Raw genomic sequence first — 57,354 nt, forward strand, 5'->3', positions numbered from 1 at the left:
AGCCATGCTCGGCAAGGGGCATTACCGGTAAAGCTTCTGCCGAGCATGGCTCGGCACTACCAAGGCATTGCTGGTAAAGCCTCTGCCGAGCGTGGCTCGGCACTACCAGGGCATTGCTGGTAAAGCCTCTGCCGAGCATGGCTCGGCACTACCGATCAGGCTCCAGCTTCGATGCGACTGCCACTGGCCGCATCAAAAAAGTGCAGCTTCGATGCACTCACTTCAACTGCAATCTCCTGCCCAACCTGCGGCAGCTGCTGCGGCGGCACCCGCATGATCAGCGCTTGCTCGCCATAACGCAGATTGACGAAAATCTCGTTGCCTACCGGCTCCAGGCCTTCGATGCGAGCATTGAACGCCGCCGCGCCGTTGCCCGGCTGTAGATGCTCAGGTCGCACCCCAACCACCAGTGGCTTGCCAAACCATTGTGCATCCAGTGACACAGCGCCGAGCGTCACTTCGACACCCTCGTCCAACTGCAGCACCGCCGAACCTGCTTCATCACGCCGCAACTGGCCACGCAACATGTTCATCGCCGGACTGCCAAGAAAGCCCGCAACAAACAGATTGACCGGCCTGTCATACAGCGCCATCGGAGTATCGATCTGCTGGATGACGCCTTCGTTGAGCACAACGATGCGCTGCCCCAACGTCATCGCCTCGACCTGGTCATGGGTGACATAGATCATCGTGGTGCCTAGCTTGCGATGCAGCTGCGCGATCTCGGTGCGCACCGAATGACGCAACTTGGCATCCAGATTGGACAGCGGCTCATCCAGCAGAAACACCGCTGGCTCACGCACCAGCGCACGCCCCAGCGCCACGCGCTGACGCTGCCCACCCGACATCGCCCGCGGCAGCTTGTCCAGCATCGAGGTCAGCCCCAACGAATCGGCAGCCTCCTGCACACGGCGCTGCACCTCGGCCTTGTCATGCCCGCGCAACTTCAAGCCAAAGCCCAGGTTTTCGGCCACCGTCATATGCGGGTAGAGCGCGTAGTTCTGGAACACCATGGCGATGTCCCGATCCTTCGGCGCAACGTCATTGACCACCCGCTCGTCGATACGCAGGCTGCCAGCGCTGATCTCCTCAAGCCCGGCCACCATTCGCAGCAGTGTGGACTTGCCACAACCCGACGGCCCCACCAGCACCATCAACTCGCCATCGGCGATATCGAAACTGGCCCCGGCCACGGCGACCTGGCCGTTGTCATACACCTTGCGCACACCGTCGAATTGAACCTTGGCCATCACTACCTCGTTGCGAGTCGAAACCTGGAGCCGGGGAACACTTGCGTTACAACGACAGAACAGTTTCCTGCAATCGTATACATCCGAAACATTGTGCACGGTAAGCATATTCATATGGCACCATCACAGTCGCTGTTACACGGCACCTGCGCTCCGCTGCACGGACCTGCTTCCGCCTTCGCGGCATGCTGCATTGCACAAGCACAGGTTGCCCACGCCCGCCCCCTCGCGCCGATGGACGCGGACGTCCCAATCGCGGCGCAGGCCTTGAAGACGAACAATTGACAACGATGTCATCCGCACCCGAAACTCGTGCAATGCACGACACCCTCTTCCTGTTCGGTGCCACAGGCGATCTGGCCCAGCGTTATCTGTTCCCGTCCCTGCTACGCCTGCTAGGCGACGGTCTACTTCCTGAAGATTTCCGCGTGCGTGCGCTGGCCTTGTCGCCGCATGACACCGAGAAATTCCGCGACCTGCTGCGTCCGCGTCTGGAAGCCGCCATGCCGCATGCCAGCCAGGATGACATCGGCAACCTGCTCAACCGCATCGACTACCGCTCGGTGGACCTGCGCAATGCCGAGTCGGTCGCCGAGGCCGTCAAAGACCTGGTGCACCGCAAGTGCGTCAGCTATCTGGCGATCCCGCCGGGCCTGTACATCTCGACCTGCGAAGGCCTGGCACTGGGCGGCGCCTTGGCTGCACCCAACCGGCTGATGCTGGAGAAGCCGATCGGCTCGGACAGTGACAGCGCCGAGGAGATCCTGCAGTCGATCGGCAAGCTGATTGACGAAGACCGGGTGTTCCGCCTGGACCACTACCTGGGCAAGGCGCCGGTACAGAACCTGATGGCGCTGCGCTTCGGCAACACCTTGCTGGAAGCAGTGTGGAACCGTAACTACATCGCCTCGGTGCACATCCTGGTTGCCGAAAGCGACGGCGTGGATGGCCGTGACTCCTATTACTCGCGCTCCGGCGCACTGCGCGACATGGTGCAGAGCCATATCCTGCAGCTGCTGTGCCTGGTGGCGATGGAGCCGCCGGCATCGTTGGAAGCCGACCGCATCCGCGACGAGAAGGTCAAGGTGCTGCGCGCCCTGCGTCCGCTCGACCCCAAACACGCGGCCAAGGACAGCGTGCGCGGCCGTTACACCGCCGGCACCATCAATGGCCAACCTGCACAGGCTTATCAGCCGCCGGAAGGCAGCGAGGCAGAAACCTTTGTCGGCGTCACCGCGCATATCGACAACTGGCGCTGGGCTGGCGTGCCGTTCCATCTGGTTACTGGCAAGCGCCTGCCCGAGCGCACCACCCGCATCGAGGTCAACCTCAAGCCGGTGACGCACTGGCTGTTCGAGCGCCCTGACCGCAAGAGCGCCACCCCCAACCGCCTGACCTTCCAGCTGCAGCCGCAGGAAAACATCCAGCTCGGCTTGATGAGCTCGCTGGCCGGCCCGGAATGGGGGGCGCTGGAACTGCAGCCGCTGGAACTGGAACTGTCGGTTCCCACCGGCCTGCACCGCCGCATCGCCTACGAACGCCTGTTCCTGGACGCGTTCAACGGCAACCACGCACTGTTCGTGCGCGATGACGAAGTGCGCGCCGCCTGGGCATGGATCGACAGCGTCAGCGATGCCTGGAAGGCTGCCGACCTGCCGATGGAGCCCTACCCGGCTGGTGGCTGGGGTCCGCAGTTGGCACAGGACTTCCTGCCCGAATCCATTGCCGCCGAAGCAGGCCCGGAGCAGGGGCTGTGAGCCCCAGCGCCGACCTTGTACTGGTAGCGGACATCGGCGGTACCAACGCGCGCTTCGCGCTGGCCGACCGCTCCGCTGCCATCCCACTGGATCAGAGCAGCATCGACGAATACCCGGTGGCGCAGTTCGCGTCACTGGCTGATGCCGCCGCGCACTACCTGCAGCAACGTGGTGCGAGCGCCAGCAGTGGCGTGTTCGCGGTAGCTGGCCGGGTCGATGGTGACGAGGCACGCATCACCAATCACCCGTGGGTGATCTCGCGTTCGCGCACCGCCGAGCAACTGGGTTTCGAGCAGCTGCACCTGATCAACGACTTCGTCGCCCAGGCCATGTCAATTGCCCTGCTCGGCGTCGACGATGTGGTGCAGGTCGGCGGCGCTGGCTGGCAACCCGCCGCAGAAGGCGAATCGCGCAACTACTGCGTGCTCGGCCCTGGCACCGGTCTGGGTGTTGGTGGTTTGGTGGTGCGTGACGGTCGCAATTACCCGCTGGCTACCGAAGGTGGTCATGCAGGTTTTGCGCCGAACTCGCCAGAACAGATCCGTATTCTGGAAATCCTCTCGGCACAGTTCGGCCGGGTTTCCAACGAACGTCTGGTCTGCGGCCCCGGTCTGGTCAACATCCATCGTGCCATCTGCGAGATGGCGGGTACCGATCCGGGCCTGCTGCAACCGGCCGAGGTCAGCGCCCGTGCTGCCGAAGGTGATGCGCTGGCCAGCCGTGCGGTTGAAGTATTCCTTGAAATCTTTGGCGCAGTCGCCGGTGACGCAGTGCTGGTGCAGGGCGCCTGGGACGGCGTGTTCCTGACCGGCGGGCTCGTCCCGCGCTTGCTGCAACAGCTGCAGCATTCCGGCTTCCGCCAACGTTTTGAAAGCAAGGGCCGGTTTGCCGCGACCATGTCGCAGATTCCCTCAATGGCCATCATCCACCCCTGCCCCGGGCTGCTTGGTGCCGCCGCTTACGCGCTGGACATGCAGCGTGCCAACTCTGGAGTGACCGCATGAACGCCGCTGTTTCCGACCGCATCACACTTGTCCGCCATGCTGACGAAGAGGCCTGGACCGAAGGTGTCGCCAAGGAAATGGCAGCGCTGCTGAGCGCGGAAATCGAGCAGCGCGGGCGCGCCCGCATGCTGCTGTCCGGCGGTACCACGCCGGCTCCCATCTACGAACTGTTGTCTGACCAGGGCCTGGAGTGGGCGCGGGTTGAAGTTGGCCTGGCCGACGAACGCTGGCTCTCGCCACAGGACAAGGACAGCAACGCCTGGCTGGTACGCGACAGCTTCCTGCGCCATGCCGAGGGTGCGCATTTTGATCCACTGGTGCGCGTTGGCCTGCCCATCGCCGAGTGCGTACATACCGCCAATCTGCTCGCCACCCATTCGCAGCCGGCCTGTCTGGTGGTGCTGGGCATGGGCAATGACGGCCATACCGCCTCGCTGTTCCCGGGCTCGCCCGATCTACCGCAGGTACTGCTGAGCAAGCACCCTTATGCGGCATTGGATGCCACCGGCTGCCCGGTCGCCAAACACTGGTCGTTGCGCATCACCTTGACCCCGCACGGCCTGGCTTTGGCCAACCAGCGCCTGCTGCTGCTGCGCGGCAAGCAGAAGCTTGAGGTGCTCGAAGCCGCACTTGCATCCGGCGACGTGCATACCTATCCGATCCTTGCTGCGATCAATGCGCCCGGCAACAAGCTGCGCGTGCATTGGTGCCCTTGAGCGGGGAGTAGCGCATCGGGAACACGGAATGGACCTGGCCCGCCGCTCGCATGAGCTGCCGGCGGAACTTTTCGAAGCACCTAAACCCGAAGCCCACCGCTCTGCTTGCTGCACCCTCCTCCTTATTCCAGCCATAGAGCCATGCATCCGAAAATCCAAGCCATCACCGATCGCATCCGCCAGCGCAGCGCCCCGTCGCGCGCGGCTTATCTGGCCGGGATTGACGCCGCACTGCGCGAAGGCCCGTTCCGCTCACGCCTGAGCTGCGGCAACCTGGCCCACGCCTATGCCGCCTGTGGCCCAACCGACAAAGACCGCCTGCGCGGCGATGTGACGCCCAACCTGGGCATCATCACTTCGTACAACGACATGCTGTCGGCGCACCAGCCGTTCGAGAACTACCCGGAGCTGATCCGCGACGCTGCCCGCGAGCTGGGCGCGACCGCGCAGGTAGCCGGCGCAGTGCCTGCGATGTGCGACGGCGTTACCCAGGGCCGTGGCGGCATGGAGCTGTCGCTGTTCTCGCGCGACGTGATTGCCCAGGCAACCGCCATTGGCCTCAGCCATGACATGTTCGACGCCACCATCTATCTGGGCGTATGCGACAAGATCGTGCCCGGCCTGTTGATCGGCGCCCTCGCCTTTGGTCACCTGCCGGCGGTGTTCGTACCGGCCGGGCCGATGACCCCGGGCATTCCGAACAAGAAGAAAGCCGAAGTCCGCGAGCGCTATGCTGCCGGCGAAGCCACCCGCGAAGAACTGCTGGAAGCCGAATCGGCCTCGTATCACGGCCCGGGTACCTGCACCTTCTACGGCACCGCCAATTCCAACCAGGTCCTGCTCGAAGCGATGGGCGTGCAGCTGCCTGGCGCCTCCTTCGTCAACCCGGAACTGCCGCTGCGCGACGCATTGACCCGCGCCGCCACCGCACGCGTGTTGGAAATCAGCGCGCTGGGCAATGACTTCCGTCCGTTCGGCCGCGTGATCGACGAGCGCGCCATCGTCAACGCCGTGGTCGCATTGATGGCTACTGGTGGCTCCACCAACCACACCATTCACTGGATCGCAGTCGCACGTGCCGCCGGCATCGTGCTGACCTGGGACGACATGGACGAGCTGTCGCAGATCGTGCCGCTGCTGGCCCGCGTCTACCCGAACGGCGAAGCCGACGTGAACCGCTTTGCAGCGGCTGGCGGCCCCGGTTTCGTGTTCCGCGAGCTGATGGACGCCGGCCTGATGCATGCCGATGCGACCACCATTGCCGAGGGTGGCATGCGCGCCTTCGCCCAGGAACCGCGCCTCACTGATGGCAAGGTCAGCTATGTGCCCGCCGCTGAACTCAGCGGTGATGAAGAAGTAGTGCGTCCTGCCTCCAATCCGTTCGAGGCCCAGGGCGGCCTGCGCCTGCTGCGCGGCAATATCGGCCGTTCGCTGATCAAGCTGTCGGCAGTGAAGCCGCAATACCGCACGATCGAAGCACCGGCCGTGGTCGTCGACGCACCGCAGATCCTCAACAAACTGCACGCCGCCGGCGTTTTGCCGCAGGACTTCGTCGCGGTGGTCCGCTACCAGGGCCCGCGTTCCAATGGCATGCCGGAACTGCATTCGCTGGCACCGCTGCTCGGGCTGCTGCAGAACCAGGGCCGACGCGTCGCGCTGGTGACCGATGGCCGCCTGTCGGGTGCCTCCGGCAAGATCCCGGCCGCAATCCACGTTACTCCGGAAGCCTCGCGCGGCGGCCCGATCGCAAGTATCCGCGAAGGCGACATCATTCGCCTGGACGGCGAAGCTGGCACGCTGGAAGTGCTGGTCGATGCCGCCGAATGGGCAGCACGCGGTATTGCCGCCAACACCGCACCGGCCGGCTCGGACATGGGCCGCAACCTGTTCGCGATGAACCGCCGCATCGTCGGCCCGGCCGATCAGGGCGCCATCTCGATCTCCTGCGGCCCGGCCCGTCCGGACGGCAGCCTGTGGGACTACGACGCCGAATACGAACTCGGCCACGACCACGCCGCTGCCGCCGCCCCGCACGAAGCCAACGACGCCTGAGATTCGCGAGCCTGGATTAGAGATTCGCGAGCACGTTATCAATGAGGACACTATGAGCATTGCCCAATATCAGGACCGCGCCGAGCAGCTGCTGAGCGCTGCTGGCATCCTGCCGGTCGTTACCGTGCACACCCTTGACCAGGCGCGCGCCGTCAGCGCTGCCCTGCTCGAAGGCGGCCTGCCCGCGATTGAACTGACCCTGCGCACGCCGGTGGCGATGGAAGCGCTGGCCATGCTCAAGCGCGAGCTGCCCGATGTGGTGGTAGGTGCCGGTACGGTGCTGACCGTCGAGCAGATGCAGCGCTCGATCGATGCAGGTGCCGATTTTCTGGTCACGCCGGGTACGCCAGCGCATATGGCCGACGCCTTGGCAGCCGCGCCGTTGCCGGTGGTCCCGGGTGCAGCTTCACCGACCGAACTGCTGGAGCTGGTCGCCCGCGGCTTCCGCATCTGCAAGCTGTTCCCGGCCACCGCCGTTGGCGGCTTGGCGATGATCAAGGGCGTTGCCGGTCCGATCCCGGAGCTCAAGCTCTGCCCCACCGGCGGCATCACCGAAGCCACCGCAGGCGACTACCTGTCGCAGAAGAACGTGGTCTGCATCGGCGGTTCGTGGATGGTGCAGGACAGCTGGATCCGCAACGGCCAATGGGACGAAGTGAAAAAGTCCGCCGCCGCTGCTGCAGCCATCGTCAAGCAGGCTCGCGCCGGCTGACAAGAATCGGCTTTTGTAGGAGCGGCGTCAGCCGCGAAGCCGACAGCATAGAAACCACCCGCAACCGCTTCCCTAGGTTCCGACCAGGAAGCGGGTGCCGTTTTATGCATGATCTGCACGCAGCATCAGCTTCGCGGCTTACGCCGCTCCTACATGCAATCCCGGTGAATGCCCCTGCCGAGCATGGCTCGGCACTACATCTATGCCCCCAGCCATTGGCTGTAAGCCAACGGGAGCGTGGTGGTTTCTTTTTTCAGATCCGACGGAAGTTCTTCCTCTCCCTCTCGTCGACTGGCCTGCGCCTCGGTATTCGAGGCGCAGTTTTTATCGTTCAGCGTCTGCTGCGCTCATTGCGGCGTAGCTCGGCAGGAATCTCGATTTCGACCTTGGCTGGCAGGCTGCTGATATGCAGCTCATTGCCCAACCACTGTGCCGGTTCGCCATTGATGGTCGCTTCCCCCGGCGTGCCTTCATAAGGCCATTGCAGCAACAGCCCCGCCGTCGGCAGACGCAGCCCTTCCTGCACCTGCAACTCCAGCTGCTTTTCACTGCGCTGCAGCGAGTAGCTCAACATGCCGTGCGAGGTATTCAAGTCCTCGATGGCGATGCCCTTGCCGGTCAACCATGCACTGGGCACACCCGCAGCCAACACGATCGGACCGCCGACATCACGTTCATAGGCGAACATGTCCAAGGCCGAGCGAACGAAGTCCGACGCCACCCAGGCATGCGGCAGGTCGCCGACAAAGAACGGCTGTCGCGGCGTCGAGGACACCACTTCGGCCCATTGATTCCATGCCGGCGGCGCACGGTCCTTGAAGAAGAACTCGGTGGCTTCCCAGGCCCGCGCACGCCAGCCCAGCCGCACGAAAGCGCTGACGTTGCGCCACTCGTACGGCGTGTAGTCCTTCCATTGGCGCTTGCCGTCACGGCGCTCGACGAAGTGCTGCCAATAGCGCTCGAAGGTATTGTCCAAGGCGGGCTGCGGCAACCTGCCCTGCTCGCCTCCCGGCGCCAAAGCGATGGTGGTCGAAGTTGCATCGAAGTCACCCAATTCCACCGAGCCGGGCAGATAGTCGATCTTGTGCGCCGCCATTGCCGCGCGCAGCGATTCGTCCAGATCCTGGCGGAACTGATCGCGCGACGCGGCCATGGTCAGCGCTTCGGTTTCCAAGCCCAAGGCTGTCGCCATATCGGCTGCGTCCTTGTAGCCGCGCAGCGCCCAGAAGTTGTCCCAGTACGAATGCACCGGCTTGGCCGAATAGCCTTCGTGACTGATCGAGGCCGGCATCATTCCATAGAAGCCGGCGTTGCGCGCACGGTTCTCCTCGGTACGCTCGCTTAGCCGCAGCTGCTCCATGTAGTTCCATGCCGATTGCACATGCGGCCACATCTGCTGCAGGAAAGCAGTATCACCGGTATGTCGCCAGTACTCGGCGATGGTGTAGATCAGTTCGCCGTGGCTGTCGTTCTCCGGCACCGGATCGCTGCCACGCGCATCCACGCAGCACGGCACCATGCCGCTTTCAAACTGGTACGGCGCGTACCAATCAACGTACTGGCGCACTGCATCGGCGCGCCCCATCCGCAACAAGCCCTCCGAGATCATTGCGCCGTCACGGATCCAACTGCGTGCATAGGAACGCGTGCCCGGCTGCAGGCTCGGCCCAACCCGCGAAATCAGCATATGTGCGAGCGCGGTGCGCAGCGTATTGGCCAGCGGCTGGCCGGCCTCCGGCACGCGCAGCTTGAGCTGATCGAGCTTTTGCCGCCACATCGTCGCGACCTGTTGCTGCGCTTTGTCCGCATCGAACTTGGCCGGCATCTGCCAGTTGCCGGTCTGGGGCAGCACCAGCACCACTTCGCGGCGCTGGCCCGGCTCCAGTTTCCAGTTGTAGACCAAGGCACCCGAAGCCAAGCCGGTGGCGTCGCGAACCTCCTGTGTGGTTGGCAAGTCCTTGTCAGCCAGATGCGTGACATCCAGCTTGCTGTCGAAGCTGCTGGCAAAGCCAGCATCGGCCGGAAGTGACGTATACACGCGCGGCTGGCCATTGACGCTTATCTGCCCGGTTCGCACGGCCAGATTGTCGATACGACTGACACCGCCAACGGTATTGAGGAACTGGCTGGGCGGATTGACCTGGAACGGCCGCACCGCAAGCGCCAATCGGTACTCATGCGCGACCTTGTCGGTGTTGTGCAGCTCATAGCGTGCCACCAACTGCGCCTGCTCCGGCCGACCCTGCACGAAACCGCTCACGTTCAGGCCAAACTGATCATGCTGCCAGGCCACCGACGGCATCGGCAAATAGCCGTCCTGCAAGCTCTGGCTGGATTTGACCTCCGCCCAACCGAGCACCTTGCCATCGAGCACCACGAACGGCTCGATGCTGAAGCCGCCTTTCTTCGCCTCCAGCGCACCGTCCTCGCTGATCAACGCCTGCTCGCGGCCGCCGTCCAGACCGAGGATGGTCCAATACGGTTGCTCGCCACTGAAGCCACGCGGCAAGGAACCACGCGGCAGATCAGCAGCAACAGAACGGATGAAATCATTCGGGGTATTGGCAAACGACAAGGGCTTGAGGCTGATATCACGGATGCCATAGCGCCAGTTGGGCCCGTCGACCAGATCGAAACGCAGGTAGCGCGCTTCGGTCTCCGGCAGTGCCAACCAATCCTTGCCGCCAGTGCCACTGGTGACTTCACGCAATGTCTTCCAGTCACGGCCATCGGCGGATGCGCGTACAACATAGCGGCTCGCTTCCAAGCCAGCTGCCCATTGCACGACCGCGCCGCCGAATTCGCGCACCTTGCCCAGATCCAGGCTGACCGTCTGTTGCTTTACGCCGCCGCTGATCCACAAGGTATCCGGCTTGCCGTCGGCGATACGCTGCTGCAGGGCAGTCGCGGTATCGGCGATCACCGTGGTGGTCAGCGCCGAGTTGTCTTCCTTGGGCAGCGGCTGCAGTGTCAGTTGATCGAAGCAGACCGTGCCGCGGCCGCCGACCTTGCTGTAAATGGTGAACTCCACTGCCGCGCTACGACGCAGTGTTTTGTCCTGGTCCGGGCCCCAGGCCTTCTCGATATGGCGCTTGCGATAGCTGATGCGGGTCCAGTTCTTGGGGAAGTTGAAACCCGGACGATTGACCCACCAGACGTTGTCGCCACTGGCATCAACCAGTTTGAACTGCAGGTCATTGGCCGGCGAATCACCGCGCAAGTCGAAGGAAAGCTGGTAGTTCTCAGGCCAGGTCACATCCAACGGACGGCGGATGCCGACGTAGCCGGAAACCTCATGGAAGTCGTAGTCCAGGCACAATGCGCGGCCACTGTTGCCGGCTACTGGTCGCAGTGACCCGCTGACCTGCGGCGAGGTGATCAGCTGCCATGCGCCGACATCGTCGAACTTGGCGAGCACAGCGGCACTGGCCGGTTGTACCCACGCCAGCAACAAGCTCAGCAGACCGATCACAAAACGCATATTCATCAGCAAAATCCCGATTCAACACCAGCAACCAACACCTGCCGGATTTTCGCAAAGATCACCACCATTCGCGGCGGTATGTTTCGTATGGAAGTGCACTGTTCGCGGCGCGCCTGCAAGCCAGCGCGCTTCAGCCCTTGACGCTACCCAGCAGCAAGCCCTGGATGTAGTAACGCTGCAGCACCAGGAACAACAACAGCACCGGCAACACCGTCACCACCGCGCCGGCCATCATCATTTCCACATCCATGATGTGCTCGCGCGACAAACTGGCCAGTGCCACCGGCAAGGTGTAGTGCTCCTGGTCAGTCAACACGATCAACGGCCACATGAAATCGTTCCATGCGCCCATGAAGGTGAAGATCGCCAAGGTCACCAGCACCGGCTTGAGCATAGGCAACACGATCTGGAAGAAGATCCGCGCCTCGCTGGCACCATCGATCCGCGCAGCCTCCAGCAGCTCATCCGGAATCGAGCGCGCGTACTGGCGCACCAGGAAGATGCCGAACACGCTGGCCAGCGCAGGAACCACCACGCCTCCAAAGGTGTTCACCAGGCCCATCTGCTTCATCAGCAGGAACAGCGGCAGCATCGCCACCTGCGCCGGAATGACCAGCGCAGCCAGCAGCATCTGGAACAGCCGCTCGCGGCCAGCAAAGCGCAGCTTGGCAAAGGCATAACCGGCCAGGGTGTTGAACAGCAGCGAACCCAAGGTGATCGCAACCGACACCAGCAAGCTGTTGACGAAGTTGTTGCCCATGCCGGTGCGGGCAAACAAAGCCTGGTAGTTGGCCAGCGTGGTGTGCGCTGGCAGCAACGGTGGCGGGAACTGCGATGCCTGCCCGCTCGGCATGAACGACACCGACAGCATCCACGCCAACGGCGCCAGGCTGATCACCGCCAGCAATAACAGCCCACCATTCACCCACCACGCATGCCAACTTGACTGCCCTATTTCTCGGCTGACACCAACGCGACTCATACCAGCTCCCTACGCTTTCCGAAGCGCAACATCAGCGTAGTCACCGCCAGAATGATCAGGAACAACAGGAAGGCCACAGCGGAGGCCCGCCCCAGGTTCCACCACTTGAAGCCTTCCTCGAACATGAAGTACAGCACGCTCACCGTGCTTTGCAGTGGATCGCCACGGGTCATCACATAAGGCTCGGCAAACAGCTGGAAGTATCCGGAAACGGTGATCACACCGACCACCAGCAGTACCGGCCCCAGCATCGGCAAGGTGATATGCAGGAACTGCTGCCAGCGCGAGGCACCGTCAATGCGCGCCGCCTCGTACAAGTCCTTGGGGATCGCCTGCAGACCGGCCAGGAAGATCACCATGTTGTAACCGAAGTTCTTCCACACCGCGAAACCAATGATGGTCGGCATCGCCCAGTTCGGGTCACCGAGCCAGTCGATCGGATTGATGCCGATCTGGCCCAGCCCCCAATTCACCAGCCCGTAGCGGGTGTGGAACAGATAACGCCAGATTACCGCCACGGCCACCAGCGTAGTTACCACCGGCGCGAACAACGCAGTACGGAACAGCGCCTTGAAGCGCGAAGCTGGGGCGTTGAGCAGCAGCGCAGCACCCAGCGAAACACCTATCGACAAGGGCACGCCGGCCACCACGAAGTACGCGGTATTGCCCAGCGACTTCCAGAACATCGGCGTCTGCAGCAGATCGATGTAGTTGCCTAGACCGGCGAAGCGCAGGTTGTGCGGATCAGCCAAGGCATAGAGATCGAAGTCGGTCAGGCTCAAGGCCAGCGCTGACAATACGGGTAGACCGAAGAACACGCCGATCACGATCAGCGCCGGTGCGGCGAAGATCCAGCCGGCCAGGGAACCGCGCTTCATGGCGCAGCCTTCGCAGTCGCACCAGCCTGCTGCTCGACGATCCAACGGCGCTTGGCAAGGATGTCATCCACCTGCTGATCCAACTGTTCCACCGCCTTGTCCTGCGGCAAGCCGCCACGCACCACCTGCTCGGTCACCACCCGCATCTGCTGGGCGATGCGCTCCCACTCCAAGACCTTGGGTGTGGGTTTGACCCGTTCCAGCTGGTCGGCAAACGCAGCCGTCAACGGATCGTCCTGCAACTCCGGCGACTGCCAGGCGCTGCGCCGCGGCGGCAAGTCACCAATAATCTTGTAGAAGCGCTGTTGGATGGCAGGACGCGACAGGAACTCGATCAGCTTCCATGCCGCTTCTTTCTTCTGCGAAGAACGGAACACCACCAGACTGGTGCCACCGGCAATGCCTGCGCCCAATCCATCAGGACCGGGTAGCGGCGTTGCGCCCCACTCGCCCTCCAGCGAGACCGGTTGGCGCTGGCGGAACTCGCGGATATTCCATGGACCAGACAGATAGAACGCGGTGAAGCCGCGGAAGAATTCATCCCAGACGTTGGAAATCTGCGTCTCGGACATCTTCGGCGCCCAGCCCTGCTCGAACATATTGTCGTAGAAGGCCAGCGTGCGACGGAAACCAGGGCTACGGAAGTTGCCGCGGGTATCCTCATCGCGCAGCAGGGAGTCATCCTGCTGCAGCGCGAACGACAGCTGCGGCTCGAACTCGTTCAAGGGCATCAGCACCGGATAGCCACGCGCGCCCATGATCTTCTTCAGCGCCGCGTTCATCTGCTCCCATTCAGCCCAGGTCTTCGGCGGTTGCGAGTAGCCGGCCTGACGCAGCAGATCCTTGCGATAGAACAGCAGGCGCGTGTCCACGTACCACGGAATACCAACCAACTGACCATCGACGACATTGGTGTCCCAGATGCCGGAAAAGTAGTCCTGCTGATCGATGACCGTTGACGCGTCAACCAGTGGCTGCAGCGGTGTCAGCGTCTGCAGGGTGGCGAACTCGGCGATCCAGGTGTTGCCGAGCTGGCAGACATCAGGCAGACCGTCGGCGGCATACGCCGTCAACAGTTTCTCGTGCGCTGCCGTCCATGGAATGTTCTGTACATCCACACGGATGCCCGGGTTTTCCGCCTCGAACTCACGTACCAGCTCCCCAACCACTTCAGCCTCGCGGCCCATCGCCCAGAACCGCAAGGTGGTGCCCTGCTCCGGCTTGGCGCAGCCTGCGAGCAACAGCAACAACAGCATGGCCAGCGCGCGCATCATTGGCCGCGCATCACTGCTTCGTGGCCGCAGGCGCAACCGGCTTCTCGCTGGCTGCCTTCTGCTCGGCCGCTGCCGAAGCGCGCGACTCGGCAATTCCTGCTGCTCGCGCCGAAGCGGCCTGCTCGTCCTTCTGCAATGGCTGGAAGCTGTCTTCCGGCGCCAACCAGCCGCCGGTGAACCCGGCCCGCTCCAAGCCCTTGCGAATATAAGGGTTCTTCTTCATCACTTCCCACACGAATTCATCGCGGTAATTGGCGATGCCGGCGAGGATCGGGCCCTGATCAATGGCGATGTAATCGCTGGCCACCCAGCCGCGCTCCGGAATCAAACGCCCGGTCTTGAGCGGAATGTCGTAGCTGAAGCTCGGATTGAAGGAATCCAGGAAACCATAGCTCGAATACAGGTAATCGCCGTAGCGCTTGTGCATTTCCACTGTGGCAGGAATCACTACCTCCGGCGCGAACGGCAGCGACGAGATCGCCGCCGATGGCACGATGGTGCCGTCATCGAAGTTCTCGCGCAGGCCCGCACCACGTGCCGAATAATGGCGGAACTGGCGCTGCTCGCCCTTGTAATCCTGGGTGGTGTTCTGCGGGCCATCGCCTGCGGTCAAACCCCAGACATTGGCGCTGTAGTCCTTCCACTGCATCGGGTTTTCAATCGCATACTCGCGCTGCGCCAGGGTCGCGCGGCGACTATTGAGGAAGTAGTCGATGCCGCGCTCGCGCATGTACGGGTCCTGGATATCGCGGAAGTCGATCCAGACATGGCTGTACTGATGGCCAAACAGTGGCCCGAACGACAGGTATTCCTGGCCTTGGTACACGCCCCAATCGTTGTCATAAGTGCGCGTCCATACCGTCCAGGCATCCGGTTCGACCGGATGTGTCGGCGAACCCAGCGCAAGCACGTACAGCATCATCGCCTCGTTGTAGCCCATCCAGTCGTGCTGGATGAAGCCGCTCTCCGGGAACCAGCCCATCGATACCAAGGGTTTGTTGCGTTGCAGCCACTGCCAGTCGACGCGCTTGTAGATCGTATCGGCAATCTGCCGGATCTCTTTTTCGCGCGGGTTGTCCTGGTCGTAATAACTCTGCGCAAATAGCACGCCCATCAACAGCAGCGCGGTATCCACGCTGGAAAGCTCCACCCAGCTGTCGTAGCGGCGCCCCTGCTGCATGTCGAGGAAGTGGTAATAAAAGCCCTTGTAACCACCTTTGCCGGTGCGCTGCGGCCCGCTGGGCAGGTCACGGAAGAACTTCAGCGTAACCAAAGTGCGTTCCACCGCCTGATTGCGACTGACCCAGCCGTTCTCGATACCGATCGGATAGGACGTCAACGCAAACCCGACCGAGGCAATGCTGGCAAACGGCCGCGAGGGATAGCGGTCCGGGGTAAGCCCGTTCTGCTCGTTGGTGGTGTCCCAGAAAAACTGAAAGGTGCGCCGCTCGATGTCGTCGAACAGCGGCGGCAGTTCCGGCTTCATCGGTCGTGGTGGCAGGTCCGCCTCGATCAGGATCACCTGCGGCAATACCTTCGGCATCGACGGCTCCGGCGCCTTGCCACAGCCTCCCAACAACGCCAGCCCGATACCGGCGAGAACACAGGCCAACAACTGCGGGGTACGTGACTTGCTCAAGGCGACATCCATGAAATTCAAAGAAAGAACATGACGCACGACATCTGCTGCGGCACCCCGGCCGGCCCAAGGCCGGCCAGAGCTTGAATCACCATGTCAAGCCGAACGACAGCTTGAAGGTGCGGGTTGGGCGTGCAATCGCATCACCAGTACGGTTACCGTAGTTCGGGTCGGCAACACCCCGGTTACCGCGCCAATTGGCGTATTCCGAGGAAAGCACATTGCGCCAGTTGAATACATTCAACACATCACCACGAACCCGAAGCTTCAAGTCCGTGCCCGTATCCCATTCCTTCTGCAGAGCAAGATCCAGCTGTTTGTAGCCAACCTTCTTGTCCGGCTTGAAGGGATCAAAGGCGCAGTCATCGGCGATGGTGCTCGCGTAGCAGTTGAGCGCTTCAACCGGCTTCGGGCTTTCTAACACCAGCTTCGCCGAACCGGTGATGCCCCAGAAATCGACGATGCCGGTGGCCACCAGCCTATGCTTTGGAATACCAAGCGCAGTGGTAAACGCGACGTTATCCAGATTCGGGTAGTCGAACGAGAAGGTATCTGAATTGCTGCGATTCTCCTTGGCGTCGCTATAGGTGTAAGCAAGGCTCACACCCCAATGGGACTCGGTGGTGTATGGCTTGTCCAACGCCAACAGCACAGAGTTCAAGCGCGTTTCGACGGCGTTGTTACCGATGAAGAATCGGCCCCAACCCGGCAGCTGTTCGCCCCATGGTTGGCCGCCCCAGTTGACCGCAGGGTTGTTGCGGTATTCACCATTGGGATAGCGGTTGCCCATTGTCCAGAGGATGCCGTCGTGACTCAACACATGCATCAAGGTCACCGATGAGTTCCAATCATGCCCCAACATCGAGAATGCATTGCGCATGCCGATGCTGAACTGATCGGAATACGGAGTCTTGATGTCATTGTTGAGCAGGAACACTTCGGTGCCATTGTTCGGACTGGCTGCCGCCATCTGCGCCAACACGGCTGGATCAAACATGCTCGGATCGAAGTTGTAGCAGTTGCTACCCGCCCCCGGTGTACAGGTATGACCGGGGGTATTGAACTGGTACTCGTAGCGCTGGAATGCAAGGCGGTACTTTTCGAGCGACAGATAGTCAAACTGGTTCCGATTGTACGAACGACCTGCACCACCAAAGAATACGTGCCGTTGGTCGCCATTGAGATCGTATGAGAAGCCTACGCGTGGCTGCCAGCCATCCTTGAATGCACTGCGATTGTGGCCGTTGCTGATGTAATTGTTGTAGTCGTAATCAACATTTGAATTATTGATATTCGGCCACGCCTGCAGCGCGGACACCAGTCCGGCCGGGGTTACGTGGTCTTCGAAGGCCGGGTTGGTTTCATAGTCCCAGCGCAGACCCAGATTCAAGGTGAGGTGCTCGTTGACCTCCCAATCGTCCTGGATGTAGATGCCGAACTGCTTGACGCTCGAATCCACTGTCGTCGGATAACCATTGCCCGATGCGGTGAACTGCACCAGGTAGGGCACGTCCAGACTCTGGTTCAGGTCATAGCGGAACTGCGGCGAGTAAGGACTCTGTTCAAAGGCGGAAAGATCAATGTCCTTGAACTTGATGCCGGCCTTGACGGTGTGGCCTTCCCACCCGAAGAAGGTGAAGTCGTTCTGGAACGAATAGCCCTTCTGCGATTTCTCCTGGAAATCACCGCCACCGCCGCGATTGATGACCTCCTCCATCGTCGGGTTGTTCAACGCTTCTTCCCCCCGCCGCGGAATGAACAGCTTGTAGCCATTTTCCATACCAATTGGGCGCGGAGCGAAACTGGCATCCTCATAGGTGATATGGGCATCGTTCATCCAGTTCTCTGCATTGAACTGGTGGCGCAGATCGATGCGCGTTTCTTCGCCGGTCTTCAAGGTGCCGTAAGACGCCAGATTGACGCCACCAATACCGGTGACTTCATCTTCCTCGCGGCGCTTCATGGTCAGCTCGACCAGATGCGCATCACCCGGCGTCCAGCTCAACTTGCCGAAGTACAGGTCCTCCTTGAACGGCGCATTGTTGGTGGAACGCGCCTCGTCCTGGAAACGCTGGGGCAGGTCTTCGACCGAAATCTGGCGACCGGGGATCACCTGCCTCGCGTCACTGCGATCCTTTGCTTCATAGGTCACGAAGAAGTGCAGCTTGTCCTTGATCAACGGACCACCCAAGGCCACGCCATACTGTTCATCGTGGGTGCGCGCCTTGATGTCGCGGCCATCCTTTTCGCGGATGGTATCTGCCACCCAGCTGCTGGCAACGTTGTCCCAGAAGAAATCACCATGGAACTCATTGGTGCCCGAGCGCGTGACAGCCGTGATGCCCGCGCTGCTCAACTGGTCGTACTCGGCCTTGTAGTTGGAGGTGACAACTTTGTATTCGGCAATGCCAAGCTGCGGGAATGGATTGCCGCGACTGGAATCCTGGCCGGTGATGCCGCCCTTCAGCACATAGTCTTTCTGCCCGACACCGTCGATGAACACGTTGACGCCACTGGACAGCTGGGCACCGCTACGGATCGACGTGGAACCCTCGTTGCCGGTGTTGAACATGACGCCCGGTACGATGTCAGCGAACGCCAGGAAGTTGCGTGAGTTCTGCGGCAATGCCTGCAGTTGCTTCTGGGTGAGGTAGGTCGCCACCTCCGACGTCTTGGTTTCCACCACCGCCTGCGCCGTCACCTGCACTGCATCCAGGTTGGTCGCCGCGCCACCGGCAGTTTCCGCCACTCCCCCCACGCCCAGATTCACCGTGGCAGTCTGGCCGACCTGCACGGTGATGTTCTGGGTACTGGTCTTGCCGCCGGCAGTGACGTCCACTTTATAAGTGCCAGGCGGCAGGCCAGCCAGTGAGTAGCCGCCATTGCCATTGCTTTGCACGCTGCGGCTCAGGCCAGTAGCGATGTTGGTAGCAGTCACCTGCGCCTGCGCGGCAGGGCTCGAATCAGCCATCACCTGGCCGCGGATGGTCGCGCTGGTGCTCTGTGCAAATGCGGGGGCTGCGCCCAACAGCAGGCAACCGACAAGCGCGCTACTTAGCAGCTTGCGGGTTGGCGTGGATTTCCGAGCATTCTTGTTCATTCTCTTCCTCTCCCAAGGCGGCGGCACCTGGCCGCGAAGAACATGTGTGTGAGTAACCGTCCCGGTCTATCGCCGGGTCAAAGGAAGTCGCAGGCGGTGGTTGAGTCACGCACCACCAAGGTCGGAACCAGCGTTACAGCGGGCGTTGCCTGCGCCTCACCGCTATCGATCATCTGCACCAACTGCAGCATCGCCCGCTCGCCCAACTCGGCGATGCTGACCTGCATCGTTGTCAAAGCGGGGTGAACAAAGCGCGCCAAGGGGATGTCATCGAAGCCGGCCAGTGCCACTTGCGCGGGCACTTTCACCTCTGCCTGCGAGAACGCATACAGGCAGCCCAAAGCCATCATGTCGTTGGCGGCAAACACCGCATCAGGCAATTCGGAACCCGCCAGCAGCGCCAAGCCGGCCTGGTGACCGGAGGCTTCATCAAAATTGCCCGGCAGTTCGATGGCTTCGACTTTGCCGTCGAATGCCGCCATCGCCTCACGGAAACCAAGCAGGCGCTGTTGCGCATCGTGGTTGTGTTCCGGCCCGCCGATAAAAGCGATACGGCGATGCCCGCCTTCAAGCAGATGTCGGGTCATGCTCAACGCACCGGCATGGTCATCGATGCTGAAAACCGGATAGCGCGCCTCGGCCAACGGTGTGTTGATCAACACTGTAGGCAGCGCAGACGGCAGATTGTCGACCAGGAAATCGGAATCGCCTGCATACGGCGACAGCACCAACAGACCATCGACGCGTCCGCGCATGGCCTGCAACACCGAACCTTGTTGTTGCTGGTCGCCGTGATAGCTGGACACCAACAGATGCCGGCGATGGGCGCTGGCCACACCGTCAATGCCGCGCATCAACTCAGAAAAGAACTCGCCGTACAGGTCGGGAAGCACCACACCGACTGTCTGGGTACTACGGCTGCTCAGGCTGCGGGCGGCCGCATGGGGGGTATAACGCAGCCGGCTGGCCACTTCCAACACCAGCTTGCGGACCGGCGCGGCGACGTTGTCATGGCCGTTGAGGGCACGCGACACGGTTGCGACGGAGACATTCGCCTCACGGGCAACATCCTTGATCGTTATTGCCGACTTCGCCACTGGCCTACCCTCCGCAGTACAGGGTCGGGCGGACTGTAAACGTTTTCAATCGCATTTGTAAACAGTTCGTTAGCTCGATTTGACCCGCATGGACAACGCCTGTCCCGGCAGTTCCCACAGGAAGCTTGCAGTGCCACACCCCGTTCAGCCAGCCCCGCCCGATTCCTGCGGCGTCAGCGCCTTGATCGACAACGCATGGATGTCCGTCTCCATCATCTCGCCGAGTGCGGCGTACACCGCCCGATGCCGGGCAAGCGGTGCCTTGCCTGCGAAGGCCTCGCTGACCACCATGACCTTGAAATGGCCGCGTCCATCGCTGGCACCGGCATGGCCAGCGTGACGGTGACTGTCATCCTTCACTTCCAACTGCAGGGGCGCAAAAGCGGCCTGCAGGGCGGCCTGGATCCGTTCAACGCGGCTCATGGCAGCACCTTGCGGAACGGGCGCACTTCCACGCGTGTATAGACGCCTGCAGCCACATACGGATCAGCATCGGCCCAGGCCCTCGCGGCAGCCAGGTCCTCAAAGTTGGCGATCACCACGCTGCCACTGAAACCAGCCGGACCGGGGTCTTCCGCGTCAATCGCAGGACAGGGACCGGCCAAAAGCAGCCGACCTTGGTCAAGCAATGTCTGCAAGCGCGCCAAGTGCGTCGCCCGCGCCTGCAGCCGCGCCGCCAGTACATCCGCCCCGTCATAGCCTTCAATTACGTACCACACTGGCCTTTCTCCGCTTGTCTGCTGAATGGAAGGATGCCAAGTCTAGCGTCACAAGGCTGGACAGCGCCCTGCCCGGGCGATTACTCTTTAGTCCATTGCACGCAGTCGGCCAGTAGCCGCTCGGTGCGGTGGCAGGCACAGACCTTCTACCCAACCACCGCAGCACATCACTTCCCGAACCGCGTAGACGACCTCCTCGTAATGACGTTGCCGCTGATTCTGCGGCGCGCCTTGTTGTTCATATGTGGAAGCGCGCAGAACAAGCGCGAGTAGCTCGTAATACAGGGCTGGAATCCTCCCGGGCGGGAACCTGGGGTGTGCACAGCTCGCAATACCCCGAATGTCGACCTGATGACTTCCGAACTCGCGCACGACGCGAACCCGCCAGCGCAGCATCCCTTACCTCAGCAGCAGGAAATGCCGCTGGCGATGGTGCATGGCCAGCCGGTACTGCAGATCCCGCAGGATCTGTACATTCCACCGGATGCTCTGGAAGTTATTCTCGACGCCTTCGAGGGCCCGCTGGATCTACTGCTTTACCTGATCCGCCGGCAGAACCTGGACATCCTGGATATCCCGGTCGCCGAGATCACCAAGCAGTACGTGGAATACATCAACGTCATGCAGGAGCTGCGCTTTGAACTGGCGGCCGAATACCTGGTGATGGCGGCGATTCTTGCTGAAGTGAAGTCGCGCATGTTGTTGCCGCGCCCACCCAGCATCGAAGGTGAAGAAGCAGATCCGCGCGCCGAACTGGTACGCCGTCTGCAGGAGTACGAACGTTTCAAGCAGGCCGCCGAGGATATCGACGACCTGCCCCGGCAGGACCGCGACACCAGCTTGGCACACGCCTTCGTGCCGGAGCGGGTACTGGTCAAGGCACCGCCGCCGGTGGAGTTGAAGGAAATGCTGCTGGCGCTACACGACGTACTCAAGCGCGCCGAGCTGTTCAGTGGCCACGCGATCAAACGCGAAGCGCTGAGCGTGCGGCAGCGGATGGGCGATGTACTGAGCCTGCTGGAAGGCGACAAGTTCTACCGCTTTGAAAGTCTGTTCACCGCCGAAGAAGGCAAGCTCGGCGTCCTGGTCACCTTCCTCGCGGTATTGGAGCTGGCCAAGGAGCAACTGCTGGATCTTGTGCAGGAAGCCCCGCTCGCCCCGATTTACGTGAAGTCCCTGGCCACCGGCAACACCAACGCGCCGCTGCAGTTTTCCAGCGAGTTCGATGACGCTGACACCACCGCCTGAGCAACCGACCCAACGCATGGATCAACCGCTGATCAACCGTATTGTCGAAGGTGCCCTGCTTGCTTCCAGCCAGCCGGTCACCTTGGCGCAGCTGCAGGGCCTGTTCCCCGAGGATGCGCCAGCACCGCCGGGCAGCATCGAACGGGCACTCGAGCTGTTGCGCGAAGGCTGTGCAGGGCGCGGCGTGGAGCTGACGGAAGTAGCCTCCGGCTACCGCTACCAGATCACCAGCGAAGTGCATGGCTGGGTGTCGCGGCTATGGACCGAGCGCAAGACCCGTTACACCCGTGCCACCCTGGAAACCTTGGCCCTGATCGCCTACCGGCAACCGATCACCCGTGGCGAGATTGAACAGGTGCGCGGCGTGGCAGTAAGCAGCAACATCATTCAAGCTTTGGAAGAACGCGAGTGGATCCGTGTCATCGGTCACCGCGACGTGCCCGGCAAGCCGGCCTTGTTCGGCACCACCAAGGGCTTTCTGGATTACTTCGGGCTCAAGCGCCTGGACGAACTACCGCCACTGTCCGAACTGCGTGACATCGGCGAGCTGGAACCGCAATTACCGCTGGATGGCGACGGCCAACCAGCTGCCCCGCTTGCCGCTGGTGCCGCCTCGCCGCAAGGCCTGGATGCCGCCAACGACAGCGACCCTACACCCGCAGCTACGCCAGAATCCCCTGATTCGAACGCAGCCGCATCCATCACCGCCTTCACCGGCGAACCCGACGCCGCGCCGGGAGAGCGCGCGGCGGAAGTGGAACAAACTGAAAACAACGCCGTCGCGACGACGACCGTGGCTGTTGATGTAGCCGATTCCGAACCACAGGCCGACGCGGAAAACGCCGGCCGGAGCCAAACAGATGAGTGACACCCCCCGTAAACCTTCGTTGAACAAGCTCTCGCTCAAGCGCGAAGCCGACACCGAACAGCAGCCCAAGCTCGAAGAGCGCCTGCACAAGGTACTGGCGCAGGCCGGCCTGGGCTCGCGCCGTGCGCTGGAACAGCGCATTGCCGACGGCCTGGTCAAGGTCAACGGCGAAGTTGCCAAGACCGGCATGTCGATCAAGAGCGGCGACAAGATCGACCTCGACGGTCGCAGCTTTGTCGCCAGCGCGCTGACCGACCCGTCGCGCGTACTGATCTACAACAAGCCCGAAGGCGAAGTCACCACGCGTGACGATCCCGAAGGCCGCCCGACCGTATTCGAAGCGCTGCCGCCGCTGAAGGGCGCACGCTGGATCGCCATCGGCCGCCTCGACATCAACACCACCGGCTTGCTGCTGGCTACCACCGACGGTGAACTCGCCAACGCGATGATGCACCCGTCGTTCGAAGTCGAGCGCGAGTACGTGGTGCGTGTGCGCGCGCCGGAAGGCGAAGAGAAGGTCTCCGACGAAATCGTCGAGCGCCTTGGCCGTGGCGTGCTACTGGAAGACGGCGGCGCCAAGTTCGACGAAGTCGAGCGCATTGGCGGCACCGATTCGCACGACTGGTTCCGCGTGGTCGTTAAGGAAGGCCGCAATCGCGAAGTGCGCCGCCTGTGGGAATCGCAGGGCTGCCAGGTCAGCCGCCTGAAGCGCACCCGCTACGGCAAGATCGAGCTGCCGCGCGACCTGATGCGCGGCAAGTCGGTGGAACTGACCACCCAGCAGGTCGACGCACTGCGCGCCCAGTTGAAGCTGGAAGAAGGCACCCCGTCGGCATTGACCCTGCAGCCGGTGATCGGCCAGCGCAAGGCAGTCAAGACCACCCTGCGCGTGTCCCGCGAAGGCAGCCGCGGCAACGCCTACGTCAACGGCCACAACACCGCCGACGAAGGCCGCGAACTGCGCCGCTTCGACAACGTGCGCGAAGAGCGCGGCGGCCGTGGTCGTGGCGGCAACAGCGGCGGCGGTTACCGCGGCGGCCTGACGGTCAGCGGCGAAGCCGCAGCCAAGCAGTCGCAGAAGCCGTTCAAGCAGCGCAAGCCCACTGGTGACCGCAGCCTGCCTGATGGCAACCCGGCCGCGTTCCGCACCTGGTATGTGCCGGACGGTGTCAGCACCGGCCCGAGCGGCCACCGCAATGCAGGTCCGGGCGCAGCACGCGGCCCGGGCGGCAATCGTGGTCCGGGCCGTGGCCCGGCTGCTGATGGCCAGGCCCGCCCCTACGGCAAGCCGCGCCCGGGCGGTGCCCCAGGCGCCAGCCGTGGCGGCCCCGGCCAGGGTCGTCCGCAGGGCGCTGGCGGCCAGGGCGCAAGCCAGGGCCAGGGCCAGCGCAAGCATCCTTACGGTCACCCGGGCAATGCACCGAGCTTCCCGTCCGATCACGCCACCCCGAGCTATAGCCCGTACGGCGCGCGTCCGGCCGGCGGTCGCCCGAGCGGCGGCAACCGTGGCCCAGGCGGCCCGGGTGGCGGTCGTCCGTCAGGTGGCCCGCGTCCGGGCGGTAACCGCCCAGGCGGCGCAGGCCGCCCGGGTGGCGGCGGTCGTCCAGGTGGCGGCGGCAACCGCGGCCCGCGCGGCGCCTGATCCACATCGCAGCTGACGCGCCTCACCGCGCAACACTGCAAGCAAACGCCCGGTGCACCTTGCACCGGGCGTTTTCGTTTTTGCCCCCCCACTCACAAACGCTGGATGAATCAATAAAGGTAAAAAATACCCAAAATAGACAATTTGGTATATTTTGCCTCCAAGCAACCCGGATACCGTCATGGACCTGTCCCTGAACCTGCTGGACCTGGAGAAGACGCCCGCAAGTGACGTCAAGGCCAAAGGCTGGCCTGATCTGATGCGCAAAGTCGCCAAGCTGGGCGCCGTGGTGGTCACCAACCACAACCATCCGCAGGCGGTGGTGGTCTCTGCCGAGGAGTACCAGCGCCTGGTTGCGCAGGCCTCCGGTACCTCGGCGGCAGCGCAGCGCGCACAGTCGCTCAAACAACTGCAGGCCGAATTTGACGCACACCTTGCCGTACTTGATGACGGCACAGCCCTGAGCCGGGCCTTGAGTCGTCCGGCCCGGCGTGGCTTGAAGATCACCCCGGGCAAGTCGCGCTGACCAATGGCGCGCATCCTGGTATTGGCCGGCGTCAATGGCGCCGGCAAGAGCTCACTGCTGGGCATGATGCTGGCGCACGATGGCGCCACCTGGTTCAACCCCGATGCCTTCACCCAGCAACTGGTCGAGCATGACTGGCCACTGACGGACGCCAATGCAACCGCATGGCAGGAAGGCACCCGCCGCCTGCGCGAAGCGATGCAGTCCAATCGCGACTACGCATTCGAAACAACACTTGGCGCCAATACCATTCCCAAGCTGTTGCGCGAAGCCTGCGATCAACATGAGGTAACGGTGTGGTTCTGCGGCCTGGAGAGCATCGAGCTGCATCTGCAACGCGTGGCCGAACGGGTTGCAGCTGGCGGCCACGATATTCCCGAAGACAAGATCCGCCAGCGCTATGACAGCTCGCGCCTCAATCTGATCGAACTACTACCGTACCTGACCACGCTGCACGTCTATGACAACAGCCGCCCGCCGGATCACGACGGCCTGGTCGAGCCGTTGCTGGTACTGGAAATGGATAAGGGGCGAATTCTCTGCCCGGTCAGCTAGGACGAGTTTGCACAGGTACCGGAGTGGGCCAAGCCAGTGGTGTGGGCGGCGCTCAAGGCCTTTCCGGCCGCAAGTGGAAAGTGAGTCGCAAAGCCAGGGATTTGCGTCCGCCAACAGCTGTCCCGCACCACCGTGCGCGGCATTCGACTTGAGCGCCCAAGCCCGTTTGAATGCTCAGCGATAACAAAACAGGCAGGCGGACTGCTTACCAGTCGCACATCTGCAGCTGAGCGAAAAGCCCCTCATCCGCCCTTCGGGCACCTTCTCCCGCAAGCGGGAGAAGGGAGCAATCCTCAAACATTGTTTGACTCGTTGCCACCGCGACTTCCATCGCTCTTGCCCATTGCTTCAGCTCTGGCCGTTGCTTCAGCTCTGGCCGTTGCTTCGGCTCTGGCCGTTGCTTCGGCTCTGGCCGTTGCTTCGGCTCTGGCCGTTGCTTCGGCTCTGGCCGTTGCTTCGGCTCTGGCCGTTGCTTCGGCTCTGGCCGTTGCTTTCATGCATTCCCTTCTCCCGCTAGCGGGAGAAGGTGCCCCGCAGGGGCGGATGAGGGCGAGCTCCTGCTCTACGGCTCACCGCCACAAACAGTCAGCGACGCTCGATCACAAACTTGCCAAAACCAATACCAATGCTCCAACCGCGCCCGGTACCCGCCAATGCAAGCGAGATGTCACCCTTGGTCATCGCCTGCGCATCATTGGCGCGCGATGCGCTGGCATGCGCCTCGGCCGCTGCATAGGTACCCAACAAATCATCCAGCGAATAAGCACCGCTGAACCTGCCGCGTCCATCGGTAATGGTGGTGCGGCCCACGGTCAAACCACCGCCCTTGGCGCTGATCTTGACCGGAATACTGGCGCCGTTGTCGCAGGTAATCGTGCCGGTGCCGCTGGAGGTCTTGTAGAACATCGACCAGCCGGTGAGGTTGTAATGCAGCTCACAGTCGATATTGCCCGCTGCCTGAGCCGCCGGGGCAATGCCCAACGCCAGCACCGCGGCCATCGCCATCATCTTTTTCATCGCGCACCCTCTGCATGATTGAAGCCGGCACCGAGCCTGACAGCCGCCCTGAAGCTTGCAAAGGGCTGACAGACGCAGCACGCGGCCGGCGTTCAGCGAACCACTACCGGCCCGCCCAAGGCAAACGCATCGGCATCCAGCATCGCCGGGAAGCGCTCACGATGTGCCGCCAGCGCCTGTGCCGAGATGGTGGTGGTGACCACCTGCTCGCGCTCGCGTATCTCCAGCTGCGGCTGACCGAGGAAGTCGATAACCGCGCTGTCGCCGGAATAGTGCAGACCATTGCCGTCCACGCCGATCCGATTCACCACTGCCACATAGCAGAGGTTTTCAATCGCACGCGCACGCGCCAGGGTCTGCCACGCGTAGGCACGCGCCGACGGCCAGTTGGCGACGAATATCTGCAGGTCGAAATCCATCTGCCCTGCCCGCTCCACATCGAAGCGGTTGCGGCAGAACACCGGGAAACGCAGGTCGTAGCAGATCTGCGGATTGATCCGCCAGCCCTTCCATTCCACACATAGCCGCTCGTTGCCGGCGGCGTATCGCTTGTGCTCGCCGCCATAGCGGAACAGGTGGCGCTTGTCGTAATAGTGCAACTCGCCTTCGGGTGTAGCCCACAGCAGACGGTTGTAGACGCTGCCATCAACCCGCAGCTGCACGCTGCCGGTTACTACCGCGCCCAGCGCGCGTGCCTGTTCGACGATCCATGCAACGGTCGGCCCGTCCATGTTTTCAGCCTGGTCAATCGCGTCGTTTGAAAAACCGCTGGTGAAGGTCTCCGGCAGGATCACCAGATCGGTATTGCCCGCCAGCGGCGCCAGCAGCGCACCGTAATAGTCGCGGTTACCCGCCGGGTCGTGCCAGCGGGTGTCGCCCTGCACCAGGGAGATACGCAGGTCCTGCATTGTCGTCATTGTCCTGTCAGCCATGAAGATAGAACCGCGCTGGCCGCCATGGCGGCGCCGAGCACCGGCACCCACCACTGCAGCCGCGCGATCCAACGATTAACCGGCTGGCGTCGCTCGACATCATCAAGCAACGCCAGATACTCACGGGTATAGCGGCCAAAGCTGCCACGAAACGCCAGACGCCCCTCGTCCACCGACACTCCACGCGCGTGCAAACCGGGTTGAACCACGGAAAGGAACAGATAGCCTTTCACCGCAACCGCAAGCAGGAACACGCCGAACGCCAACAGGAAAACGAGCAAACCTGTGTCCATGGTGGCTATGAGGTCAGAGCGCGCGCAGGCGCTCGATAGCCGCATCCAGCGTCGCATCGTTCTTGGCGAAGCACAGCCGCACCAGACGCTGCCCAGCCGGCGGTGTTTCATAGAACGGCGACAACGGAATCGCGGTGACGCCCTTCTCGATGGTCAGCCAGCGCACGAACTCATGGTCCGGCAGGTCGCTGATCGCCGAATAGTCGACCAGCTGGAAATAACCACCCGGCACCGGCAGCGGCTTCAAACGCGTGCCCAGCAACTGCTCGCGGAAGCGGTCGCGCTTGCTCTGGTAGAACGCACCCAACTCCAGGTGGTGTTCGGGCTCATCGCGGATCATCGCGGCAAAACCGTACTGCGCCGGGCTGTAGGTGGTGAAGGTGTTGTACTGGTGCACCTTGCGGAACTCGGCCGTCATTGCTGGCGGTGCGATGGCGTAGCCGATCTTCCAGCCGGTGCAGTGGTAGGTCTTGCCGAAGCTCGAGATCACGAACGCACGTTCGCGCAGTTCCGGGTAACGCAATGCCGACTCGTGACGCGCACCGTCATAGATGATGTGTTCGTACACTTCATCGGAGATCAGGTAGATGTCAGTGCCACGCAACACATCAGCCAACGCCTGCATGTCGTCGGCAGTCAACATCGCACCGGACGGGTTGTGCGGGGTGTTGACCATCAACATGCGCGTCTTCGGGGTGATGGCCGCGCGCACGCGATCCCAATCCACCGCAAAGGTCTGCGGGTCCAGCGGCACGTGCACAGCGCGCGCACCGGCCAGATCGATCGCCGGCTCATAGCAATCATAGGCCGGGTCCAGCACGATCACTTCCTCACCAGCACGCACCACGGCGTGGATGGCATTGAAGATCGCCTCGGTGCCGCCGGAGGTCACGGTGATCTCGCTGTCCGGGTCGACCTGCGCGCCGTAGCAGTCCAGCGCCTTCTGCGCGATGGCCTGGCGCAGCGGTGCCACGCCGGTCATCGGTGCGTACTGGTTCAAGCCCTCACGCATGGCCTTGGCGGTTTCATCGATCAAGCGCTGCGGGGCGGAAAAGTCCGGAAAGCCCTGGCCAAGATTGACCGCGCCGTGTTCGGCGGCCAGCTGTGACATCACGGTGAAAATGGTGGTGCCCACCTTGGGCAACTTGGTCTGCGGATGCATTGGTAGGTACACGCCGGGGGAGAAAACCCCGAGTGTACGCAAAGCCGACAGTCTCGGCCTCCCAATCAACCACCGGAACCGTGCCCGCGCGCCGCAGGACAGCCGCGGCCCGGCGCTATACTGCGCGCCCCGATGCGCTGCCCAGCCTGCGCCACCTCCCAAGGACGGAAGCGCCCGATCCGATGATTGAAACTGCAAACATCCCGCCGCTGCTCGACGCACGCGGCCTGCGTTTCACCCGCAATGACGATCCGGTATTCGGGCCGCTGGACCTGCATGTGGATGCAGGCGAAGCGCTGTTGGTGCAAGGGAGCAATGGCGCAGGCAAGACCACGCTGTTGCGCGTATTGGCTGGACTGCTGCGCCCGGACGAAGGCCGGATCGAGATTGACGGGCGGCCTGCCAACAGCACTGATCGTTCCCGCTATATCGCCTACCTGAGTCATCTCACCGCACTCAAGCAGGATCTTGGCTGTCTGGAAAACCTGCATTTCCTGTGCGGGCTGCAGGGCCGCCGCGCGCGGCAGATGCCGGGCAACGCCTTGGCCATCGTCGGCCTGGCCGGCTATGAGGACACCTTGGTCCGGCAATTGTCAGCTGGCCAGAAGAAGCGCCTGTCACTGGCCCGGATCTGGCTATCACCGGCACCGATCTGGCTGCTCGACGAGCCTTACGCCAACCTTGATCTGGATGGGATCAACCTGGTCAACCGGATGATTTCCGCGCACCTGCGCGGCGGCGGCGGTGCGCTGGTGACCACCCACGGTGCCTACGCGGCACCACCGGTACGCAATCGCACCCTCACCTTGGCCAGCCAGGCAGCACAGGAGGACGCGGCATGAGCCTGGCCGGTCCGCAGCCAACCCTGCTCTCCGCTGCCCGCGCCCTGCTGGCCCGCGACCTGAAGCTGCTATGGCGTCGCCGCGGCGATGCCGCGCAGCCGATCCTGTTTGCGCTGCTGGTGGTTGCATTGTTCGCACTGGCCTTAGGCGGCGCCCCAAAATTGCTGCAGAGCGTTGCCTCTGCGGTGCTATGGCTGTCGATTCTGCTGGCCGGCCTGCTGTCGCTGGACACCTTGTTCCGTAGCGATGCCGAAGATGGCTCGCTGGAGCAATGGCTGCTGTCGCCGGTGCCGCTGGCCTGGCTGGTCGCAGTGCGGGTGTTCTCGCACTGGTTGACCACCGCGTTTCCACTGGTTCTGGTCAGCCCGTTGCTGGCCGAACTGATGCACCTGCCACGCGAGCAGCTGCCGGTGCTGATCACCGCACTGGCACTTGGCACGCCGTTGTTGAGCCTGCTCGGCGCGGTGGTCGCGGCCTTGACCGTGGGCATGCGCCGCGCCGGCATCCTGCTGGCGCTGCTGGTTCTGCCGCTGTACGTGCCGGTACTGGTGTTCGGCGCCGGCGCGGTGGCGGCAGCGGCGCAGGGCTTTGATGCCAGTGGTGCGCTGCTGATGTTGGCGGCCGGCTTACTGGTCAGCGCGGTGCTCGCCCCACTGACTGCGGCAGCGGCAATCCGCATCGCCAACTCCTGAGCGCAAAACAGCGCTATTCTTGACGCTGACTTCACAAACTGAACCAAGCACATGGCTGAGCGGCCCCACACGGAAGTTCCGAGCGTAGACAAACCTACCTTGCCGCCCCGTCCCGTGGTCGAGCTGCAACGCCGTGGCGAGCTGCGCGTCGAAAAATTTCTTGCAGCCGCTACCGAAGTCTTCAACGAAAAGGGGTATCAAGCCGCGCGACTTGCGGACATCGTCAAACGCGCAGGCGGCTCGATGGCCACCTTGTACCGCGCCTTTGGCGACAAGGAAGGCCTGATCCATGCCTTGATGGAACAGAGCATCAATGATTTCGGCCGCAGCCTGGACACCTTGCTGCAATCGCCGCTGCCGCCTACCGAAGCCTTGGAAGAAGCTGCCAGCCAGATGGCTGAGGAGGTCCTCTCGCCCGCTCGCTTGGCCTGCCATCGCGTGGTTATCTCCGAAGGGATGAACCAACCCGGGCTGCGCGATTGGTTCCATGCCCATGGCGTGGCACCAATGGAAGTGTTGCTCAGCCAGTACTTCGCCCGCGAAACAGCTGCGGGGCGCATGCACATCGAAAACCCCGAACAAGCCGCGCACTTCTTCTACATGGTGGTAATCGGCGGTTTGATCCTGCGCTCGGTCAATGGCCGCGTGGTTGCCAGTGACCTACCCCGTGCGCAGGAGCAGGCTCGTGCGGCCGTACGCCTGTTCATGGCCGGCGCGCTGCCGCGAAGCTGAGCCGATGAGCTGGCCGCGAATCGGCCACGCCCCCAAATCTGCAGCATCTGTCTGTAGACGTGTCTGTGACCAGTCCTTGGCAACGCCAGCAACGCCGCCACGACCACTGGCCCTTGCAACACGTCGCCTGCACCGCCGCCGTTTTCTGCAGCTTCATGGACCTTGCTCCGACGATCGAGGAAGCCGCCCCCAAGCAGCCCTGCCACTCCCCGCCGGTTTTCTGAATTTGCGGTATCTTGCGTTAGTCTGAAAACAGCAACGGTGGTGCAGCCGCACCGCCCAGCCGGTCGGGCCGCTGAACGCGGTCTGGTCATCGTCTTCCTCAGCGAGCGAGCGGATGTTCAAAGGTTTAGTTGGTTGGTTTCACAAGCTGGGCTCACCGCCCTACTTCGACACCTTCGCCGCCCGTTGGTCCACCTGGTGTTATATCGCCGCGCTGCCGCTGTTCGGCTTCGGCCTGTGGCAGGCGCTGGCAGTGGTGCCGGCTGACTACCAGCAAGGCGACAGCTTCCGCATCCTGTACATCCACGTGCCTTCGGCATGGATGAGCCTGTTTGTATTTGGACTGATGGCCTTCTACAGCGCCATCGCACTGATCTGGCGGATCAAGCTCTGCGAGATCCTGGCCATGGCCTGCGCGCCCATCGGCGCTGCATTCACCCTGATCACCCTGCTCACTGGCAGCATCTGGGGCAAGCCGATGTGGGGTACCTGGTGGGATTGGGACCCGCGTCTGACCACCGAGCTCATTCTATTGTTCATGTACCTGGGCGTGATGGGCCTGTACGGCGCCATCGATGACCGCCGCGCCGCCGCCCGCGCCGCCGGCCTGCTGGCCATTGTCGGCGTGGTGATGCTGCCGATCATCCGTTACTCGGTGGTGTGGTGGAACTCGCTGCACCAAGGCCAGACCATCCGCGTGTTCGGCGACTCCAGCATGGACAGCAGCATGATCCTGCCGTTGTGGATCATGGTGCTGGCTACAAAGTTCTGGTTCGTCGGTTCGCTGCTGTCGCGCGCCCGTGCCGACAACCTGCGCCGCGAAGTTGGCAAGGCCTGGCTGCGCGAGAAGCTGGAGAAATCGGCATGACCTATTTCAAATACGTCGCACTGGCCTACGCCGTGTTCTTCATCGTACTGGCCTGGGACTTCATCGTTCCGCGCCTGCAGATCCGCCAGCAATTGCGCGAGGCACGCGCACGCCTCAACCGCGCCAGCCGCACCGCCGCAGCGCCGGCTGACGAGGAACTGAGCCGATGAGCCCGACCCAGCGCCGTCGCCTGTTATGGGTTTTGCTGGCGCTGCTGGTAGCAGGCGCAGCCGTCGCTCTGGTCAGCACCGCCTTGCAACGCAACATCGCCTATCTGTACACGCCGGCCGAGGTCAAAGCTGGCAAGGTCGCCCCGGACGCGCGCTTCCGGCTGGGCGGCATGGTTGCCAAGGGCTCGTTCAAACGCGAACCCGGTGCGCTGCTGGCGCGCTTCGAGGTCACCGACGGCGACGCCATGCTGCCCGTCACCTACGATCGCATCTTGCCCGACCTGTTCCGTGAAGGTCAGGCGGTGGTCGCCACCGGGCGCATGGCCAGCGGCGTGTTTGTCGCCGAAGACGTGCTCGCCAAACACGACGAGACCTATATGCCCAAGGAGCTGGCCGACAAGATGGGCGTGGCGCACGACAAGCATCAGGTCCCGGCCACTACCCCAACTACGGAAACGCCCTGAGTGCTCGGTGAAATCGGACAGGTATTACTGATCCTCGCCCTGCTGGCAGCCCTGCTGCAAAGCGTCCTGCCACTGATCGGCGCCCAGCGCGGCATTCCAGCGCTCACCGCGATCGCACGCCCAGCGGCGATGCTGCAGCTGAGCACGGTGCTGGCCGCCTTCGTGGTGCTGACGATTGCCTTCGTCCGTCAGGATTTCTCGCTGCGCTATGTCGCCGACAACTCCAACTCGCTGCTGCCGATGATCTACCGCTATTCGGCGGTATGGGGAGCGCACGAAGGTTCACTGCTGATGTGGTCCTTGGTACTGGCGCTGTGGACCGCTGCGGTGGCCGCGTTCTCGCGCCAACTGCCGCCCGAGGTGATGGCGCGGGTACTGGCGGTAATGGGCATGATCAGCGTCGGCTTCCTCGCCTTCCTGCTGTTTACCTCCAATCCGTTCGCGCGCCTGCTGCCGGCACCAAGCGAAGGCCACGATCTCAACCCGCTGTTGCAGGACCCGGGGCTGATCATTCACCCGCCCCTGCTGTATCTGGGCTACGTCGGCTTCGCGGTGCCGTTCGCCTTCGCCATTGCAGCCTTGATTGACGGTCGCATCGACGTGCGCTGGCTGCGCTGGACCCGGCCGTGGACCAATGCAGCCTGGGGCTTTCTGACCATCGGTATCGCGCTCGGCAGCTGGTGGGCGTATTACGAGCTCGGCTGGGGCGGCTGGTGGTTCTGGGACCCGGTGGAGAACGCCAGCTTCATGCCATGGCTGGTTGGCGCAGCCCTGCTGCACTCGCAAGCGGCCACCGAAAAACGCGGTGTGTTTGTCGGCTGGACCCTGCTGCTTGCGATCGCCGCGTTTGCGCTGTCCCTGCTCGGCACTTTCCTGGTGCGCTCGGGCGTGCTGACCAGCGTGCATTCGTTTGCCGCTGACCCTTCGCGCGGCCTGTTCATCCTGATCTTCCTCGGCATCGTGGTCGGCGGCTCGCTGCTGCTCTATGCGATACGTGCGCCCGGCATCGGCGGCAACAGCGCCGATCCGCGCCGCGCTTTTGCGCTCAACTCGCGCGAAAGTCTGCTGCTGGCCAACAACCTGCTGCTCAGCTGCGCCTGTGCCATGGTGCTGCTCGGCACCTTGTATCCGTTGCTGGCCGATGCGCTGGATCTGGGCAAGGTCTCTGTGGGCCCGCCTTACTTCGGCACGCTGTTCGTTCTGCTGATGGCACCGATGATCGTGCTGTTGCCGTTTGGCCCGCTCAGTCGCTGGCAGCGCGAGCAAGGCCTGCGCACGCTGGCACTGCTGGCACCGTGGGCTGGTTTGGCGGTGGTACTGGGCATCATCGGCTGGTGGATGGCACCGCAGGGCAAATTCAAGACCGGCATCGGTATTGCTGGTGCTGCATGGGTCGCTGGCGGCACCGGCTATTACCTGTGGACGCGGCTGCGCAAGAGCGGCCGGCTCAATGCCGAAACCTGGGGCATGCTGATCGCCCACTTCGGCGTCGCTGTGTTCCTGGTCGGTGCGCTGCTGGTGGAAGCCCTGCATGTGCAGCATGAAGTCGCGCTGGCACCGGGCAAATCCATCGACGCTGGCGGCTACACGCTGCTGTTCGAAGGTGTGGATGCTACCGACGGCCCCAACTATCACTCCGACCGCGGCCACCTGCAGGTATTGCGCGGGGACACTCTGATTACCCGCCTGCACCCGGAAAAGCGCATGTATGCCAGCGGCGGCCAGCCGATGACCGAAGCCGGCATTCACCCCGCCCTGGGTGGCGATATCTACGTTGCACTGGGAGAATCACTGGGCAACGGCTCCTGGGCCGTGCGCGTACAGATCAAACCTTTTGTCCGCTGGATCTGGCTTGGTGCGGCGCTGATGGCGCTGGGCGGTTTCATTACCGCCGTCGACCGCCGTTTCCGCCGGCTGCCTGAGAAATCGAAATGACTAATCCATCACCCGAATCCAAACCCAAGCATCGCTTGCCGCCGGTCGCCATCGTCCTTGGCGCGCTGTTCTTCCTCGGCCTGATGGGCTTGATGCTGTATGGCGTGAGCCGCTCCGGCAAGCCCGATCGCGACAGCCTGCCGTCCGCATTGATCGGCAAACCTGCCCCGGAATTCTCCTTGCCGGTGTTGCATGACCCCAGCGTGCACGTCACCGACAAGCAGCTGCGTGGCGCCCCCTATCTGCTCAACGTCTGGGGCAGCTGGTGCCCAACCTGTCGCGACGAACACCCAATCCTCACCCGCTTCGCCGAGACCAAACGCGTGCGGGTGATCGGCTACAACTGGAAGGACGAACCCAGCGAAGCACTGCGCTGGTTGGAGCAGCTGGGCAATCCCTACATGGTGGTGTTGGCCGACCAGGAAGGCCGCACCGCACTGGACTGGGGCATCGCCGCCGCGCCGGAGACGTTCCTGGTCGATGGCAGCGGTATCGTGCGCTGGAAGTACAGCGGCGCCATCACCCAACAGGTCATGGACGAACAGCTGATTCCGGCACTGGAGAAGGTGGAAGCCGCCGCCGGTGGCAAACACGGCGCGCCGGATCTGGGAGCCGCCCGATGAAAGCCTGGGCTGGTGTGTTGCTGTGGATGTGCCTGGCTTTCAGTGCCAGCGCACAGCCTGCCGGCGACCCCAGTCCACTGCAGTACCGCGACCGCACCGAGGAAGTGCGCTTCCACACACTGACCGCCGAACTGCGCTGCGTGCAATGCCAGAACCAATCGCTGGCCGACTCCGACGCCCAGATCGCCCACGACCTGCGCCGCGAAGTACTCAAGCTGATGCACGAAGGCCGCAGCGACACCGAGATCAAGCAATTCCTGGTCGACCGCTACGGCGAGTTCGTGCTGTACCGCCCGCAGCTGGAAGCCGGCACCGCCCTGCTCTGGTTTGGTCCGGGCCTGCTGTTGCTGGCCGGCGGCGTGTTGTTGATTGTGTACGTGCGGCGGCGTGGCCGCGCCGTTCCCGTTGCCGGCAATGACGACACCAGTCAGGAAGAACGCGAATGGTAAATGCCGGGTTCCTGCCTGGTGCTGCAGTGCTGGCGATAGTGGCCACCGGCATCACCTTGTGGCCGTTGTGGCGCGCCGGCAAACGACGGATCTGGGGCAGCCTGGTTGCGCTGTCGCTGGTCGCCACGCTGGGCCTGTACCAGTTGCTGGGCACCCCGGCAGCGATGCAGCCGCAACCTGAAGCCGCAGCAGCACCGCAGACCATCGAGGAAGGCATCGCCCAGTTGCAGGACGCCTTGAAGCAGAACCCGGAGCGCGTCGACGGCTGGGTGCTGCTGGCCCGCTCGCAATTGGAGATCGGCAAGGTTGCCGATGCCGCTGCAGCCTACGAACGTGCCGCACAACTGGCACCGGACGAGCCGGGCCTGCTGCTCGAAGCCGCACAGACCCGCGCCCAAGCTGACCCCAAGTTCCTGTTCGACGCCACCGCGCAACAGTGGCTAGCCCGCGCCCGCCAGATCGCACCGGACAACGAGCGCGTGATCTGGCTAACCGGCATCGTCCAACGCCAACAAGGACAGAACGAACAAGCCGCGCAGACCTGGGAAAGCCTGCTGTCCCGATTGGAGCCCGCAGCCGCCACCGCACTGCAAGCACAGATCGATATCGCCCGTGGCAAGACGCCGAGCACCACTGCTGGCAGCGCCCCGGCAACGGCATCGCCCAGCAGCTCAGGCATCACCGTAACGGTGACGCTGGCACCGGCCTTGGCCGCACGCGCAGCCTCCGGCAAGGAGACCGTGTTCGTCATCGCCCGTATCCCCGGTGGTCCGCCGATGCCGGTTGCGGTCGAACGCCACCCGGCACAGTCAGCGCCATTGACCGTCACCCTCGACGATGGCGACAGCCCAATGCCCACGCAGAAGCTGTCCGACCTGCAGGAAGTGGAAGTCTTCGCCCGCCTGTCCGCCAGTGGCAACGCAATGCGCGGACAAGACGACGTGGAATCACTTGCGGTGAGGGTGAAGCTACCAGCAAACGCTCCGCTGGATCTGCAGATCGGCAGCAAGCCCTGAGACATCAGGCCTGGATGCCTTGACCGAGAGCAACTCCAAACCCCGGCCATGGCAGCGCGCCACCGCCATGCATCGCTCACTGCAGCCGACGCTGAGATGCCTGGCTGGCCTTGCCCTACTGGGAATGCTGCTCCCCCTACAGCGGGCCTGGTTTCCTGGTGATGACGGCTTGGCTTGGGCGCTGGACCTGTTCGCCCATTGGCAACCTTGGTACGCCGTGGCATGGGCCTTGAGCTGCTATCTGATCGGTATCAGCGAGCGGCGTTGGCTGTGGGCACTGCCACTTGCCGCACTGCCGTGGCTGACCGCAAGCCGTCCAGCCACGGAAACCCTGCACCCTACCGAGCTGGTAGTCGTGGTCGCCAACGTCAACATCCACCAACGCGACCCTCATCGTCTACTGGACTGGTTGCGCACCCACCCTGCCAACATCGTCGTACTGACCGAGCTCTCACCCGCCTATGCCGAGCAACTGGCTGCATCAGCGAACGGCGGCTTCCCTCACGCAGCAATGCACCCTCAAGCCTCTCCGCCCGGACTCGGAATCCTGTCCGACCGGCCCCTGCACGATCGACACCTTCACACCGATGCGCTCGGCGCCCTGCACCTGGAAACACGAATCGATCTGCAGGGCCAATCGGTACGCCTCATCGCAGTGCATCCCAAGCCGCCGATGGCGGTGCGCAAGTTCCGTGCTCGCGATCGCTTGCTGCGCGAGCTTGGACAGTCCTCCAGCCAAGCACTTATTGTTGCGGGCGACCTCAACGCAACACCATGGTCCAGCGCCTTGTACGTAGCCCAACGGCACCGGCTGCTGCGCATCACCGGCAGCGCCCCGACCTATCCCAGCGAAGGTGCCGGGCTGATCGGCGTAGGCATCGATCATGTGCTGGTTTCTTCGCAACTGGCCGGCACCTTCCATCAGCGCGGTCCCCACATCGGCTCCGACCATCTGCCGGTGCGCGCAGGGCTGAGTTGGCATGCGCCCCCAGGCCGCTCTGCTGCCGCGCCCCCAACCGCATTACCGTAATAGCGTGATAACCACTGGTTATCATCCATGCGAAGATGCGCCCGGCATCCCCGTTAAAATTGGCAGATGACTGAATTCATTCCTGATGGCAGCCGTTTCCACGCGCTGTCCTCGCCGTTCCCGATGAAGCGCGGCGGCAGCCTGATCGGCGCCCATGTCGCCTACGAAACCTGGGGCAGCCTGGCCGCCGATGCCAGCAACGCCATCCTGATCGTCACCGGCCTGTCGCCCGACGCACACGCCGCCAGCAATGCCGACAACCCGGCCACGGGCTGGTGGGAGCCGATGCTTGGTCCCGGCAAACCGATTGATACCGACCGGTGGTTCGTCATCTGCGTCAACTCACTGGGCAGCTGCAAGGGCTCCACAGGCCCGGCATCGCTGGACCCGGCCACCGGTAAGACCTACAGACTGTCCTTCCCCGAGCTGTCGATTGAAGACGTGGCCAACGCCGCCGCCGAAGTGGTAAGCGCACTCGGCATCAAGCAACTGGCCTGCCTGATCGGCAACTCGATGGGCGGTATGACTGCGCTGGCGGTGTTGTTGCAGCACCCAGGCATCGCCCGCAGCCATATCAACATCTCCGGCAGCGCCCGCGCCCTGCCGTTCTCGATCGCCATCCGCTCGCTGCAGCGCGAGGCAATCCGGCTCGATCCAGCATGGAACAACGGCGACTACGACGAACAGCATTACCCCGAGTCGGGCATGCGCATGGCGCGCAAACTCGGCGTCATCACCTATCGTTCGGCGCTGGAATGGGACGGCCGCTTCGGCCGCGTGCGGCTGGACTCGGACCAGACCGACGAAGATCCGTTCGGCCTCGAGTTCCAGGTGGAGAGCTATCTGGAAGGCCACGCGCGTCGTTTCGTGCGTCACTTCGACCCCAACTGCTATCTCTACCTCGGCCGTTCCATGGACTGGTTCGATCTGGCCGAACACGCCGATGGCGATGTACTGGCCGGCTTGGCGAAGATCCGCGTTGAACGTGCGCTCGCCATCGGCGCCAATACCGACATCCTGTTCCCGGTGGAACAGCAGCAGCAGATCGCCGACGGCCTGCGCGCTGGCGGTGCGGACACCCAGTTCATCGGCATGGATTCGCCGCAGGGCCATGACGCCTTCCTGGTGGACTACGACCGCTTCGGCCCCGCCGTAGCGCAGTTCCTGCAGACACTGCCGACAGCCGCTTAAACACCGCGCCGACCTTGAATGCAGGTGGCCGCTGATGGCTGCCTGCACGGCGCACGCAGCACGCTGAAGCCTCCGACCACTGGAGGCCAACCATGTCGCGTTTGCTCCTGCTTATGCTGTTCTTCCTGTGCAGCGCGTTCAAGGCAGCGCTCGCTGCCGCGCCACCGTTGATGTTGGCCAGCAGCTGGCAGGATGGACCAGATGTATCGCTGTATCTGGTCAGCGAGAAGCTCGATGGCGTGCGTGCGCGCTGGGACGGCCAAGCACTCTGGACCCGCGCCGGCCACCGTATCGCGGCACCCGCTTGGTTTACCCAAGGCTGGCCCAAGCAGCTGATCGACGGTGAGTTGTGGATGGCACGTGGTCAGTTTGAAGCCACCAGTGCGCTGATCCGCAGAACCCCGGTCGACGAGGCGCAGTGGCGTAAGCTGCGCTTCATGGCCTTCGATCTGCCCAGCGTCACAGGCGGCTTTGCCCGGCGCCAAGACCAACTGAGCCGGATAGTCGCCAATCAGCCAAATCCCTATCTCTTCGCCATAGAACAACGCCGCCTGCCCGATACAGAAAGCCTGCATCGCCACCTTCGCAGCATCGTCCAGGCTGGTGGCGAGGGACTGATGCTTCATCACCAAGACAATCGTTACAGCGACGGCCGCAGCACCGGCCTGTTCAAACTCAAGCTGCATGACGATGCCGAAGCGCGCGTGATCGGCTATGTCCCCGGCAAGGGAAAATACAGCGGCATGGTTGGCGCGTTGTTGATGCGCAGCGACAGCGGCGCACAGTTTCGCATCGGTAGCGGCCTGAGTGATGCACAGCGGGCCCATCCACCCGCAATCGGTAGTCAAGTGACCTACCGTTACAACGGCCTGACCGTACACGGACTGCCACGCTTTCCGCGCTTCCTGCGGGTTCGTGACGAGCCCTGATCAATGCATGCCCCCATTTGTAGGAGCGGCGTAAGCCGCGAAGCTGATACATCATCAGATGGCACAGGCTCCCAGGCCCTCAGCAATGCCAGCTTCGCGGCTCGCACCGCTCCCACAAAAACAGCCCATGTGCAGAAAAGTGGCTTCACAGCCACTCACGTTTGCGCTGCAATAGCGGCAACAAACAGGGGCAAGCTCAATGCGCTATCAAGGTCGACTGCAGGATTGGAACGATGACAAGGGTTTCGGGTTCGTGGTTCCGAACGGCGGTGGTGACCGCGCCTTCGTCCATATCAAGGCCTTCGAACAGCGCACGCAGCGGCCCGCTAACGGCATGCTGATCAACTATGCATTACGCAAGGACGACCGTGGCCGCCTCAACGCCATCGCGGTGCGTTCGGCGAGCGCTGCCAAAAGCGTGGCTTCCAAATCAAAGCGCGCCCCACTTACCGCCCGCTTGCCGCATGTACTGCTGGGCATATGCGCCCTGCTCTGCGTACTCGGATTGTGGATTGCCAAGCTGGTACCTGACTGGACCTTGCCGGTGATAGCCGGCATGAGCGTCGTTGCACTGGGCTTCTATCTCTACGACAAGGGCGCAGCGGCCCGTGGTGAACAGCGCACCCCGGAGAACACCTTGCACCTGATCTCACTGCTCGGCGGCTGGCCGGGCGCACTGATCGGCCAAGGCCTGTTCCGCCACAAAACCAGCAAGTCCAGCTTCCAGCTCGTGTTCTGGCTGACGGTTGTGCTCAATATCGCCGCAATCTGGTTGCTTGCCAGCGGAGAACTGAGCCTTCCTCGGTAAACCGAGCCCCTTGGCATCTACGTAGCCAGGATAAGCGCAGCGCGCCCGGCTGGTTGGCAGGCGACCGGAAAATCACCTGAGCCTCACATCCCGGAGGCGCAACGCTTACCGGGCTGCGCCGCTGCAAATCACACCAATGGGATTGCACTGCTTTCAGCGTTACAGCTCCCCGGCACACAACGGAGCAGGTGCCGGTCGCTTATCATCTGCCTTCCCAAGCTCCAGCACGGCATCATGGATCGAGCCCGTACGCAGCCCGCACTGCGCCTCGTTTGTTTGCAGCGTCTCGTCTTCTGCGCTTTCCTGCTCAGTGCGATTCCTGCTGCGCTGGCGCAAACCGCGCGCAAGCCTTCGCCTTACGAGGCCCGACAAGGTACAGCAGCAGTTGCCACCGACAGTGCGCAAACCCCGGCGCATCTGTCGCGCATTGGTAGCCGTGATGACTTCATGCGTCTGGCGCGGGTCTACAACCCCGGCACGCCGTTAGAAATGCCGCATCTGATCTTCACCATCGATCGACGCGACCCGGCCCGCATCTACTACGTCAATACGCCGCGCCATGAGCTGCACGAGAACTTCGTGCGCCGCGAGCGGCTTCTGCCGCAGCTGGACAAGACCACCCTGAACGCGCAATACAAAGACCCGCAGCGGCGCTTCCTGTTCGGCACCGTCAGCTGGCAGCGCGATCTGCCGGGCTATACCTATGAATTCTGGGAAGGCGACCAACTGACACCGGCCCTGCTCAGGCAGACCGAACAGCTGGTGCGCGGATCGTTCTACGAGCCAATCCGCTTCAAGACCAACTCCACCCTGCACGAACAAACCGCGCGCACGGCTGGTTTGCCCTTCGTCACCCAGGAAGCCTTGCTGCGTGAGCAGTCCTTCCTGCCGTTGAACACGGGTACCGCACAGGGCCGTCTGCGCGTCATCCGCTCGGTCGAGCAGGCAAGCGATCTATCGCCGCAGGACATCGTAGTGCTGGATGAAGTGCCGATCTCGCTGCCACCGGTAGCTGGCCTTGTCACCCAGCGCCCTTCGACACTGCTGTCGCACGTGAATCTGCTGGCCAAGGGTTGGCGTATCCCCAACGTCTATGTCCGCGACGCGCAGGCCGCATTGCGCGTATACGACGGACAGTGGATCGAGCTGGAAGTCACCAACAACAATTACAAGGTGCGGCCTGCCCTTCGCCCGGCCAGCGGGCCCTCCAGAACCACACAGGTCACCGTGCGCAATCTGCCGCGACCCGACGTATCGGTAACCGCACTGAAGCCACTTTCGTCACTTCGTGCCAGGGATAGCAGTCACTGTGGGGTCAAGGCAGCAAATCTAGGTACGTTAAAATCCGCACTGCCGCCGTCTGCGCGGGTCCCGGACGGATTCTGCGTCCCCTTCTCGTACTACCAATCGGCGATGCAGAAACTGCGCATCAATGAGCGGCTGGCCGCGTTGCAGCGGCAACCCAGCTTTGCCAGCGATGCCAAGACCCGCCGTGACGCACTCAGCGCGCTGCGGGCTGAGATCAGCAGCGCAGCGCCGGACCCGGCGTTGGTCCGCAGCCTGCAGTCGCAGTGGCAGAACCAATTGCAGGGACGCGGCGTGTTCGTACGCAGCTCTTCCAACTCGGAAGACCTGCCGAATTTCAGCGGTGCCGGCCTGTATACGACCGTGCCCAACGTGATCGATGCCGAGGCGCTGCTGCGTGCGGTGCGGACAGTGTGGGCGTCGGTTTACAACTTCGAGGCCTACGAAGCACGCCGCGCCGCCGGCCTTGGCCAGGATGCGGTAGCGATGGCGGTACTGGTGCAGCTGGCGGCGCCGTCGGACAGTTCCGGAGTGATGATCACCCGCGACCCGTTTGATGCAGCACGTCGCCATATCACTTACATTTCGGCCAAGCGCGGCCTCGGCATCCGCGTAGTGGAAGGCAAGCGGCAAGCCGAACAGGTGATGTACTCAAACTGGTCCAAGGCCGTGCAGGTCCTCAGCCGCTCAGCCGAAGACACCCAGTTGGTCGCCAATGCCAGCGGCGGTGTGCGCGAGGTGCCGCTGACCGGCTCTCGCCAAGTGTTGACCGACGCCTTGATCGCCAGGCTGGCAGCAGTTGGCAGCCGAACAAAACAGGCGCTGGGCGGTGTCGATCAGGACATCGAGTGGGCAGTTGTTGGCGATGACATACTCATCCTGCAATCGCGGCCCTATGTGGACGGAAGCGCTCGCTGAAGAGCCGCCGATGCCCGGCATTGCCACCGCCTTGTATCAGCCGATCCAGGAGTATCCATGGACAAGATCGATCTCAAGCGTCAGTTGAAGCAGCTCTACCAACCTTCGGCCAAGGTCGTCGACGAGGTCGATGTGCCGGTATTCAACTTCTTGATGATTGATGGCGCAGGCAATCCAAACCTCTCGCCTGACTACAAGAACGCTGTGGAAGCGCTGTTCTCTACTGCCTACACCATCAAGTTCGCGCTCAAGAAATCCGAACGGCTGGACTACGCCGTAATGCCGCTGGAGGGATTGTGGTGGGCCGATGACATGGCGACCTTCCAACGCGATGAGAAGCAGCATTGGCAGTGGACCATGATGATCATGCAGCCGCCGGAAGTGTGCGAGAAGGACGTGGAATCCGCGATCGTCAACTTGCAGAAGAAGTCGCTTGCCGCCCTGTCAAAGCTGCGTTTCGAGAGTTTTCATGAAGGACGCTGCGCGCAGATCCTGCATATCGGCCCCTTCGCCGACGAAGGCCCGACGATCGAGCGCGTGCATACCTTCATCGGCGAACGATCCGCATTGCGCGGCAAGCACCATGAGATCTACCTGACCGACATCAGAAGGGCTGCACCGGAGAAGTGGAAAACCATCATCCGCCAGCCCATGCAGTGAGCCTTAATGATGACCAACCCGACCAACACTCCGCATAGCAGGAATCCATCATGACTTTCTGGCTGGTCGCAGCAGCAGTCAGCATCGGCATTGGCTTGGCAGCCGGCGCCATGTGCCGGCGCACTTGGCTTGCAGTGCTGTTTGCCGCCGTGCTCGGCGGCCTGCTCGCGCCCTATCTTGGTTTGCGCTTTGTCTGGGATGTAACTGGCCATCACGATGCGCAGGATGGCCTGGCCTTCCTGTTCGGACCGATGGTTACCGTGCCGGTAGCCAGCATCGTCGCCTACGGCTTCAAACTCTGGCGTGGCAACAAAGCTCGCTGAAGGCACGCGATTTCCCGCCGCAGCCTTGATTGCATCGAAGCCGGCAGACCCGGCTCCGTGCAGGCTACTGCAGGCTCAACCGCCCCTGCTGCAGCCGGTACTCACGCTGCACCACACCTTCCGGCAGTCGGTCATGGGTGATCATCAACAGGCTGCGCTGGCCCAGCGCCGCTGCCAGATCGAGCAGCAAGGCATGCGCGGTATCCACGTCCAAGCCTTCGGTCGGCTCATCCAGCACCATGATCGGTGCGTTGCGCAACAAGGCACGCGCCAAGGCCAAACGCCGCGCCTGACCCGCCGACATGGTGGCACCGTTCTCGCCTACCCACGCCCCCAGCCCACCTTGTTGCTGCGCCCAATCGCTCAAGCGCACCTGCGCCAGCACCACCCACAGTGCTTCATCGCTGGCTTGTGGATCACCCAGCCGTAGATTCTCGGCGATGCTGCCAGCGAACACCGGCGCGCCCTGCGGCAACCAGGCAATCTGCCGGTACCAATCGTCCTGGGCGAACTCACGCAGATCGACGCCACCGAAGCGCACTGCTCCTTGCTGCGGGTCCCATAGCCGCAGCAGCAACGCGGACAGGGTGGTCTTTCCGCAGCCGCTGTCGCCACGAATGGCGATGCGATCACCCGGTGCCAGTTGCAGATCCACGCCATCCAGCAAACGCCGCGTCTCGCCAGGCCAGGCGAACACCACCTGTTCGAACGCAACCGCAGCCGCGCCGACTGGCATCGCGCGCGGCTGCGCAGACTCTCGCACGGCCGGCGGCTGATCGACAATCTGCCGCAGACGCTTGCCGGCCACCCGAGCCGACTGCAGGGCCTGCCAGGCGATGCCACTGCCCGCTGCGACTTCCAGCAGCGCCACGGTCAGGAACACCAGCGTTGCGGCGAATGGCGCTTCCACCTTGCCAGCCTGGAACGCCGTCAACGCCAGCCACAGCATCGCCAACAGGCCGAGCCCAGCCAGTGTCGAATGCAACACGTTGCCACCGATCAGACGGCCACGACGGCGTTGATCGCTGCGCGCCAACTGCTGCGCTGCTGCATCCACACGCAACACCCAGTCATCGCGGGCACCCAAGGCGGTGAGATCAGCTGCGCCCTCCAAGCCTTCAAACGCCAAGGTGCGCAGACTGGCGCGCTGTTGCGCGCGCTCGGCCTCGACCGCGTCGCCGCGACGCACCGCGAACACCGGCACGCCAATGCCCACCAATACAGCAAGCATCAGCAACAGCAACGCCGCTGGCCAATAGATCAGCGCCGCTCCCGCAACCGTTGCCAGTGCGATACCCGCCAAGGCCAACAAGGGGCTGATGGCACGCACCATCAAACCGTCGACTTCGCCGATATCGGTGATCAGCCGCGCCAACAGCTCGCCGGTACGGCTGCTGCCCAGCCGCGCCGGCGCCAATGGCAGTGCGCGCTGGAAGAACCACACGCGCAGGTCACGGGCAATCCGCAGGGTCGCGTCGTGGCCGACCAGCTTTTCGAAATAGCGCGACGCGATGCGCGCCATCGTCAACCCGCGGATGCCTGCCGAAGGGGAGAAAAAATTGAAGGTACTGCCCATACCCAAGGCACCGGCCAGCGCCGCGGCGGTAAGAAAGCCACCGGACAAGCCCAACAAACCAACACCGGCAACCATCGTGGTGAACAGCAGCAGTGTCGCCAGCGCCAGCCGCCAGCGATGCCGCTTGAATACATCGCGCATCGTCTGCGGGCTCATGCGCGCTCTCCCTGCACTTCAGCCTGCACGCAATCCTGCAGATCGATGACCTTGTCAGCCCAACGCATCGCCGCCTCGCTGTGAGTGGCCATCAGCACGGTGCGGCCACGGGTATGTGCGGCCAGCGCCTGCAATAGATCCGCTTCGGTCTGCGGGTCGAGAAATGCCGTGGGCTCGTCCAGCAGGAACAGATCCGGCTCCAGCAGCAACAGCCGCGCCAGCCCTATACGCCGCGCCTCGCCTCCGGACAGGCCGAATCCACGTTCGCCGATCACGGTGTTCAAGCCCAGCGGCAGATCCTTGGCGAAACGCATCACCTGTGCGACTTCAGCCACCGCCTGCAGCCGCGCAGCACTCACTGCGGGATCGGCCATGCGCAGGTTGTCGGCAATCGAACCGTGGAACAGGTAGGGGCGCTGGCCGGCGTAAGCGATGCGCACACCGTCGCGGACCACGATGCGGCCTTCGCGCGGCGGCAGCCAGCCGGCCAGGGCTTCCAGCAAGGTACTCTTGCCGCTGCCACTGGGACCGATAAGAGCCAGGCGCTGACCGTCGCCGATCTCCAGCGAGAAGTCCTTCAACACGTCATGGGCAGCACCTTGCGGGCGCAGCACGACATTGCGCACCGAGACCAGGGGCGCATGCAGCTGTGCCGGTTCCGGCGCTACCAGGGACGCAGCGACGGAAGTCGCCGCAGCAGCATCCTGATCGTCAGCCAGCAGGCGCTCGACTTCGGCCGCTGCCGCCAACGCATTGGCACGGTCGTGGTAATGCGCAGCCAGGCGCCGCAATGGCGCATAGAACTCCGGTGCCAACAGCAGGCAGAACATACCGGTGCCCAGCGTCGGCACCACCGAATGCAGCGACATCAGGCCCAGATAGCTCAACCCCAGGTACAGCGCCACCATCGCCACGCTGACCGAGGCGAAGAATTCCAACACGGTCGAGGACAGGAAGGCGATACGCAGCACCTTCATGGTGCGCTCGCGCACGCCATCAGCGGCGGCGGCAATCCCTTCCAGCTCGGCTTCACCGCGCCCGTACAGGCGCAACAGGCCAAGGCCCTTGATGCGATCGGCAAAGTGACCGCTCATGCGCGCCAGCTCGCCCAGCTGTGCCCGACCGGCGGCCTCGGCCCCCCAGCCCACCAGCATCATGAAGAAAGGCACCAGCGGCGCGGTGAAGAGGAAGATCAGCGCCACCACCCAGTCCACATAGGCCACGGCGGCGGCAATCAGCAGCGGCACCACCACCACTTCCACCCGCACCGGCTGGAATCCGGCGTAATAGCCCTCGATCGCGTCGCCATGTGACAGCAGAAGCTCGCCCAGCTCGCCAGTGCGCTGACGCCGCAGCCACAGCGGCCCACGCGCCATCAAACGCCGATACACCTGCTCTCGCAGGGCCAGCTTGGCGCTGTCGGCCACCTTGCCGGCGGCGGTCTGGGCGACCCCGCCCAGCAGACTGCGCAGCACCAGCACGGCCGCCAATATCCAGAAACCGTGAATTACCTGTACCCAATTCAGCCGTTCCACGACTATGCTCTGGATCAGCCAGGCAATGGCGCCAGCCTGCACGATCAGCAGCGCACCTGAAGTACAGACGGCCACGGCCGCCAAACGCTGCTGCGACCGGGCTCCGGACGCCAGAGCCGCCAGCCACTGCTGCTGTACGCGGCGTTGCTGTTGCACCGCGTTGGAATGTGGAACTTCGCTCAAGACTGACAACTCAGGTGAAGGAGAACCAGGTGATTGTAAGCAAGCCGTACCCAGCCTGCCGGCCCTGCACGATCGGCGTTGGACAGCCAGCCCACATTGATCCAGATCAAGGCATTGGCAGGCCTGAACGGGGAGTATCGCTGCCATAGAACCCCTCCCAGCCACTCCATGACGCCCAATTCCCACGAGGTAGCCAGGCCATGATCGACTCAACAGTCGTAGAACTGTCACGTCTACAGTTCGCGCTGACCGCGATGTACCACTTCATTTTCGTCCCGCTCACGCTGGGGCTCTCTTTCATGATCGCGATCATGGAGAGCGTCTATGTGATGACCGGCAAGGATGTCTGGCGCCGCATGACCCTGTTCTGGGGCGTGCTGTTCGGCATCAACTTCGCCATGGGTGTGGGTACCGGCATCGTGATGGAGTTCCAGTTCGGCATGAACTGGTCCTATTACAGCCACTATGTGGGTGACATCTTCGGCGCACCGCTGGCCATTGAAGGCCTGATGGCGTTCTTCCTGGAAGCGACCTTCATCGGTCTGTTCTTCTTCGGCTGGGGCCGCCTGTCCAAGGTGCAGCACTTGACCGTGACCTGGCTGATGGCGCTGGGCACCAACCTGTCGGCACTGTGGATCCTGATCGCCAACGGCTGGATGCAGTACCCGGTGGGTGCGGTGTTCAACCCGGAAACGATGCGCATGGAAGTGGTGGATTTCGCCGCCGTGCTGCTGAACCCGGTTGCCCAGGCCAAGTTCGTGCACACCGTCTCCGCCGGTTATGTGGCAGGTGCGATGTTCGTGATGTCGATCTCGGCCTTCTTCATGCTGCGTGGCAAGCACCGTGACATTGCCCGCCGCTCGTTCGCTGTGGCCTCGGCATTCGGCCTGCTGGCGTCCATCTCCGTCGCTGTGCTGGGTGATGAATCCGGTTACGCCACGGCAGAAAACCAGAAGATGAAGCTGGCCGCCATCGAAGGCATGTGGCACACCCACCCGGCACCGGCACCGTTCACTGCATTCGGCATCCCGAACCAGCAGGAACAGCGCAACGACTTCGAAGTCCAGATTCCATATGTGATGGGCCTGATCGCCACCCGTTCGCTGGATGAAGAGATCCCGGGCATCCTGGACCTGGTCAAGCAGGCCGAAGGTCGCGTCAAGGGCGGCCAGATTGCCTACGCCGCGCTTGAGCGCATCCGCGCCGACAAGAACGACGTGGAAGCCCGCGAGGTCTTCGACCGCCATTGGCAGGATCTGGGTCACGGCCTGCTGCTGAAGCGTTACCGCGACGACATCGAGAACGCCACCCCTGAGCAGATTGCACAGGCTGCGCTGGATACGGTGCCGACGGTTGGCCCGCTGTTCTGGACCTTCCGCGTCATGGTCGGCCTGGGCATCTACATGATTGGCTTCTTCGCCCTGGCCTTCTACTACTCCTGCCGCAACAACTTCGAGCACAAGCGCACCTTCCTGCGGGTTGCCCTGTGGTCGCTGCCGGCACCGTGGATCGCCATCGAATGCGGCTGGTTCATCGCCGAGTACGGCCGTCAGCCGTGGGCCGTTGATGGCGTGCTGCCGACCTTCTATGCAGCTTCCGGCCTGGCCGTCTACGAAATCCTGGCAACGCTGGTCGGCTTCACCGCGCTGTACACGGTGCTGCTGGTGATCGAAGTCAAGCTGATGCTCAAGGCCATCCGCAAGGGCCCGGACGAAATCCTGCCTTCGCTGCAGCAGTCGGCCGTCGCAACCAACCACGCCAATGCCTCTGGCAACGGCCAGGCATAAGGCAGGAGAACACTCATGGAATTCATTCTTCTGGACTACACGACGCTACGCGTGATCTGGTGGTTGCTGCTGGGCATCCTGCTGATCGGCTTCGCGGTAATGGACGGCTTCGACCTTGGCGTTGGCACCCTGCTGCCGTTCGTGGCCAAGACCGATGAAGAGCGCCGTTTGGTGATCAACACCATCGGCCCGGTATGGGAAGGCAACCAGGTGTGGCTGGTGCTCGGTGGCGGCGCGATCTTCGCCGCCTGGCCACCGCTGTATGCGGTGAGCTTCTCCGGCTTCTACCTGGCGATGTTCCTGATCCTGTTCGCACTGATCCTGCGCCCGGTCGGTTTCAAGTACCGCAGCAAGATGCCGACCCAACGCTGGCGCAACAACTGGGACAAGGCGCTGTTTGTCGGCGGGTTCATCCCGGCGCTGATCATGGGCGTGGCGGTTGGCAACGTACTGCTGGGTGTGCCGTACCACTTCGACGACACCCAGCGCGTGTTCTACACCGGCAACCTGCTCGGCCTGTTGACCCCGTTTGCGCTGCTGGCTGGTCTGGTCAGCGTGGCGATGCTCGTGTCGCACGGTGCGGCAATGCTGGTGCTGAAGACCAATGGTCCTGTCGCTGAGCGTTCGGCAAAGATCGGCAGCATCGCCGCCATTGCATCGTTCGTACTGTTCGCACTTGCTGGTGCCTGGGTTGCCTTCGGCCTGCCGGGTTATCAGATCACCTCGCAGATCGTGACCGATGGCGCCAGCAATCCGCTGCTGAAGACGGCTGAGTTGTCCCCGGCCGGTGGCTGGCTGCACAACTACAGCACCATGCCGGCCACGATCCTGGCGCCGGTGGTTGGCCTGCTGGGCGCATTGGCCAGCGCGGTGCTGCTGCGCAAGCGTCGTGGTGGTCTGGCCTTCCTCGCCTCGGGTGCCTCCATCGCCGGCATCATCCTCACCGTTGGCTTTGCGATCTTCCCGTTCCTGCTGCCCTCCTCCACCAGCCCGGTCTCCAGCCTGACGGTGTGGGACGCCTCCTCCAGCCACCTGACGCTGTGGGTGATGCTGCTGGCCACCGTGATCTTTCTGCCACTCATCATCGCTTACACCACCTGGGTGTACCGCGTCATGAAGGGCAAGACCACGCTTGAAGAGATGGGTGAAAACCCGAACGCCTACTGATCCGCAACCAAAACACTAAGGAGACAACTCATGTGGTATTTCGCTTGGATTCTGGGTGCGGGCCTCGCTGCGACGGTCGCCATCCTCAACGGCATGTGGTTTGAAGCGCGCGAAGCAAACAAGATCGATGCAAAGCGCTGAAAACTTGCGTGAAGGTATTGCCAAAACGCCGGACTGAGCGTATCTTTCCGGCTCCCTTCGCGGGGTGTAGCTCAGTCTGGTAGAGCGCTACGTTCGGGACGTAGAGGTCGCAGGTTCGAATCCTGTCTCCCCGACCAAAGGGTCGGAACAAAAGCCTGGAATAACGGCAACGTTGTCCAGGCTTTTTATTCGGCGGTACACAGTTACCGGCAGCCAACGCACCACGCCTTGCAGGCAGCGCTGGCTGAACAAAAGAACTTGCAGGGCACGAGGTTCACCGCTATCATAGGCGGCTCCTTCGGGGTGTAGCTCAGTCTGGTAGAGCGCTACGTTCGGGACGTAGAGGTCGCAGGTTCGAATCCTGTCTCCCCGACCAATTTGACAAAAGCCGGCCTCTGGTCGGCTTTTGTTTTTGGTGGGTTTCAAACGACGCCACCCACCGCGTCGGAGTAAGCAATGTCCACGCCCGCCCAGTCCCTCATCCGGCACCCCCTGCTCAAGGGCCGCCTGCTGGCGTTTGCCGCCATCGTCCTGGTCGCCGCCAACCTGCGCAGCGCCGTCACCTCGCTGACCCCGTTGCTGGACCGGCTGGGCCACGTGTTCGATTTCGGCAGCACCATGACCGGCGTGCTCGGCATGATGCCGACCGCCGCCTTTGCCGTGTTCGGTCTGGCCACGCCACGCATCACCCGCGCCATCGGCCTGGAACGCACCGCCGTGCTGACCATGGTGCTGGCTACCATCGGCCTGCTGCTACGCGCCTTCGCCAACGATGTCGGCATGTTACTGCTCGGTTCGGCAGTCGCGCTGGCCGGCATGGGCATGGGCAATGTGGTGGTGCCGCCGCTGGTGAAGCGCTACTTCGCCGACCGCGTGGGCACGCTGAGCACGATTTACATATCCGTGTTGCAGGCCGGCACGATGGTGCCTGCATTGTTGGCGGTACCGGTGGCCGATCAGTTCGACTGGCGCATCTCGCTGGGCATGTGGTCGCTGTTGTCGATGGCTGCGTTGTTGCCGTGGATCCTGCTGGCACGCAATGCACCGCGTGCGGAAACAACCACCACCAGCATCGAGCATGCCCCCGGCCGCGTGTGGAAGACGCAACTGGGTTGGGGCATGGCATTGATGTTCGGCATGACCTCGCTGGGCACGTATTCGCTGTTCACCTGGTTACCCAAAGTTATGGTGGAAGCAGGCGCAAGCGAGTCCTTTGGTGGCGTGATGGTCGCGGTGTACTCGGCGATCGGCCTGCTGCCCTCGCTACTGGTGCCGGCATTGGCAGTGCGCATGCGTAACCCATTCCCGATCGCGGTGATGGTGTTCGTGTTGAACATGATCGCCTTCGCAGGCCTGCTGTGGGCGCCGATGAGCGCGCCCCTGCTGTGGGCGGTGATCGCCGGCCTTGGCCCCTCAACCTTCCCGCTTGGCCTGACCCTGATCAACCTGCGCACGCGCAGCCAGGCCGGTTCGGCGGCGCTATCGGGCTTCATGCAGGGCGTTGGTTACAGCCTGGCGTGCCTTGGACCGCTGCTGTTCGGCTGGCTGCACGGCATGAGCGATGGCTGGGCATGGTCGTTTGCCTTCCTCGCCTGCTGCTCAGGCGTATTGCTGACCGGCGCGTGGTTTGCCTGCAAACCGCAGCAGCTGGAAGATCACTGGAAGTAAGCCGCGATTGATACAGAAAAGCCGCCGATGTGAATCGGCGGCTTCTTCGTATTCGCGCAAGCAACGTAGCCCGGCACCGGCGGATCATCGCGTGTTGTGGGAGCGGCGTAAGCCGCGAAGCTGACGGCATTCGAAGTCCTGGAGCTTTGTGCACACCCAAGCTACGGGCGCTTCGCGACCTACCCGGGCCACAGCGCTTGCTTGCCACAACTACTTCAGCGGATGCCTTACCTGGCCCTCACCGCGCACCACGAAGCGCTCCACCGTCAACGCTTCCAGACCCATCGGTCCATAGGAATGCAGGCGCGTGGTGGAAATGCCGATCTCCGCACCAAGGCCCAGCTCGCCGCCATCGGAGAAGCGTGAAGAGGCATTGACCATCACCACTGCCGAACGCAATGCACGCACGAAGGCTTCGCCATGCACTGGATTTCCGGTGGCGATGACTTCGGTGTGATCGGAGGTGAAGGTCTGGATATGGGCGATGGCCGCAGCCATGTCCGGTACGACCCGGATCGCGAGAATCAGATCCAGGTATTCAGCGGCGTAGTCCTCTTCTGTTGCCGGCACGACGTCCGCAAGCAACGCCTGGGTCGCTGCATCACCACGCAGCTCAACGCCCCGCTCGCGCAGCGCTGCGGCCGCCAGCGGCAGGAACCGCGCCGCGATCGCCTCATGTACCAGCAGCGTCTCCAGCGAATTGCAGGCTGAAGGGCGCGAAGTCTTACCGTCGACCAGCAAGTCCACAGCCAGCTTCAGATCGGCGCTGTCATCGACAAACAGATGGCAGACGCCCTTGTAGTGCTTGATCACCGGCACCCGCGCGTGCTCGGCAACGAAGCGGATCAGGCCTTCGCCGCCACGCGGAATCGCCAGATCGATGATGTCGTTGAGCTGCAGCAGCTCCAGCATGGTCTCGCGGCGCAGGTCTTCAACCAGCGTGAGTGCCGCATCCGGCAAATTTGCCTCGCGCAATGCGCGCTTGAGACTGGCAGCAATCGCCGTGTTGGAATGGATGGCCTCGGAGCCACCGCGCAGGATCACGCCATTGCCGGCCTTGATGCACAGCGCTGCGGCATCGGCAGTCACGTTCGGGCGCGCCTCGTAGATCATCGCGATCACGCCCAGCGGCACCCGCACCCTCTGCACGCGAATGCCATTGGGCCGGTCGTAGTCGCGGGTAACTTCGCCCACCGGATCCGGCAAGGCGGCGACTTCGCGTAGCGCATCGGCAACACCGCGCAGACGTTCTGGGTTCAAGGCGAGACGATCCAGCATTGCCGAACCCACACCCTTGTCGCGCGCGGCCTGCAGGTCACGCGCATTTGCGGCGAGGATGCTGCCGGCATCGGCTTCCAGCGCGTCAGCCATCGATTTTAGAAGCGCGCTGCGAGCGGCACCGGAAAGCAGCCCCAGCTGCTGTGCGGCATCGCGGCACTGCAATGCTAGGGTACGGATATCACTCATGTTCTGACCTGCCGATAATCAAGGAAAAACTCACAGCAACACCAAATCATCGCGATGGACCACGTTGTCGCCGTAGTTGTAACCAAGGATGGATTCGATTTCGCGGGTGTGATGCTGGCTGATGCGACGGATATCCACGGCCGAGTACTGGCTGACGCCGCGCGCCACACGCTGCTGGCCCCGCGGATCGAACAGGCGCACTTCAACCATATCGCCGCGACGGAACTCGCCTTCCGCGCCGACCACGCCACCGGGCAGCAGCGAGGCACCCTTGTCGCGCAGCGCACGGGCAGCGCCAGCATCGATCAGGATCACCCCCGGCTCCAGTGGTGCGTGCTTCAACCAGTATTTGCGTGCGGCGATGCGCGACTGCCCTGCACGCAGACGGGTGCCATGCAACCTGCCCTGGGCAAGACCACGCACTACATCGCCACTACGACCATTGAACAGGAAAGTATCGATGCCAGCCGCGCCAGCCTTGGCGGCGGCCTGCAGCTTGGTGTGCATACCGCCAGTGCCGACCGCGCTACCGCTGCCGCCGGCCATGGCCAGGACGTCCGGCGTCAACTCGGTGACTTCATTGATCGGTTGCGCATCGGGGTTGCTGCGCGGATCGGCAGTGTAGAGGCCATCGATGTCGGTGGCGATGAACAATGCATCGGCATCGACCAGCGCGGCGACGATGGCGGCGAGATTGTCGTTGTCGCCCAGTTTGAGCTCATCCACCGATACGGTGTCGTTCTCGTTGATGACCGGCAACGCGCCGAGTGCTAGCAGCTCATTGAGCGTTGCCCGCGCATTGAGGTAGCGGCGACGATTGCGCAGATCATCGTGGGTGAGCAGCACCTGTGCTACCGGGCGTTCGAAGAAGCGCTGCCACAACCCGATCAGCTGCGCCTGGCCCAAGGCTGCCAGCGCCTGCCGGGCTGCCATTGCCGCGCCAGCCTCTGCTGCCTTGGGCACGATGGCACGACCGGCGGCGACTGCGCCAGAAGAGACGATCACTACTTCACGCCCAGCCAGCACATTGGCCGAGACGAACTGCGCCAGACCGAGCGCGAAACGCGGGGTCAGACCTCCACCATCGGCTGCGAGCAGGCTGCTGCCGACCTTGAGTACGGCACGGCGCCACTGCGGCAGCGCTTGTTCGGTGAAGGGCGAAAACGAAGTCTGGATCATGGGATCAGCGCGTATTCCACTCATGGATGGTCAGCTCGGAGCTGTCGTGGATGGCCAGCGGATCAGTGGCCACGATGGCTTGGGCTGCCTCCAGCGTGTCGATGTTCTTCAACACATAGGCGCCACCTTTGCCGTCGCTGAAACCGCCGGTCAGGTGCAGTTGGTCTTTCGCAACGAGTGCGTTGAGGAAAGCTATGTGCGGGGCAATCACGGCGTCGTCGAATGACGGCTTGCGCATTGCCAGTACCAGGTAGAGCTTCATTGAATTCTCCTTTAGCTGCGTATGACACCACGCCGAAGCGGAAGTTGGTGCGATTGCTTTCGCTTGGAACTTGCTGTGGCTGTGGCCTTGGATTTGGCTGTTGCTTTGGCTGTTGCTTAAGCCCCTCTCCCGCCTGCGGGAGAGGGGTTGGGGTGAGGGCAAGCTTCTAGCTAGGCAGAAAATCAAAAGCCCCCTCATCCGCCCTTCGGGCACCTTCTCCCGCAAGCGGGAGAAGGGACAGCCGCAGCCGGAGCCGGAGCCAGAGCCAGAGCCAGAGCCAGAGCAACAGCCACGGCCAACACCAAAGCCAAAGCAAAGCCAAAAACCTAAACCAATACGGGCGCCTTTCGGCGCCCGCATCAAACCATCAGTCCTGCAACGCGCTCCAGCGCGCACTGAGCTCTTCCAACCGAAGATCCGCCGCAGCACCAGGCGACACACGTGCCGCCAAGCTACCCTCAGGCGTACGCCCCTGCCCCGCCGTATCCGCTGCCTCTGCTGCCGCCTTGTAGGCGTCCCGGAACGGTACACCCGCCACCGCAGCCTCCACCGCCACATCGGTTGCATACATGCCCGAATCGATTGCCGCGCGGATGTTGTCGTCGCGCCAATCCAGATTCGACAACAAGGCCGGCAGCAGCTCCAGCGCCGCCAGACCACGGCCAAACCCGTGCACGATCGCGCCCTTGGAGTTCTGCAGGTCGCGCTGGTAGCCGGACGGCAGCGACAGCAGCTGCTCGATCTCGGTACGTGCGGCAGCGATGCTGGCGTGGGTGGCGCGCATCAGCTCGATCACGTCCGGGTTGCGCTTGTTCGGCATGATCGAACTGCCGGTGGTGTACTGCGCCGGCAGTGCCACAAAGGCAAACTCACCAGTGGTGAACAGCGACAGATCCCAGGCGATACGACGCAGATCCAGCGTCGCACCGCCCAGCGCTTCCAACGCCGCCAGCTCGAACTTGCCGCGCGAGAGCTGCGCGTAGATCGGGCTGATCTGCATGCGCGAGAAACCCAGCGCTTTCGTGGTGTGCTCGCGATCCAATGGCAGGTTGACGCCGTAGCCAGCGGCCGTACCCAGCGGATTGGTGTCGATCAGCGCACGCGTGTCACGGGCACGGATGGCGTTGTCGATGAAGGCTTCGGCCCAGCCGGCCCACCACATGCCCGCCGAGGACACCACCGCACGCTGGATGTGGGTGTAGCCAGGCAGCGGCTGCAGCTGCTCGGCAGTCGCGCGATCCAAGGCAACTTTGGCGACCTCGGTGCTGATCTGCGCCACGCGCTCCAGCTTGTCCTTCAGCCACAGACGGGTTGCGACCAGGATCTGGTCGTTGCGGCTGCGGCCGGTGTGGATCTTGCGACCAGCATCACCCAGGCGCTCGGTCAGTCGTGCCTCGATGGCCGAGTGGCAATCTTCGTACTGCTCGTCCAGCACGAATGCGCCATTGCGGAAATCCTCGGCCAGAATCGCCAGCTCACGCTTCAGCGCAGCCAGTTCATCCTCACTGAGGATGCCGATGTGCTGCAGGCCTTCCGCATGCGCGGTGCTGGCCTGGATGTCGTGCAGGAAGAACTCGCGGTCCAGGATGACGTCGTCACCGGCCAGGAAGGTCTGGATCTTCGCGTCAACCGCGACGCCGGGTTTCTGCCAAAGCAAATTAGTCATGTCGATCTCTATAAATGCAGCTTTGTAGGAGCGGCATTAGCCGCGAAGCTGGCAGCCTCTCAGCCGCCACCCCACCAAAAATCAATACGGAACCGCCATCAACTCATCCAGCCCCAACGCCCGGTTGAGGTTCTGCAGAGCCTGCGTAGCCGCGCCCTTGAGCAGGTTGTCGATGGTCGCCACAACCACCACGCGCTTGTTGCCTGGCGCCATGGTGAAACCACCAATCTGCACGCCATGCTTGCCGGCAATGCGGCTGACCCACGGCGCCTCATCAACCACTTCGATCAGCGGCTCGTTGGCATAACGCTGCTGGTACAGCGCGACGATCTCTTCACGGCTGCGCGGCTGCTGCAGCCACAGATTGACGGTCATGGTGATGCCGCGGAAATGCGGCGCGACATGCGGCATGAACTCCACCGGCACGCCGAGCTGGGTTGCAACCTCACGCTCGTGCACGTGATTGGTCAGCGCGTACGGCAT

General features: G+C 63.0%; 51 protein-coding genes, 2 tRNA genes and 1 pseudogene (1 of these 54 only partly in view). 33 read left to right on the top strand and 21 right to left on the bottom strand.

Features of this window, described 5'->3' with window-relative positions; all coding sequences use genetic code 11:
- Positions 1-155 precede the first annotated feature (155 nt).
- Complete coding sequence (locus tag ACVOLR_RS05605; protein WP_481535560.1) at positions 156-1,250, bottom strand: ABC transporter ATP-binding protein; 1,095 nt, start codon at positions 1,248-1,250, stop codon at positions 156-158.
- Positions 1,251-1,435: 185 nt separating this feature from the next.
- On the opposite strand from ACVOLR_RS05605, the gene zwf reads away from it, so the two are divergent.
- The 5 genes from zwf to eda all read left to right on the top strand — a co-directional run bounded on the left by zwf (position 1,436) and on the right by eda (position 7,491).
- Positions 1,436-3,007 carry a glucose-6-phosphate dehydrogenase gene (gene zwf, locus ACVOLR_RS05610; RefSeq protein WP_481535561.1) on the top strand — a complete coding sequence of 524 codons (1,572 nt, stop codon included), beginning with the start codon at positions 1,436-1,438 and terminating at the stop codon, positions 3,005-3,007.
- A complete protein-coding gene (gene glk / locus ACVOLR_RS05615; protein ID WP_481535562.1) occupies positions 3,004-4,011 on the top strand; it encodes a glucokinase in 1,008 nt (335 codons plus the stop codon). The genes zwf and glk overlap by 4 nt, the downstream gene beginning before the upstream one ends.
- Entirely contained in the window at positions 4,008-4,727 is a 720-nt protein-coding gene (gene pgl / locus ACVOLR_RS05620; RefSeq protein WP_481535563.1) for a 6-phosphogluconolactonase, read from the top strand. Before glk ends, pgl begins: the two co-directional genes overlap by 4 nt.
- A gap of 141 nt (positions 4,728-4,868) precedes the next feature.
- Positions 4,869-6,779 carry a phosphogluconate dehydratase gene (gene edd / locus ACVOLR_RS05625; protein WP_481535564.1) on the top strand — a complete coding sequence of 637 codons (1,911 nt, stop codon included), beginning with the start codon at positions 4,869-4,871 and terminating at the stop codon, positions 6,777-6,779.
- A gap of 52 nt (positions 6,780-6,831) precedes the next feature.
- On the top strand, positions 6,832-7,491 hold the full coding sequence (gene eda / locus ACVOLR_RS05630; RefSeq protein ID WP_481535565.1) for a bifunctional 4-hydroxy-2-oxoglutarate aldolase/2-dehydro-3-deoxy-phosphogluconate aldolase: 660 nt from the start codon (positions 6,832-6,834) through the stop codon (positions 7,489-7,491).
- 331 nt (positions 7,492-7,822) lie between these two features.
- Here the strand turns inward: eda and ACVOLR_RS05635 are convergent, their stop codons facing one another.
- The 9 genes from ACVOLR_RS05635 to ACVOLR_RS05675 form a co-directional block, all read right to left on the bottom strand.
- Positions 7,823-10,972 (bottom strand): discoidin domain-containing protein, encoded by a 3,150-nt coding sequence (locus tag ACVOLR_RS05635; protein ID WP_481535631.1) that lies wholly within the window; start codon positions 10,970-10,972, stop codon positions 7,823-7,825.
- 133 nt (positions 10,973-11,105) lie between these two features.
- Entirely contained in the window at positions 11,106-11,957 is an 852-nt protein-coding gene (locus tag ACVOLR_RS05640; RefSeq protein WP_481535566.1) for a carbohydrate ABC transporter permease, read from the bottom strand.
- A complete protein-coding gene (locus tag ACVOLR_RS05645; protein ID WP_481530665.1) occupies positions 11,954-12,835 on the bottom strand; it encodes a carbohydrate ABC transporter permease in 882 nt (293 codons plus the stop codon). Before ACVOLR_RS05645 ends, ACVOLR_RS05640 begins: the two co-directional genes overlap by 4 nt.
- The gene (locus ACVOLR_RS05650; RefSeq protein ID WP_481535632.1) at positions 12,832-14,106 is read right to left on the bottom strand and encodes a sugar ABC transporter substrate-binding protein; all 1,275 of its coding nucleotides are present in this window, start codon (positions 14,104-14,106) and stop codon (positions 12,832-12,834) included. Before ACVOLR_RS05650 ends, ACVOLR_RS05645 begins: the two co-directional genes overlap by 4 nt.
- A gap of 13 nt (positions 14,107-14,119) precedes the next feature.
- Complete coding sequence (locus ACVOLR_RS05655) at positions 14,120-15,652, bottom strand: glucoamylase family protein (RefSeq protein ID WP_481535633.1); 1,533 nt, start codon at positions 15,650-15,652, stop codon at positions 14,120-14,122.
- Positions 15,653-15,836: 184 nt separating this feature from the next.
- Positions 15,837-18,848, bottom strand: coding sequence for a TonB-dependent receptor domain-containing protein (locus ACVOLR_RS05660; RefSeq protein WP_481535567.1), 3,012 nt, complete (start codon positions 18,846-18,848; stop codon positions 15,837-15,839).
- Between the two features lie 77 nt (positions 18,849-18,925).
- Positions 18,926-19,945, bottom strand: a complete 1,020-nt coding sequence (locus tag ACVOLR_RS05665) for a LacI family DNA-binding transcriptional regulator (protein WP_481535568.1) — start codon at positions 19,943-19,945, stop codon at positions 18,926-18,928.
- 144 nt (positions 19,946-20,089) lie between these two features.
- Positions 20,090-20,368 (bottom strand): BolA family protein, encoded by a 279-nt coding sequence (locus tag ACVOLR_RS05670; protein ID WP_481535569.1) that lies wholly within the window; start codon positions 20,366-20,368, stop codon positions 20,090-20,092.
- Entirely contained in the window at positions 20,365-20,664 is a 300-nt protein-coding gene (locus ACVOLR_RS05675) for a YciI family protein (RefSeq protein ID WP_481535570.1), read from the bottom strand. Before ACVOLR_RS05675 ends, ACVOLR_RS05670 begins: the two co-directional genes overlap by 4 nt.
- Positions 20,665-21,015: 351 nt before the next feature.
- Between ACVOLR_RS05675 and ACVOLR_RS05680 the strand changes: the two genes are divergently transcribed.
- The 5 genes and pseudogenes from ACVOLR_RS05680 to ACVOLR_RS05700 form a co-directional block, all read left to right on the top strand.
- Entirely contained in the window at positions 21,016-21,912 is an 897-nt protein-coding gene (locus tag ACVOLR_RS05680) for a segregation and condensation protein A (protein WP_481512123.1), read from the top strand.
- A gap of 16 nt (positions 21,913-21,928) precedes the next feature.
- A complete protein-coding gene (gene scpB / locus ACVOLR_RS05685; protein ID WP_481535571.1) occupies positions 21,929-22,780 on the top strand; it encodes an SMC-Scp complex subunit ScpB in 852 nt (283 codons plus the stop codon).
- Positions 22,773-24,422, top strand: coding sequence for a pseudouridine synthase (locus ACVOLR_RS05690; RefSeq protein ID WP_481535572.1), 1,650 nt, complete (start codon positions 22,773-22,775; stop codon positions 24,420-24,422). The genes scpB and ACVOLR_RS05690 overlap by 8 nt, the downstream gene beginning before the upstream one ends.
- A gap of 181 nt (positions 24,423-24,603) precedes the next feature.
- Complete coding sequence (locus tag ACVOLR_RS05695) at positions 24,604-24,948, top strand: type II toxin-antitoxin system prevent-host-death family antitoxin (RefSeq protein ID WP_481535573.1); 345 nt, start codon at positions 24,604-24,606, stop codon at positions 24,946-24,948.
- A 3-nt stretch (positions 24,949-24,951) separates the two neighbouring features.
- Positions 24,952-25,500, top strand: a pseudogene (locus tag ACVOLR_RS05700) (ATPase); the annotation flags it as partial.
- A 588-nt stretch (positions 25,501-26,088) separates the two neighbouring features.
- Here the strand turns inward: ACVOLR_RS05700 and ACVOLR_RS05705 are convergent.
- From ACVOLR_RS05705 to ACVOLR_RS05720, 4 genes are all read right to left on the bottom strand, one after another.
- Positions 26,089-26,520 (bottom strand): peptidase associated/transthyretin-like domain-containing protein, encoded by a 432-nt coding sequence (locus ACVOLR_RS05705; protein ID WP_481535574.1) that lies wholly within the window; start codon positions 26,518-26,520, stop codon positions 26,089-26,091.
- Positions 26,521-26,612: 92 nt separating this feature from the next.
- The gene (locus tag ACVOLR_RS05710) at positions 26,613-27,428 is read right to left on the bottom strand and encodes an amidohydrolase (RefSeq protein ID WP_481535634.1); all 816 of its coding nucleotides are present in this window, start codon (positions 27,426-27,428) and stop codon (positions 26,613-26,615) included.
- Positions 27,429-27,433: 5 nt separating this feature from the next.
- On the bottom strand, positions 27,434-27,745 hold the full coding sequence (locus ACVOLR_RS05715; RefSeq protein ID WP_481535575.1) for a hypothetical protein: 312 nt from the start codon (positions 27,743-27,745) through the stop codon (positions 27,434-27,436).
- Positions 27,746-27,758: 13 nt separating this feature from the next.
- Positions 27,759-28,907, bottom strand: coding sequence for a pyridoxal phosphate-dependent aminotransferase (locus ACVOLR_RS05720; protein ID WP_481515500.1), 1,149 nt, complete (start codon positions 28,905-28,907; stop codon positions 27,759-27,761).
- 182 nt (positions 28,908-29,089) lie between these two features.
- On the opposite strand from ACVOLR_RS05720, the gene ccmA reads away from it, so the two are divergent.
- The 17 genes from ccmA to ACVOLR_RS05805 all read left to right on the top strand — a co-directional run bounded on the left by ccmA (position 29,090) and on the right by ACVOLR_RS05805 (position 44,084).
- Positions 29,090-29,749, top strand: coding sequence for a heme ABC exporter ATP-binding protein CcmA (gene ccmA / locus ACVOLR_RS05725; RefSeq protein WP_481535576.1), 660 nt, complete (start codon positions 29,090-29,092; stop codon positions 29,747-29,749).
- Complete coding sequence (gene ccmB, locus ACVOLR_RS05730) at positions 29,746-30,441, top strand: heme exporter protein CcmB (protein ID WP_481535577.1); 696 nt, start codon at positions 29,746-29,748, stop codon at positions 30,439-30,441. Before ccmA ends, ccmB begins: the two co-directional genes overlap by 4 nt.
- A 99-nt stretch (positions 30,442-30,540) precedes the next feature.
- Entirely contained in the window at positions 30,541-31,173 is a 633-nt protein-coding gene (locus ACVOLR_RS05735) for a TetR/AcrR family transcriptional regulator (RefSeq protein WP_481535578.1), read from the top strand.
- Positions 31,174-31,510: 337 nt separating this feature from the next.
- Entirely contained in the window at positions 31,511-32,263 is a 753-nt protein-coding gene (gene ccmC, locus ACVOLR_RS05740) for a heme ABC transporter permease CcmC (protein ID WP_481535579.1), read from the top strand.
- Positions 32,260-32,433: a heme exporter protein CcmD gene (gene ccmD / locus ACVOLR_RS05745; protein WP_481535580.1), complete on the top strand. Its 174-nt coding sequence runs from the start codon at positions 32,260-32,262 to the stop codon at positions 32,431-32,433. The genes ccmC and ccmD overlap by 4 nt, the downstream gene beginning before the upstream one ends.
- Positions 32,430-32,897, top strand: coding sequence for a cytochrome c maturation protein CcmE (ccmE, locus tag ACVOLR_RS05750; protein ID WP_481535581.1), 468 nt, complete (start codon positions 32,430-32,432; stop codon positions 32,895-32,897). Before ccmD ends, ccmE begins: the two co-directional genes overlap by 4 nt.
- Positions 32,898-34,832: a heme lyase CcmF/NrfE family subunit gene (locus tag ACVOLR_RS05755; protein WP_481535582.1), complete on the top strand. Its 1,935-nt coding sequence runs from the start codon at positions 32,898-32,900 to the stop codon at positions 34,830-34,832. It begins immediately after the preceding gene.
- Entirely contained in the window at positions 34,829-35,455 is a 627-nt protein-coding gene (locus ACVOLR_RS05760; protein WP_481535583.1) for a DsbE family thiol:disulfide interchange protein, read from the top strand. The genes ACVOLR_RS05755 and ACVOLR_RS05760 overlap by 4 nt, the downstream gene beginning before the upstream one ends.
- Complete coding sequence (locus ACVOLR_RS05765; RefSeq protein WP_481535584.1) at positions 35,452-35,904, top strand: cytochrome c-type biogenesis protein; 453 nt, start codon at positions 35,452-35,454, stop codon at positions 35,902-35,904. Before ACVOLR_RS05760 ends, ACVOLR_RS05765 begins: the two co-directional genes overlap by 4 nt.
- Positions 35,898-36,920, top strand: a complete 1,023-nt coding sequence (locus tag ACVOLR_RS05770; protein WP_481535585.1) for a tetratricopeptide repeat protein — start codon at positions 35,898-35,900, stop codon at positions 36,918-36,920. Before ACVOLR_RS05765 ends, ACVOLR_RS05770 begins: the two co-directional genes overlap by 7 nt.
- A 169-nt stretch (positions 36,921-37,089) precedes the next feature.
- Positions 37,090-37,950 (top strand): endonuclease/exonuclease/phosphatase family protein, encoded by an 861-nt coding sequence (locus ACVOLR_RS05775; protein WP_481535586.1) that lies wholly within the window; start codon positions 37,090-37,092, stop codon positions 37,948-37,950.
- A gap of 66 nt (positions 37,951-38,016) precedes the next feature.
- Positions 38,017-39,141 carry a homoserine O-acetyltransferase MetX gene (gene metX, locus ACVOLR_RS05780; RefSeq protein ID WP_481535587.1) on the top strand — a complete coding sequence of 375 codons (1,125 nt, stop codon included), beginning with the start codon at positions 38,017-38,019 and terminating at the stop codon, positions 39,139-39,141.
- A 92-nt stretch (positions 39,142-39,233) separates the two neighbouring features.
- A complete protein-coding gene (locus ACVOLR_RS05785) occupies positions 39,234-40,070 on the top strand; it encodes a DNA ligase (RefSeq protein ID WP_481535588.1) in 837 nt (278 codons plus the stop codon).
- A 199-nt stretch (positions 40,071-40,269) separates the two neighbouring features.
- A complete protein-coding gene (locus tag ACVOLR_RS05790) occupies positions 40,270-40,878 on the top strand; it encodes a DUF1294 domain-containing protein (protein ID WP_481535589.1) in 609 nt (202 codons plus the stop codon).
- A gap of 276 nt (positions 40,879-41,154) precedes the next feature.
- Positions 41,155-43,101 carry a PEP/pyruvate-binding domain-containing protein gene (locus tag ACVOLR_RS05795; RefSeq protein ID WP_481535590.1) on the top strand — a complete coding sequence of 649 codons (1,947 nt, stop codon included), beginning with the start codon at positions 41,155-41,157 and terminating at the stop codon, positions 43,099-43,101.
- 57 nt (positions 43,102-43,158) lie between these two features.
- Entirely contained in the window at positions 43,159-43,761 is a 603-nt protein-coding gene (locus tag ACVOLR_RS05800; RefSeq protein ID WP_481535591.1) for a GyrI-like domain-containing protein, read from the top strand.
- A 50-nt stretch (positions 43,762-43,811) separates the two neighbouring features.
- Positions 43,812-44,084, top strand: a complete 273-nt coding sequence (locus ACVOLR_RS05805; RefSeq protein WP_481535592.1) for a hypothetical protein — start codon at positions 43,812-43,814, stop codon at positions 44,082-44,084.
- A 64-nt stretch (positions 44,085-44,148) separates the two neighbouring features.
- Here ACVOLR_RS05805 and cydC read toward each other — a convergent pair whose 3' ends face one another.
- Positions 44,149-45,816: a thiol reductant ABC exporter subunit CydC gene (gene cydC / locus ACVOLR_RS05810; RefSeq protein ID WP_481535593.1), complete on the bottom strand. Its 1,668-nt coding sequence runs from the start codon at positions 45,814-45,816 to the stop codon at positions 44,149-44,151.
- Positions 45,813-47,534 carry a thiol reductant ABC exporter subunit CydD gene (gene cydD, locus ACVOLR_RS05815; RefSeq protein WP_481535594.1) on the bottom strand — a complete coding sequence of 574 codons (1,722 nt, stop codon included), beginning with the start codon at positions 47,532-47,534 and terminating at the stop codon, positions 45,813-45,815. The genes cydC and cydD overlap by 4 nt, the downstream gene beginning before the upstream one ends.
- Before the next feature lie 200 nt (positions 47,535-47,734).
- Here cydD and ACVOLR_RS05820 point away from each other — a divergent pair, with 200 nt between their 5' ends.
- From ACVOLR_RS05820 to ACVOLR_RS05845, 6 genes are all read left to right on the top strand, one after another.
- Complete coding sequence (locus ACVOLR_RS05820) at positions 47,735-49,321, top strand: cytochrome ubiquinol oxidase subunit I (RefSeq protein WP_481535595.1); 1,587 nt, start codon at positions 47,735-47,737, stop codon at positions 49,319-49,321.
- Positions 49,322-49,336: 15 nt separating this feature from the next.
- Positions 49,337-50,488, top strand: coding sequence for a cytochrome d ubiquinol oxidase subunit II (gene cydB, locus ACVOLR_RS05825; RefSeq protein ID WP_481535596.1), 1,152 nt, complete (start codon positions 49,337-49,339; stop codon positions 50,486-50,488).
- Positions 50,489-50,518: 30 nt separating this feature from the next.
- Positions 50,519-50,629 carry a cytochrome bd-I oxidase subunit CydX gene (gene cydX, locus ACVOLR_RS05830; RefSeq protein ID WP_282269734.1) on the top strand — a complete coding sequence of 37 codons (111 nt, stop codon included), beginning with the start codon at positions 50,519-50,521 and terminating at the stop codon, positions 50,627-50,629.
- 60 nt (positions 50,630-50,689) lie between these two features.
- Positions 50,690-50,766, top strand: a tRNA-Pro gene (locus tag ACVOLR_RS05835).
- Between the two features lie 162 nt (positions 50,767-50,928).
- Positions 50,929-51,005: transfer RNA gene (locus tag ACVOLR_RS05840), tRNA-Pro, on the top strand.
- Positions 51,006-51,085: 80 nt separating this feature from the next.
- The gene (locus ACVOLR_RS05845; protein WP_481535597.1) at positions 51,086-52,297 is read left to right on the top strand and encodes a CynX/NimT family MFS transporter; all 1,212 of its coding nucleotides are present in this window, start codon (positions 51,086-51,088) and stop codon (positions 52,295-52,297) included.
- 210 nt (positions 52,298-52,507) lie between these two features.
- Here the strand turns inward: ACVOLR_RS05845 and ACVOLR_RS05850 are convergent, their stop codons facing one another.
- From ACVOLR_RS05850 to argC, 5 genes are all read right to left on the bottom strand, one after another.
- Entirely contained in the window at positions 52,508-53,764 is a 1,257-nt protein-coding gene (locus ACVOLR_RS05850; protein ID WP_481535598.1) for a glutamate-5-semialdehyde dehydrogenase, read from the bottom strand.
- A gap of 30 nt (positions 53,765-53,794) precedes the next feature.
- Positions 53,795-54,943: a glutamate 5-kinase gene (gene proB, locus ACVOLR_RS05855; RefSeq protein ID WP_481535599.1), complete on the bottom strand. Its 1,149-nt coding sequence runs from the start codon at positions 54,941-54,943 to the stop codon at positions 53,795-53,797.
- Positions 54,944-54,947: 4 nt separating this feature from the next.
- A complete protein-coding gene (locus ACVOLR_RS05860) occupies positions 54,948-55,205 on the bottom strand; it encodes a YciI family protein (protein ID WP_481535600.1) in 258 nt (85 codons plus the stop codon).
- 367 nt (positions 55,206-55,572) lie between these two features.
- Positions 55,573-56,871, bottom strand: a complete 1,299-nt coding sequence (gene argH / locus ACVOLR_RS05865; RefSeq protein ID WP_481535601.1) for an argininosuccinate lyase — start codon at positions 56,869-56,871, stop codon at positions 55,573-55,575.
- Between the two features lie 81 nt (positions 56,872-56,952).
- Positions 56,953-57,354: the end of an N-acetyl-gamma-glutamyl-phosphate reductase gene (gene argC / locus ACVOLR_RS05870; RefSeq protein WP_481535602.1), read on the bottom strand. 552 nt of this gene lie beyond the right edge of the window; only the last 402 of its 954 coding nucleotides appear in the window; its start codon lies beyond the right edge, outside the window; it ends in the stop codon at positions 56,953-56,955.

This window comes from Stenotrophomonas sp. STEN030 (assembly GCF_056759995.1).

Bases quoted from the DNA above. Each gene is read 5' to 3' on its own strand.
- ACVOLR_RS05765 (WP_481535584.1), top strand. From the start codon at position 35,452: ATGAAAGCCTGGGCTGGTGTGTTGCTGTGGATGTGCCTGGCTTTCAGT.
- cydX (WP_282269734.1), top strand. From the start codon at position 50,519: ATGTGGTATTTCGCTTGGATTCTGGGTGCGGGCCTCGCTGCGACGGTC.
- ccmD (WP_481535580.1), top strand. From the start codon at position 32,260: ATGACCTATTTCAAATACGTCGCACTGGCCTACGCCGTGTTCTTCATC.
- ACVOLR_RS05805 (WP_481535592.1), top strand. From the start codon at position 43,812: ATGACTTTCTGGCTGGTCGCAGCAGCAGTCAGCATCGGCATTGGCTTG.
- ACVOLR_RS05820 (WP_481535595.1), top strand. From the start codon at position 47,735: ATGATCGACTCAACAGTCGTAGAACTGTCACGTCTACAGTTCGCGCTG.
- ACVOLR_RS05710 (WP_481535634.1), bottom strand. From the start codon at position 27,428: ATGCAGGACCTGCGTATCTCCCTGGTGCAGGGCGACACCCGCTGGCAC.
- ACVOLR_RS05705 (WP_481535574.1), bottom strand. From the start codon at position 26,520: ATGAAAAAGATGATGGCGATGGCCGCGGTGCTGGCGTTGGGCATTGCC.
- ccmE (WP_481535581.1), top strand. From the start codon at position 32,430: ATGAGCCCGACCCAGCGCCGTCGCCTGTTATGGGTTTTGCTGGCGCTG.
- ACVOLR_RS05800 (WP_481535591.1), top strand. From the start codon at position 43,159: ATGGACAAGATCGATCTCAAGCGTCAGTTGAAGCAGCTCTACCAACCT.
- cydC (WP_481535593.1), bottom strand. From the start codon at position 45,816: ATGAGCCCGCAGACGATGCGCGATGTATTCAAGCGGCATCGCTGGCGG.
- ACVOLR_RS05715 (WP_481535575.1), bottom strand. From the start codon at position 27,745: ATGGACACAGGTTTGCTCGTTTTCCTGTTGGCGTTCGGCGTGTTCCTG.
- ACVOLR_RS05655 (WP_481535633.1), bottom strand. From the start codon at position 15,652: ATGCCGAAGGTATTGCCGCAGGTGATCCTGATCGAGGCGGACCTGCCA.
- ACVOLR_RS05860 (WP_481535600.1), bottom strand. From the start codon at position 55,205: ATGAAGCTCTACCTGGTACTGGCAATGCGCAAGCCGTCATTCGACGAC.
- ACVOLR_RS05670 (WP_481535569.1), bottom strand. From the start codon at position 20,368: ATGAGCCGCGTTGAACGGATCCAGGCCGCCCTGCAGGCCGCTTTTGCG.
- edd (WP_481535564.1), top strand. From the start codon at position 4,869: ATGCATCCGAAAATCCAAGCCATCACCGATCGCATCCGCCAGCGCAGC.
- ACVOLR_RS05690 (WP_481535572.1), top strand. From the start codon at position 22,773: ATGAGTGACACCCCCCGTAAACCTTCGTTGAACAAGCTCTCGCTCAAG.
- ACVOLR_RS05845 (WP_481535597.1), top strand. From the start codon at position 51,086: ATGTCCACGCCCGCCCAGTCCCTCATCCGGCACCCCCTGCTCAAGGGC.
- ACVOLR_RS05640 (WP_481535566.1), bottom strand. From the start codon at position 11,957: ATGAGTCGCGTTGGTGTCAGCCGAGAAATAGGGCAGTCAAGTTGGCAT.
- cydB (WP_481535596.1), top strand. From the start codon at position 49,337: ATGGAATTCATTCTTCTGGACTACACGACGCTACGCGTGATCTGGTGG.
- ACVOLR_RS05850 (WP_481535598.1), bottom strand. From the start codon at position 53,764: ATGAGTGATATCCGTACCCTAGCATTGCAGTGCCGCGATGCCGCACAG.
- ccmC (WP_481535579.1), top strand. From the start codon at position 31,511: ATGTTCAAAGGTTTAGTTGGTTGGTTTCACAAGCTGGGCTCACCGCCC.
- argH (WP_481535601.1), bottom strand. From the start codon at position 56,871: ATGACTAATTTGCTTTGGCAGAAACCCGGCGTCGCGGTTGACGCGAAG.
- ACVOLR_RS05790 (WP_481535589.1), top strand. From the start codon at position 40,270: ATGCGCTATCAAGGTCGACTGCAGGATTGGAACGATGACAAGGGTTTC.
- scpB (WP_481535571.1), top strand. From the start codon at position 21,929: ATGGATCAACCGCTGATCAACCGTATTGTCGAAGGTGCCCTGCTTGCT.
- ACVOLR_RS05605 (WP_481535560.1), bottom strand. From the start codon at position 1,250: ATGGCCAAGGTTCAATTCGACGGTGTGCGCAAGGTGTATGACAACGGC.
- eda (WP_481535565.1), top strand. From the start codon at position 6,832: ATGAGCATTGCCCAATATCAGGACCGCGCCGAGCAGCTGCTGAGCGCT.
- ACVOLR_RS05660 (WP_481535567.1), bottom strand. From the start codon at position 18,848: ATGAACAAGAATGCTCGGAAATCCACGCCAACCCGCAAGCTGCTAAGT.
- ACVOLR_RS05680 (WP_481512123.1), top strand. From the start codon at position 21,016: ATGACTTCCGAACTCGCGCACGACGCGAACCCGCCAGCGCAGCATCCC.
- pgl (WP_481535563.1), top strand. From the start codon at position 4,008: ATGAACGCCGCTGTTTCCGACCGCATCACACTTGTCCGCCATGCTGAC.
- ccmA (WP_481535576.1), top strand. From the start codon at position 29,090: ATGATTGAAACTGCAAACATCCCGCCGCTGCTCGACGCACGCGGCCTG.
- ACVOLR_RS05635 (WP_481535631.1), bottom strand. From the start codon at position 10,972: ATGCGTTTTGTGATCGGTCTGCTGAGCTTGTTGCTGGCGTGGGTACAA.
- metX (WP_481535587.1), top strand. From the start codon at position 38,017: ATGACTGAATTCATTCCTGATGGCAGCCGTTTCCACGCGCTGTCCTCG.
- ACVOLR_RS05770 (WP_481535585.1), top strand. From the start codon at position 35,898: ATGGTAAATGCCGGGTTCCTGCCTGGTGCTGCAGTGCTGGCGATAGTG.
- ccmB (WP_481535577.1), top strand. From the start codon at position 29,746: ATGAGCCTGGCCGGTCCGCAGCCAACCCTGCTCTCCGCTGCCCGCGCC.
- ACVOLR_RS05645 (WP_481530665.1), bottom strand. From the start codon at position 12,835: ATGAAGCGCGGTTCCCTGGCCGGCTGGATCTTCGCCGCACCGGCGCTG.
- ACVOLR_RS05785 (WP_481535588.1), top strand. From the start codon at position 39,234: ATGTCGCGTTTGCTCCTGCTTATGCTGTTCTTCCTGTGCAGCGCGTTC.
- ACVOLR_RS05650 (WP_481535632.1), bottom strand. From the start codon at position 14,106: ATGCGCGCGCTGGCCATGCTGTTGTTGCTGTTGCTCGCAGGCTGCGCC.
- ACVOLR_RS05720 (WP_481515500.1), bottom strand. From the start codon at position 28,907: ATGCATCCGCAGACCAAGTTGCCCAAGGTGGGCACCACCATTTTCACC.
- zwf (WP_481535561.1), top strand. From the start codon at position 1,436: ATGCTGCATTGCACAAGCACAGGTTGCCCACGCCCGCCCCCTCGCGCC.
- ACVOLR_RS05695 (WP_481535573.1), top strand. From the start codon at position 24,604: ATGGACCTGTCCCTGAACCTGCTGGACCTGGAGAAGACGCCCGCAAGT.
- ACVOLR_RS05760 (WP_481535583.1), top strand. From the start codon at position 34,829: ATGACTAATCCATCACCCGAATCCAAACCCAAGCATCGCTTGCCGCCG.
- proB (WP_481535599.1), bottom strand. From the start codon at position 54,943: ATGATCCAGACTTCGTTTTCGCCCTTCACCGAACAAGCGCTGCCGCAG.